Raw genomic sequence first — 57,671 nt, 5'->3', positions numbered from 1 at the left:
TCCCGCTCGCAATCCTGGTCGGTATGACAACCTCCGCAATTGTCACTGGAAACACAGTTCTTCTGAAACCTTCACCGAACACATCGGTCATCGCAGCGAAGTTCGTCGAACTCATGAAGGAAATTGGACTTCCAGATGGCGTCATTAACTTTGTGCCGGGTGATCCGGAAGAAATCGGTGACTACATGACCGAGCACCCGTTGACCCGTTTTATTTCCTTTACTGGGTCGCGTGATGTTGGTGTGCATATCGCACAGAAAGCAGCAGCGGTACAACCGGGGCAGAAATGGTTGAAGCGCGTCATCGCTGAGATGGGCGGCAAGGATGGCATCATCGTGGATGCAAACGCTGACCTTGAAGAAGCGGCTACGGTGATTGTGCAATCTGCATTCGCCTTCCAAGGTCAAAAGTGCTCCGCAGCGTCCCGCGCGATCCTGCACAAGGATGTCTACGACGAGGTCGTCGCAAAAATCATCGAGAAGACCGCAGCCCTGAAACAAGGTGCGCCAGCAGAGAACTTCTACTGCGGACCCGTTATCGACCAAAAGTCGTTCGACAAGGTGACGAAGTACATCGAGATCGGCCGCAGCGAAGGCAAGTTGGCTTTGGGCGGCAACGCCGATTCTAGCAAGGGCTACTTCATTGAGCCAACCGTGTTTGTCGACGTACCGCGCGGTGCTCGCCTGTTGAAGGAAGAGATCTTTGGACCCGTGCTTGCAATCACCAAGGCCGATTCGTTCGAGGATGCGATCAACATCTTCAACGACACGGAGTACGGTCTGACCGGTTCGGTGTTCAGCTATGATCGCGAGCACCTCGAATACGCAACGGCTCGCATGCACTGCGGCAACTTGTACTTCAACCGTAAGTGCACCGGCGCGCTCGTCGGCGTGCATCCGTTCGGTGGATTCAACATGTCGGGTACCGACTCCAAAGCCGGCGGCCCAGATTACCTGCTGCAATTCATGCAGGCGAAGGTTGTGTCGGAACGCTTCTAGGAAACGTATCTATTTGGGGGCTGCTGAATCAATTAAATAGCGGCCCCTGTTTGAGCGAAGTTGCATCTTGCAAAGGTGACCTAAACAGCTTGCTGTATTCCTGTTCCACCCTGCGCCACGGGAGCAAATGAGCGAGTTGAACCCAGCGATTGTCCTCTCGAAGCTTGCCTCCGAACGGCAAGAAGAACTCTCCGGGGAGGATCTGCTGGTCCTGGTTATGCGCGTACATAGCCGACCTCCATGTGCACGGCTTTTCGCCCATTCCCACGAAAAATCCATACACTTGGATTCGACATTTGTACCCGAAATCCCTTGCCGTTATTGGGCTTTGCGTTCATTCAGTGGCCCCAATGTAAATTCACGCCGGCTCTACGGAAGCCCGAAAATCACCCAAGTATTGCAGAAGGAAAGGGTTCGGGTTTCTCATAAAACCGTGGCTCGAATTATGCAGGAGCGGGGCTTGAAATCCCGTACGGTAATTACAAAGCGACCACCAACTCGAAGTATAACTACCCGGTACATGAGAATATGTTAAACCAGACCTTTGTTGCACCAAGGCCGGGACAAATGTGGATGGGCCAGTGCTCCATCAGTCGGATCGTGGGAGCCAATCCGCATCATACGAAGACCAAGCACGATTGAAGCGCATTTTCGAGTATGTCGAATCCTGGTACAACAGCGAGCGAATCCACTCGTCGATTGGATACATGACGGCGGTGGAATTTGAACGAAGGTATTACCAATTACATGCAACCAAAGTAAGTTAAGTGTGTACATGACAGCTCATATCTGAATCTTCATTTTTGTTTTCTCGATTTGGTGTTTCCAATCTATTGACATAGCATCAGTATCTACACGTCCTTCAACGAGGAGAAATCGAGATGTCCAACGAACGCAAAGTGGCTGAATTGTTAAGAAATCTCCCGACCAATTGGAATCGCTGGGGACCAGATGATGAGATCGGGTCTCTAAATTACTCAAGTTTCGCATCCTCAGGCAGCTAATTTCTCCTTGATTGCACTGGGTAAACGGTCAATGAACTGCTGTACCACCTGTTCGATGACGTCGTTTCTTTGAGCCAATGTCACCTCTAAGGCGGTTCTGAGCAGTTCCAGAAGCAGCCGAAGAGCATCGACAAATCGGATGTCGTCGAGTTCGTCGTAGCAATCGAAAAACAGGGCACCGATGGTTCGGGGAGCTTGGGCATCTCTGGAGGCTATCGCCAACATGATGTAGCGGGCGAACACAACAGTCTACCAGAAATATGAGGATGTTTTTGCTTTTACATGACCCACAGCTCCAACGAACTCAAGAAATTACAGGCTCAATTGGGGTGCGAAACTTGAGTAAATAATCTTATACTAGATCCCGAAGACCCGAGTCGTGTCGTGGGGGTGGTCGACTGGGAGATGGCTACTATTGGTGATCCACTGTTCGATTTGGCGGTATCTTTGAGCTATTGGAGCGAACCTACAGACCCCGATTCGTTAAAACAGGTATTGCCGACGGTGACGAAAAACGGCGGATTTCTACGCCGCAGTGAGCTTATTGAGCGTTATTCCAGAAAGAGTGGCCGGGATGTATCTAGTTTGGAATTTTAGTGGTATTTGCTTATTTCAAGTTAGCGGTCATCCTGCAACAGATTTACGTTCGCTGGAAACGGGGGCAGACTCAGGATTCTCGCTTCGCCTCCTTCGGGATGCGTGTTCGAGATTTGCTCGAGTATACGTTTACGATTCTCCCAGAGCAGTAATCCCAGAAGGTTAAGCAAGAAATTTTGCGGACGCTGACGACGCCCGTGAGGAGGTAGAGAGGTTGTCAGTCTTCGATTTATTCCGGTTGGACAACAAAGTCGCCCTCATTACGGGCGGCGGCCGGGGTTTAGGTCGGCAAATTGCGCAAGCATATGTGGAGGCCGGTGCACGTATCGTACTCTGCTCGCGCAGGCTTGAGAACTGCGAACGGGTAAAAGAGGAGCTAGAAGTACAAGGTGGCGAGGTTCTCGCGCTTCAGCTCGATGTGACGCAGCCGGATTCTATACAGGAGGTTGTCGCCAAAACGCTGGCACACTTCGGCCGGATTGATATTCTCGTGAATAATTCGGGTACGTCCTGGGGCGCTCCGGCGTTCGACATGCCATATGAGGCCTGGCAGAAGGTAATCCAGACCAATCTCACCGGTACGTTTCTGATGTCACAGGCGGTAGGACGACACATGCGCGCCCACGGCGGCGGAAAGATCATTAATATCGCCTCGGTGGCCGGGCTACGCGGTTCCGACCCAGAAGTTTTGGACGCCGTAGGGTACAGTGTCAGCAAGGGCGGAGTAATCAGTCTCACCCAGGATTTGGCGGTCAAGTGGGCTCGTTACAACATTTATGTAAACGCTATCGCGCCCGGTTTCTTCCCGACAAAGATGACAAAGGTCGTTCTGGAGCGTGCTTATGAACGTATCATTGAGTCCACGCCGTTACACCGCGTTGGTGGTGAACGTGACCTTCAGGGAGCTGCTCTCTTCTTCGCGTCCGCTGCATCGGACTACGTCACGGGGCAGGTCCTGGTGGTCGACGGCGGTTCTACGGCTCGTTGAAGGGATGTGTTCTGCCACTTATTATCTGCCCGCCTTTGTCGATGGAGAAAGGCGGGCAGGCATACTACGGAATTCGGCACGACACCCCGAGATTCCTGTTTAGGGGTGTTGGAAAGTGTTACACTTCAGCTGCAGAGCGGCAACTCAATGGAGGACATTTTCAGGGGCCACTAGCTATCCGGCTATAAACCGACCAGCCGAGTGTGGCGGACAATGATAAGCTGGTCCATTCTGCTCGCATACCGTTTTTTCCCTCCATCAGTCAGTGTTTCACTCCCGCACTAGGCTCACTTCAAACTGATATCTGCTGGAGGCATAGCGGACTTCGGAAAATTCCACTGGAGTGCCGGTCTGATCCGAGGTTACGCGTCGGATCATGAGGATCGGCTCGTCGCTGCGGATGCCCAGTTCCACCATATCTTCGTACACGGATCGCGTTGCGGAAATCTGTTGACTGCCAAAAGATATTCTCACGCCATGCTGTTCAAAAAAACCGTAGATATGGTTGTACACATCCATATGTTGTTGGAGTTCATCCAAAGCCACTTTGGGCGGAGGAATTAAATAAGAAGTTTCTCGAAACACGGGTTGATGTTCGACCCAAGCGATGCGACGAATCTGAATCACCTGGGCAGGCGGCCGGATACGCAGCTGGTCAGCGACGAGTTGGGGATACGTCGTCATCATCCGTACCCCTCTAACGTCCATTTTCACCGGCCACCCACGTGCTCGCAGTTCCTCGGCGAAACCACGTAGCTTCGATGCCGTCAAAGATTCGTTGCGTGGCAGGAGAAAAGTCCCTTTTCCCTGCCGTTTAGCCAGGTAGCCAAGCGATACGAGATCGGCGATGGCCTGGCGCACCGTTATCCGGCTCACACCCATTTCCTGCGCCAATTCGGTTTCCGAGGGAATTTGGTCACCTGGGCGCCACCTTCCGGCTTGAATGTCGCGTAAAATTTCATCCTTGAGGTGTTGGTAGAGCGGAACGGCCGTCTTCACAAGCGAGCCCCCTCTGCAGTGGCCAATCCATCTTCGTAAAAGTCAGTTGGACCCAGGATGTAAATGGAGAATATGAAGCGTTGAAAATATTATAAAGTAATCCGCTTGGTAAAGTCAATTTTGCGTCTTCCTGGGGATGGTGTGTGGCCGGAGGCCTCAGGAGTAATACCCAGGCTCTGGCCACTTCCGGTTTACAAACCAATTCCCCACGTTCCGCAGCTTGAACTCGGCCGGATTGTGCAATGTATGCGTGCGTACATTGCGCCAGAATCGGTCGAACCCATAACGGGAAGCTGTCGAACGAGCGCCCATCACCTCGAAGATCCGCGAGGTGATGTCCAGTGCGGCATTCTGTTTTTTTGGCGTGCCCCCCACCTTGTCGCGTTCCGCGGCATCTTCGTGAAACCGTCCGGCCAACTGGGCTGCCTTCTCCACATAATCTTCACTTTCCTTTATGGCTTCAGATGCCATGCCAATCCCCTCCCCTTTGCAGTTGACGGTCCGTTGACCCCTCTTCACAACTCCGAGGCTACCAAATCAAGACGGTCACAACGTAGACAATACCTACCCATAGGAAAGGGACAATAGTGTAGCCCATAATCTGGCGGACGCTCAGGCGTGCCAGCGTTAAAATCGGAATTAGCCAAAAGGGTTGCACTAGGTCGTTCCATGAGCAGCCCATCTGCACGGCCATGCTGGTTTTTGCCACGTCGGCGCCCAGGCTTTTGGCCGCTTCAATCATAAAGGGTCCCTGAATGGCCCAGTGCCCGCCTGAAGAAGGAGCAAAGAAATTGATGAGAAAAGAGCTCAAGAGTCCAAACAGAGGCAGGGTGTGCACACTCGAGATATCAACCATCCACTTGGAAATGGCGACTGCCAGTCCGGAGGATTTCATCATACCCATCATGCCGGCGTAAAACGGAAACTGAAGCACAATGCCGCCAATACTGCGAACGCCTTCCGACGCAGCGCGAACATAAGCTGCCGGTGTGCCATGAAACAACAATCCACAGAAGAGAAAGATTACGTTCAATGTGTCAATGTCCAAAGACCCGCCGGAGGAAAAATGATAGGCCAGAAAGCCGGCTCCCAGGAACACCATGATGACATTTAGCAGCCGCGTCCGCTCCAACTTCTCGGCCGGCGTCTTGGCTGTCGGCACGCTATCCTGGCTATCCGTCGACTCCCATGAAGACGGATTGATATCCAACACGGCGTTCGGCCTCGGATGTATCAGGATATTGAGTATGGGCAGGGTGACGATTAGGACAACTGCATCCGCCACAACAGCTGGAAGGAATACCGTGTGCCGCAAGGAGATTAATCCGCCAATCGACGTCGCGAACGGATTGCCAGCCGTGGCCAGAGTGATAGGAATGGTCGCGGACACCCCGAGGCCGTACACAATCCATCCGGAATAGGCGCTCGCAATCAACAGCGGATAGTGGATACCACGAGTCCGCTTTGCCAGTTGCTGGGCCATTAACGTTCCGGCAATCAACCCGAATCCCCAATTCATATAGGAAGTGATGCATGAGACCACGGTCGCGCACACAATCGCGCCACGTGGACTGTGCACACGGGAGGCACACCAGTTCATAAGCTTCGCGATGGGCGGAGATACGGCCAGGGCATATCCCGTTACCACCACCAACGCGACCTGCATGGAAAACTCCAAAAACCCCCAAAAACCGTTCGACCAATCCCGCACCATCGCCGGCAAACTCTGATGAGAAACCGTGGTGCCCAAAAGGAGCATCACCAAGGTCAGCAGCATCACGAGCACAAACGGATCCGGCAGGTACCTTTCCATAACTGCCGCGAACAACTGGGTTGTACGCTGCAACGGGTTCATCCGCACAGCGGGTTGTTGGTTTAAGACGACGTTCGACTGCACCATCATGCCTCCTTCCGGCCGCCCGCGGCCCTATGTGTACCCTGTTGAGCTAGATCAACAAGGCACACCCTCGCTCCATCTGCTGAAAAAAACCGCTAGTTTCTCACGTGCACTTGTCTCCCGGGATGGTCGTCTGGCAAATGCGCACGACCGTCGTACAGGTTGCCCCGCAGCGTGTCGAATGCATAATCGTTCCATACGAGCCCCCTCTTCTGGAGCGTGGGCACGACCATGTCGACAAAATCCACAAACGTCCCGGGTATGACGGCATACGCGACATTGAATCCGTCCACTCCCGCTTCGTCGACCCAAGCTTTCATCTCATCGGCAATCCGGTCTGCAGTGCCCACGAACACAGGTCCCCGGCCGCCAATTCCGATAAACCGGGCGATTTCCTCTACGGTCCATTGACGGTCCGGATCCATTTTCGTAAAGACTTCCACCGCTGAGTGAATGGCGTCATTGCGGAAATATTGCAGTGGCTCCGACGGCCTGTATTTGGAAAGGTCCAGACCGCTCCATCCTCCGTACAGGGCGAGCGCCCCCTCGTAGCTTGCATGTCGGATGTAATCCAGGTACTTCTCCTCTGCCTCCGCCTGGGTCCGGCCAACAATGGGGGTGAACATGGAAAAAATACGGATTTGTGACGGGTCTCGGCCAATCCTTTCTGCCTCCGCCCGGATAGACTGCACATATGTCTTGGCCATGGCCACGGTCGGTGCAATGATGAACACACACTCTGCGTGGCGAGCCGCGAACGCGCGCCCTCGCCTGGACACCCCCGCCTGGTACAACACCGGCGTGCGCTGGGGAGAGGGCTCGCAAAGATGGATTCCGGGGACCGTAAAATAGGTGCCATGGTGTCCAATGGCATGCACCTTGTCGGGTTCCGCGTAGACCCCCCGCCTGCGATCCCGCACGACTGCATCGTCTTCCCAGCTGCCTTCCCAGAGCTTGTAGCAAACCTCGAGGTATTCCTCGGCGATGTCATAACGGGCATCGTGATCCACCTGCCGCTGGAGGCCCAGGTTACGCGCTGCGCTGTCCAAGTAGGAAGTCACGATATTCCAGCCCACTCGCCCCTTGGTCAAATGATCCAGCGTGGACATCCGGCGCGCAAATAGATAAGGCGGTTCGTAACTGACGGATACCGTGACACCAAAACCTAAACGGGTCGTGACCTGCGCCATGACCGGCACAATCAGCATCGGATCATTGAGCGGGATCTGAGTGGCATGCCGAACTGCTGCATCCCGCGAGCCTTGATAGACGTCATATACTCCCAGTACGTCCGCCAAAAACACGGCGTCAAAGCGACCGCGCTCCAATGTCTGGGCCAACTCGGCCCAGAAATCGATATCCGTATAGCGGTACCCTTGGTCCGACGGATGCGTCCACAGCCCTGGAGATTGGTGACTTACGCAATTCATCACAAAGGCATTGAGATAGATCCTGTCGTGCTTCATTCCTGTGCTCACTCCTTGTCCGACGGGAACCGGTCGACCGTCGTTGCTGCACGGCCGTCGCCTGGACCGATCCTCACGCCTCAGACTGGCGGATGAGATCCCACACCGGCTGGGTGTATGGCCGCTTGTCCGCATGAAGGTACTGATTGGCATACATGCGTACCGGATCACCCGCGTAGTACCGTTCATACAGCTGGTGCCGAGCACCCAGCTGACTGCCGATAAGGTCCCACCCAAGTTGAAATAGCTTGATCTTGGCACCCGCAGGCACAGTGGCTCCAGCGAAGTATTTGTCAATGAGATGAGACACCGTTCCTTCGTAAGCAGAGGCGTGCGATGGTACCTGCATGAACCCACCGGCTCCAACTTGCTGCAAAATCTCAATGGCGCGTGGATAGTACCGACTATTCAGGTTGCGGGCTGTTTCCAGATATCCGAGGGCCGGAATCTGGTTGCCGAATTCATCCGGAGAGGAGTGAACCTCCGAGGCCGTGACGAGAGCTTGCAGGGTGTCAACCTGAACCAACAGCTCCCCCAGTTTCTCCTGGACATGGAGAAATCCGTTTACCCCAATGGCCTCCGCCACGGCGCAGGCGACCCCCGTCACAAAGCGGAGTTTGGCCACCGCCCGAACCACTGTTTGATGGAAGGCCAGGGCGTTCGCCGAAGTGTTTTGCCTAAGCCGCCACACTGCGTCTGGGTTGTTTTTCAGCAACACGCGCTCCCACGGTACCAGGACGTCGTCAAAGATGAGCACGGCATCCATTTCGTCATACCGACTGCTGAGCGGGTGCTGTTCCGTGTCCGCCGACGCGAACGATTCCCTGCAGACAATATGAAGGCCCTGAAGGTTGGCGGGCACAATGAGGGCATGCGCGTATTCAGGATGGGCCGCATCCACATGGTAAAAAGGGAAGATCAAAAAGTCGTGTGTGTAGGGCGCGGCCGTAGCAATCATTTTGGCCCCACGGACCACCACGCCGTCCGAATTCTCCCGCACAATCCGCAACACCGCATCGGGATTCTCGTCGTCAATTCGCTTGGCTCGATTGATTTGCGGATCGAGCAAGGCGGTGGTCAAGAACCGGTCTTCGTCTCTGGCCGTTTCGTAGTACCGGGTGATTTTCTCGACAAAGTGCGGATCGTCCGCGGCGAACGCCTCGCGCACGGCGTACCATCCGGTCACCATTGACCTGGCATAATCGGACAAGCGGCTCATGACACCGTGGGTTTGCTCGGCCCAATGTGCGAACGCTGCCGTACGGCGACTCAAATCTTCCGGGCTTTTGGGCACGAGAAACGCGTTATGAACATAACTCCCCGACCGCGGACTCACGAATCCAATCTGCTCTTGAATGCCTGGGATATCCAAGGTATAGAACAAGCGTGAAATCGTACGAAGCGTTCCCGTGAAGGCCGGATGCTTTGTGACATCCGACACCCGTTGACCGTCCAGCCAAACGTTTCGGCCGTCGTGCAGACTGGCCAGAAAGCGCTGTCCCCTGTCCATGGCGATTTACATTCCTCCAGACGTTGTATTCGACGGGATAGGTTCCGAAACGGTCAGAGACGAACCTGTGGACTGGGGTGCGGTTCGACTCTGCCTGGATGCCAAACTGGCCCCCTGCAGCTTCAAAATATTGAAGATAGATTGCTTCACGTCTGCCAGCGACTCCAGGTTCCGGGTGTGAAGCCTGTCCGCAGGCAGAGTGACCACCTCCGCCACACGCCCCGGTTGCCCTTGCATAACAGACGATGGTGTTGCAGAGATAGAGCGCTTCGTCAAACACTTGACCGACCTCAAGCAGTTTCCTGTCCACGTATCGAATGCCGTTCATCGTGGCTAAATACATGGGAAAAAAGACACCTACGGCAATCAGCGTGATCTTTGAGCCCTCACCAATGCCCATCCAAAGGATGAACAAAGGGACCCATGCAAGCGATGGGACGGATCGCACAGATTGGATCATCGGGTCAATCAGCCATTCGACCGTTTCGAAGAAACCGACCAACGCACCCAGAACAAGCCCCGCCAAAGCACCGAACACAAACCCTAGGACGAGCCGGACACATGTCGCATCCACATCAGCCCAGAGAGTTCCGTTGCTTCCCATGGCCACAAATGCCTGGCAAATGGCACTGGGCGCCGGCAGGAGATCGGACGGAAACACACCGTGTTGACAGAGAACTTGCCACAGAACCACGACCATAGCGGGAATCACAATGCCGACCAGAATTCTCTGTACCAGTCTCCGGGTCATTGGGTGGACCTTATGAGCTCGCCGCCCCGGAGGCGACGGAATCGCGCGATTCCGGAATCAACTCATTGGCAATCATTTCGCCAAACGGGCTGATATAGGAACGTTCATCCGCGCGGCTGCTTTTCGCAATGGGGAGCAGAGGAAACAACAGTTCAGCCACCCGGTATGCCTCCTCCAGATGTGGGTAACCGGAGAGGATAAAGGTTTCAATGCCAAGCTGTTGATATTCCCTGATGCGCGCCGCAACGGTTTCCGGATCGCCCACGAGCGCTGTTCCGGCACCGCCTCTGACCAGTCCAACGCCCGCCCAGAGGTTGGGACTGATTTCAAGGTGCGACCTGTCGCCTTTGTGCAACTGACTCATCCGTTGTTGCCCCACCGAATCCATGCGGGCAAATATCTGTTGTGCTGCTGCAATCGTTTCGTCGTCCAGGTATCGAATCAGTTCATCGGCGGCTTGCCAGGCCGCAGTCGCGGTTTCCCGAACGATGACGTGCAGCCGGATGCCGAACCGGACTTTTCGTCCCTGCTCGTCCGCCAGTTTGCGCACCTTCGCTATCTTTTCTTCCACTTGAGACGGGGGCTCTCCCCAGGTGAGGTATACATCAACGTGGCGTGCGGCCACCTGCATCGCGGCAGGTGATGAACCACCGAAATACAATGGCGGATAAGGCTTTTGCACCGGCGGGTAGAGTACCTCACCGCCCTCTATGCGAAGACGTTCGCCTGCGTAATCGACCTTGCCTTCCTGAGACAGGAGACGCCTCCAGACTGTGAGGAACTCGTCCGTCAAGGCGTACCGCTCGTCGTGCGGCAGAAACAGGCCGTCCCCGGCGTTTTCTACCGGATCCCCACCGGTCACCACATTGATGAGCAACCTGCCGTCCGAAAATCGGTCCAGCGTGGCCGCCATACGGGCGGCTAACGTCGGTGACATCAACCCTGGGCGAACCGCCACGAGAAACTTCAAGCTCTTGGTGAACGGTGCAATGGTGGACGCCACAATCCACGCGTCCTCGCAAGACTTGCCTGTCGGCAACAACACTCCGGAAAACCCAACTTCGTCTGCAGCCTGTGCGATTTGGCGGCAATACGCGTGATTTACAGCGCGCGCACCTTGGCGAGTTCCCAGATAACGACCGTCGCCATGTGTAGGGATAAACCAAAACAACTCCATAACGGACTCACCTCCGTCGTTTCTGCTCATTTCCATGTGCTCCGAAGCTGTGCTCGGCATGAACTCACGACAGGTGCAAAGTGACTGAATCGAACCTTGTTATGAGAGCTTGCACGGCGTCCGACAACCGGTCCTGCAAGTCTGGCGCAATCTCATATCCACCGGACGCTTCATTGCGTGTAAACTGGGTATCCAATCCGAAAACACTCTTCTCCAGAGCCGTGGCTCCCAGCACAGACAAGACCGGCTTGAGCGCGTACTCTAAAGCCAGCAAATGGGCGATGGTACCACCGACAGCCACCGGAAGAACGCGCTTGTTCTCCAGCGCCCCGACCGGCAGCAGATCTAAGTACGCCTTGAGCACCCCTGTATACGACGCCTTATAGATTGGAGTTCCGATGACCACTGCGTCCGCGTCCAAAATAACCTGGTTCACTCGGGAAATTGCCGCACTTTGGGTCCTGGCAAACACCAAGTCCTCAGGCGGGAGGTCGTACCAGGATGGTTTGCGTGTCAATACCGTGGGCTTCGAAACGATGGCTGAGCCATTGCAGCACGGCCGCAAGCCGAGAGGGCTCCGATGGGCTTCCTGAAATCAGGGCAATACGGGTCATTCGGCATCCTCCTCATCTCCGATGCAGTGCATAAATTCCACAAAATCCGATGGACTAAGTTGAGTATATGTGGGGCTTACTCGCTTCTCAATGAAATGTTGATGATTTCGAGGTGACGAATCGGCATTGGATATAACGTTATAACGAGTGCGAGACGGTGGCCGTCCAATGCTACGTTTTCAGTCTTCAACCCCCGCGGTCTCATTAGTAATGTGATGTTTTGTCCCAAAACTACGCGCCAAATTGAGAATGCGCTTGTTATTTGTAAGGTTTTCTAACAATAGGGGTTGATTCAAAACTTCATAAGGGGTACGATTCAGCTACGGGTGTAAGCATCGCTCCCGTGCTTAACTCCCTCGAATCGTCCATGCGTCACTTTCCGTGACTCCCACTCTACGAGAGTGGGACTTTTTGTCTGTTCAGGTCTATGCCCGTTAGGGTGGTTTTTACAAAGGCGTTGGTAAATTCGGTAATCATAATTCCCACGTAAGCGTAAGACTCCTCACACCTTGTGCTTGTCCGGACTTAGGCGAGAGTAGTCTACAGCAACAATCAACCCCGCCAGGGAACCCAGCGGGGCGATTTCTCATGCTATCCTTTTTTTCCACGTCTCCGGATTCGTTCCGGCAGACGCTCCGACCACGGCAGCAAGTCGTCCATCGCTGCCGGGTCATCTGTTCGGATGTTGGGCAGCCGCTCGAACAGGTACTCCAGGTACAAGTACGGGTCCAGGCCGTTCTCCTTGGCCGTCTCCACTAGGCTGTACGCGATGGAGCTCGCCCTTGCCCCGCGCGGCGTATTCGCAAACAGGAAGTTCTTATCAAAAGGGTCAGCTATTCACCCCACAGTTTTCAGGGTGTGTCCGACTTGACAGCTACGTTTATCCCGTTTCCTGTAGTGTGGTGTTAGACATTCTATTAGCCTTTTTCCTCTCTTGTTGTTGGTGATCAGTTGCTCGTTCACGTCTTTCGTCGATAACTTTTGATAGGTGAGTAACAATCAGTACTACCAAACTAACTAACAGTACTTCGTAGAAAAACGAATGGAAATCTACTCGATTGAACCAAATGAGCTGCGGAGTCAACACGTAACCAAACCATTTACTCCCAACCACAGACCGCGTTAATATCCCTAATAAGGCGAATACTACAGATATTGCTATAGAGCCGCCGTTCATCCAGGCCTGAATGACAGGAGAAAATCCCCATCCTACACCGGTATGTGACCACATATAAGTATAATATGTTGCAGCAAACCAATCAGCGAGGTCCATCGGTTTAGGGTGTCCTGTCAGGAATATATACAAAGGTCTAGGCAAGGAGTATAAAACTGCTGTCAGATAGGAGGGGTCTGCCCCGGGCCACCATCTTCCATTAAGAAATATTTGAACTGCAACTCGAAATTGTCCCCCAAGTTCCCCCCGAGAGAAGGCCCAAGCACTTGCTGGCAAGCTACTGGGATCGATCCCTTGTATAAGATAATTGCGATAGTTAGTAAACCAAGGCGAGAGCATGAGCAATATAAAACACATTGCCATAAAGCTACGGAGTGTAGTAACACGAATCAATCGACGATCCACTAAGACAGCAAGTGGTGGAAACATACACATAAATACATACGTACGGCTTCCTAGCCCCATTAGGAAGAACAAGGACAGAAAGCCGACGGTAATACCCAAGAGCCTGTACTGCTTCTTCGAACGTGCAGATTGCGCCATAACAATAAGAGACGCACTAATAATTTCCTTCCATGGTAGTGTCAGAGCGCTTCCTGCCAGACTTATCTGAGCCTGAAAGTTCTTCAACCGGTTGGTGACTCCGAGAACACTCAGTCCTCCCATTCTCACCTCGTCCATGCACATGAGTGCAATGCCGATACACAAAAACACAATGGATACTCGCCATAAAGTCCGACTTTTTGTAGCGGATTCAATTCTTGTGAAAGGTCGCTTATACTTTTTGCCCCACCTTGACAGCAGTTCCACGAAGAGAACCCCACCAAGTAATGCAAAATTGGCGATTATATACAGACGCAGTGTAGAAACAACATCGTCGATTGGGAATTCATTTATTACGCCCCTACACACATCCAATGGATATGCTAACTCATATAGGCTATACGAGACGACGATTATAACTACCGGATCAGTCCACGACGATGATCCCTCGCGGCGGCAAAAAACTCTATAAAGCAAAAGAAAAATGAAATTGACCGTAATCACAGACAAAATACTCACAATTAACTTATTGGTGGCTATCATTTCACCCAAGGCTACAGAAGTCATTGGTACTGCTATGACGAGGATAATCGCACTCAACCGAACTAATAATTTGCCATACAACAAAGCCATCAATCCTCTTACCCAGTATGAGGTTGTTGATCATCTACGGGCGGGTGTAAGCGCAACTTCTTGATATAGTCTATCATATTCTTGAACCATTCGGTGCGCAGAGAACCGCATCGCACGCGCAGTACATTTCGAACTGTCAAACTTTTTCCTTCGAACATCCAACATCCCATCCGCGATGGCCGTAGGCTCATGGTAGTTATTCACGATCACCCCTACAGTCTCATCTAAAATTTCCTTCATGGGCCCCTCGCCACTGACTACACAGGGAAGTCCAGCAGCAAGTGATTCGACGGCGGCGAGACCAAAAGCCTCCCATTGAGTGATTAATATACCAGCGTCTGCGGCCCAAAGGTAAGGCCGAACATCATCAACCCATCCGGCGTAGAAGACACGCTCTTCAAGTTTAAGTGCTGTGCCCAAGCTTTGAAGCTCAGCACGTAAGGGGCCATCTCCGACATATACGAGATAACTATCTGGACATTGGTCGATAACAATTCTAAAAGCCCGCATGATCTCTAAAGGGGATTTTCCCGGGGCAATACGCGCATTGACAGCGTAGACAAATGACTCTCGTGGAAGGCCCAACATCTCCCTGTAGTACTCCTTACTCCCATTCGGCCTAAAGCTATCTACGTCCACCCCATTATATATCCGAATCATATTTTTGCGGGGATGCACGCGGTGCATACGCCCATATAGGAGTTCGGAATCCGAAACACAGACGATGTCATCGGCAAGTCTAGCAGCAAGCCTTTCCAAGGTTGCAAAGGTTAGATGGGCCAGACTATTCATGTTCGGATGAAAAGACCAACCATGGGGGCTGAAAATTATGGGAGTATGCTTCCTACCTAAGATTGAAGCCAATCTCCCCAGCATTCCTGCCTTACTACTGTGCAAGTGCAGAATGTCAAATTCCTCCGTCAATAGGATGCTTTTCAATTTAAGGATACTGCGAAGGTCTTCTAATGGATTTATGTTTCGCACCATGTCGCACTCAATGAATCTAGTCGCCATGCGACTCCGCTGGGCAGGCGAAAATGCCGATGGCGGAGCAACAACTGTATGGGCAGCCCCAACGGAGGCTCTTACGATTTGCTCGATAATCTTTGCAACCCCACCACCCGACTGGGTCACATGCAAAACTCTAGGTAGGCTTGACATTCTACTCACTATCCCTTATGAACTCGTGTCAAATACACTTCTTGGATTTTTTTCGCGTTTCGACGCACGTCATATCCGCGTACTCTCAGAGCCTCTACTCTTCTGTTGGCGGGTATTCGAGGTACATTCGCCATTCTGATAACTGCTTCTATCCAAGCCGAGGGGGAGTCAAGAGGCAAACGACGCACTAACCCTAAGCCCATGTCGACCTCCTCAGGGACTCCAGTAGAAACCACGCAGGGCTTACCACTTGCTTGAGCCTCGACGACGGCGATACCCAATCCCTCGTACAGAGAGGGGAACACGAAGACATCGATTGCATTCAAGACATCATATACGTCAGAGCGCATGCCCAGAAAATGTAATCTGTCTCGAACAGCTGCTTGAGCACTCTGTTGCTCTACTCTACTTCTTAGGGGACCATCGCCGGCTAATATTGCATGTACATTCACTCCGGAAGTTCTCAATCGTCGTACAATTTCTATTAGGAAGGCATGGTTCTTTTGTTCCACAAATCTGCCAACGTGGCCGAGCACTAAGGCATCCTGTGGAATGCAAAGTTGTTCACGTATGTTGGAAAATTGCCCCTCGGATTCAAATGGTGACAAGTCAATAGAGTTATGGATAATATGAGAGCGTGGGTCCTTCAGAAAGCCACGTCCATAGAGGGACTGCCCCGCTAGGGACGAACAGGCAAAGAGGTGCGTGGCCGTTCGCAAAATCAGGAGTCTAGACACTCGTCTATATAGCTCTCTAGCGGGACTATTATGGACCCCATCTTCTATGCTGTGACTGTGAGCTATCCGCATCGGTACGCCGCACAGTTTGGCCAACGCAAGGATTGCGCCGCTCGAGTAATAAACATGACTATGAACAACATCAAATGGGCCCTTCGTCAGAAGAGTATTCCTCAGTTCTTTTAAATAGGCTTTGGAGCCCACATCTCTTGGTTTCGAATGTCTCCACACATTGCCCCCAAGCGAGGAAATCTCTTTGTCAAAATAGCCCTCCTGATGTGTCTGTACGGCGAAATCAAACGATACTTTGGTCCGATCAATGTGCCTGTATAGGTTCATTACCAGGACTTCCGCCCCGCCAACGTTCATTGCTCCAAATATGTGAAGCACTCTGACCATGAAATTTCCCCCTACATACTTCGCACGCAAAGACTTTCTATACCATCCTAGAGCCAGCCGATTTTCTCCGACGATGCCTTTTCAAGAAACTTCATTCAGGTCGCCGTGGGATACTCGTTTGGGGCAGTCAAGCGCACACCTAGTTAGTGGCCCCTGAAAAAGTCCTCCATTGAGTTGCCGCTCTGCAGCTGAAGTGGTCAGATTGGAATTTCTCAGGAGTGTCCGTTTCATGTATACCTTTTGTTTCCTGTTAGCGACCCACTTGGGCCGCTCTCCTCAGATTGTGGGCCATGATTCCGTATCCAACCCATGCCGATGTGCCCGAGTGTCCCCGGAATCGACTGCGGCCCAATCCGTACTTTTGTTTCAGAAGGGCTATCTTTGCTTCACCCGCGGCTCGGAATCGCTGCAAGTTCCGGTACCAATGCGCTCGCTCTAGTTCGGTTCGTGGCTTGCCTTTCTTGCCTCGAAATGGCGTACTCACATACCGAACACCAAATTCTTCTTGCAATGCTCGTTCATTCTTACGACTGCTGAACCCTCGGTCCGTCGCAACTGCGTGAGGCGCAGAACCGAATATCTCTTTGTGATGCTGCACAGCCGGGATGAGCAAATCGTCGTCCGACGGATTACCTGTATACACCGCATACCCAGTCACAAATCCGCTCTCCGTTTCATCAATGCGAACCTTATACCCAAACTCAACCTTCTTGACGAGTTTGCCTTTTTTGATCGGCCGAGCCTCGGCGTCATGAATGCTAATGATGCGGTCCGGAATGATTCGATTTCCACCAATGACTTCTTTGGCTTGACCGAGCAGTCGCTTCGTCTTATCCACAAGGGACTGAAGCTTTTCCTTTTGCGCCTTTACGGGCGGTTTCTTTGTACGCTGTAGCTTCTCAACCACGGACTCGGCCTGTTGCAACACATTTTGCGTGATATCCACAACGTCTTGCGTGATTCGGTTGACCTCATCCCAGGACCTACTCATCCGACGACGCAGAACCTTTGCAAACGACAGGACCTTATTCTTTACCGCATCGGTTTGGTCCACGAAACCCTCGGTGGCGTGGGAGGCGAGTTTGCGAATGTGGTTAACCGTTCGGGTGATGGCACGAATGCCATCCTGTAAAAGCGTGGCATCCGTTGGATGATGAATGTCCGACTCGACCACCGTGGTATCCGTACGAAATTTGCGATGCCGGATGACCTTCTGTTCGCTCAGCTTCTTCACCAACAGTTCATTCAGTTGTTCGACGGTATCCTCACCATACCGCTTCCTGGCCTTGATGAGCGTACTGGCATCGGGTACTTTCCCGTCGATGGGGATGTGGCAGAAGCGCCGCCATGCAAGGCTGTCACTTACTTCCCGTACGAGCGTTTCATATCCCAACTGATAGCGGAACTTCAGGTACATGAGACGCAGGTATGTTTGCACCGGCACGGTCGGTCGTCCTCTAACCGTATTAAACTTTTCGAGAAACGGTACCATGAACCGTTCGTCATCCAGAATTTGATCCACATACTCCAGTTCCGCTGGTAGATTGAGCAACGGCTCAGGTAGGATAGCCTCCCAAAGCGTCAACTGATTTTGATGAGTCCGTAGCACTTTCCAACACCCCTAAACAGGAATCTCGGGGTGTCGTGCCGAATTCGTAAGTAAAGGAATTCGCAAAGCACCCCGGGGTCAGTGTTTGTCTCGTCAACATTCACTTCACCGCGAGGACTTGCGATTCCTTTTTTATTGGCCCATTTCACCGATTTTTTCAGGGGCCACTAGTTAAACCCAGAGAATCCATTCTAGAGAGTTCTTGACATAAGCTTGTACCCACTACGTACAATCCATAAGTAAACGAGGCCCGTTGATAAAAACTGCACACTGGCACCTGCGATGAGTGCGTATGCTGCTCCGTCAAGCCCGCGGTTCGGCACCAGACATAGGCTAGTCAGAAATGTGGCGAGAACCGTTAGGAACAAGATAACCGGCTGAATCCTAAAGTATCGTGCAGCGGTAACACTGTACCCTAAAAACGATGTTACGTATCCTATTCCAGCTGATATCATCAACAGGAAAAACACCCACGAATAGGAGGCATAGCTACTCTTGTACACTAGTGATAATATTGTTCCTCCCCAAAGGCGTATTACAGCTATGGGCACAATAGCAATCACCCCGCCGACCGCGCAAAGTCTAGACGTCATTTTTATATAATCACGCATGCTCCTATCAGCATAATACCGTGAGAGTCGTGGGCTGGAGGATTGACCGAGAGCTAGGACAAAGGTGTTCCCCGCAATAACCACATAGGACAACGCGCCAAAGTACCCTAGGTATTCGGTACCCAAAAAGTGAGAGATGAAGTACCTGGGAACATTTGTATTCAGCGAGATCATTAACATGACCAGCCCGAGAGGGACACCCTTCCAAAGAAGGCTATACGTCGATGAGTGGGCTAGAGTCACCTTGATGCTAACGAACTTCTTGGCATTTTTCATATCATAAAAAAGCAACAGCAGGAGCCAACTACATGCTTGTGAGACTGTTGCTACAACTAAGTCGTGCGTCAAGGCAACTCCTCCGACTACCGTTCCAAAGGACAAAACCGACTTTAGAATTAATGAACGCCCAATAAAGTTCATTCGTTCGTGCTTTTGAAAGAGACCGTAGATGATGTCGCTGATCGATTCAAAGGATTTCGCCAAGCCTACAGAGACTATCACCAGATAGGCCTGCCATTCACCTCCGGACCAGAAACCAACCGTAATAATGACAATAAAACCGATGCACGTAAGTAGGAGCCGAAAGCCCAGATAAGTTGAAAAAGCAAATTCTTCTTCTACATCAGTGACTTGTACTGAGCGCATCTGCATGTTCGTAAACTGAATCACGGGAGAAGTCAATGCTAGAGCAAGAGTGTACTCACCTACCGCAGCTACATCCAGAAACTTTGAAATGGCGATGAGCATGCCCCATTGGGATAAGGCATAAAGTACATTACCAACGAGATTCCACGAGAAATTTCTCAATATCGAAAGTCTCTCGGATGGCATTGGCTCCAGTGTTGAGTCAGTACCCCGCATGGAATATCTATAACCTCCATACAGAGATCTGCTCTGGACAATCGTTAAGGCTTAACACGCCCTTCAGATCAGCTACCACACCCGCTCCGTCATGCAACAATGAGCCTATCTCTGTCCACCTTAATCGCATATATTCGCGATGGGGAACAGCCAAAATTACCGCATGAGCTGGTGGAAGTTCGGAGAACTTCCAGAGTTGAATTCCGTAATCTCTCATCACCGATTCTGGATCAGCGTGCGGATCAGTCACTCGGACGGTAATTCCATAATCGTTCAATTCCTCAATAACATCAATGACTTTAGAATTCCTGGTATCACGAATGTTTTCCTTAAACGTGATACCCAGGATATTGACGCTTACTGAGTGTAGGCTAACTCCGCTCTGCACTAACTTCTTCACTACACTTCTTGCTACATACTTCCCCATACCGTCGTTGATCAATCTACCGGCAGTTATTAATTGTGGATGAAACCCCAGGCTTCGGGCCTTAAATGTCAGATAATAAGGATCCACGCCAATGCAATGCCCACCGACCAAACCCGGCCTAAAACCCATAAAGTTCCACTTTGTCCGGCATGCTTCCAGAACTTCATTTGTGTCGATACCCATTAAATTGAAAAGCATGGACAACTCATTCATCAATGCTATATTGAGATCCCGTTGTGTATTTTCTATGACCTTCGCAGCTTCGGCTACCCTAATGCTCGAAGCTTTATAAACACCCGCTGGCACTACTAGGCTGTACAACTCGGCCACTAAGTTGCATATTTGCTCAGACTCTCCTGACACGACCTTCACGACATTACGCAATGTGTGCTCTCTATCGCCAGGATTAATTCTTTCAGGCGAATAGGCCACGAAGAAGTCTTTTCCCCTCACCATGGCAGACTCACGTTCCAAAATAGGGGCACAAATCTCCTCTGTCACACCCGGATAGACGGTTGACTCATATACAACCACGGCCCCACGCTTAAGGTTTCTGCCAACTAGCTCTGACGCCTTTCGTATCGGCCCGAGATCAGGTTGTCTTGCCTGGTCAACTGGTGTAGGAACGCACACAATCACAAAGTCACATTTCCTTAGTTCTTCCGGATGTACAGTAAAGTCAATGTTTGCTTCCGCGAGGCTTTCCCCTGAAACCTCTCCTGTTCGGTCATAGCCATTTCTAAGTTCACCAATTCTCGTTTCGTTAAGGTCAAACCCTATGACATTACGTACCTTTCCAAACTCCACCGCTAAAGGCAAGCCAACATACCCCAGGCCAACGATTCCTATATATTGCATTCTTTTCAAGTTCACCCTTCCATGGAACTCGTATCATAGAACTGTAGACGAGCTATAGGCAGGTCTATCCGTAGTAGACAAGGGCTTTTATGCCACTTGGCACCCTTATCCAGATGAGTTACGGCTCAGCACCAACAGCTCAGGTGTCCAAAGGCTATGGTAGATATGTTGTTGACTTGCGAAGGCCACCGGAGGCGAAACGGGTTGGTAATTCATTTATCGTCGGTGTAATATGACTTATACCATTCCACAAATCTCCTTACACCTTCCTCCACAGATACACGCGGTGTGAAGCCAACGTCGGAGAATAGATCAGTCACGTCGGCATAAGTTTCAGGCACGTCACCGGGTTGCATGGGCAGGTATTCCCTCACTGCTTTTTTCCCTAGTTCCTTCTCGAGAAGATCAATAAACTCATTCAGAGCTATAGGGCGGTGACTCCCGATGTTGTAAACCCTGTATCTACAATAGCTACTTCCCGGCTCTGGATGATCCCCATTCCACTGAGGGTTAGGTTGGGGAATATATTCTACCAACTTAGCTATAGCATCGACTATATCATCGATGTAAGTAAAATCACGCCTCATGTTGCCATAATTAAAGACTTGAATAGGTTCTCCATTTAAAATTGCCTTTGTAAACTTGAACAAAGCCATGTCCGGGCGGCCCCAGGGTCCGTAAACGGTGAAGAATCGCAGACCTGTTGTCGGCAAGTCAAACAAGCTGCTATATGCATGTGCCATAAGCTCGTTTGCCTTCTTTGTTGCGGCATATAGGCTCATAGGATGATCAACATTCTGATGCACCGAAAAGGGCATAGCGGTATTTGCTCCATAAACCGAGCTTGATGATGCGTACAAAAGGTGCCTAATCTTGTGTATCCGACAAGCCTCGAGAATCACTGCAAACCCGTGTATGTTCGAGTCAATGTAACTCATTGGATTTTCGAGGCTGTACCGTACTCCGGCCTGAGCCGCGAGATGAATAACATAACTTATAGGGTGAGCTTCTAATACCCGCTCGATCAAATCGCTATCTTCAACGCCACCTTGAACAAAGGTAAATGTTCCATACTTCTCACGGAGTATCCTGAGACGAGATTCCTTGAGACGCGGATCATAATACGGACTCATGTTATCTATCCCAATTACAATGTAACCTTCGCTCAACAACCTATTTGCAACATGAAAACCTATGAATCCAGCACATCCAGTTACTAATACCGTCTTAGATCCGTCCACCTTGTGACCTCCCATTGGAATTTAGATACTGCTCGCAAACACTTTCCAAAAATCTTTCCTGCGTGCATCAAGTAGAGTTTTGCTGTACTGACTAGCTTTTTTTATATTAACCTGGCATAATTCACGCTGCAGGTCTTTACTCAAAACCACCTGCTGTATTAGCTTGGCCAGACCCTTATAGTCATTCTTTCCGCATATGCATGACTCGGGCAATAGCTCAGGTATCCCCCCCACATTAGTCCCAATTGCTGGTAACCCCCGACTCATAGCCTCTATCAAAGCACGCGGGAGACCTTCAGTTTTACTTGGCTGTAGATAGATATCCAAATCGTCCAACCACCGAAATACAGCCTCCCCTGGGGGAAAAGCGCCGTAAAACTTAACCCGATCGCTTAACCCTAATTTTTTGGCCATCATAACCCAAGGTTCCCGGTTTCCTCCACCTAATATCCTAAGCTCAATGTCTATCTGGTCCCTTAGCAACTGTAGTGCTCGTAGAGCCGTATCAATCCCTTTGTATTTGGCCTCCATAAACGCGATGATGCCAACTTTGATGGGAGGCTGTTGGCCTTCAATAGAGCGAGTTCGAAATTCTATTAAAGCTTCCATCTCATCGCTATTAGATGGAATCTCCACATTAGAACAGTTGGTTGTGATGCCCGCAGACGGATAACACTCCTGAAGGTATTTATCGGTAACGTAGAGGACATATTGTCCCATACGCACGGCGCGTTTCATACGATAATGAAGTATGGGGGCATATACTTTCCCCTGCCAATTGCCGTAGTGCCATAAGCTGTCCCACGCATTACCTACTACCTCAATCGCGTATGGCTTTTGTAACTTACGTGCAACGGATACAGATAGCAGTCCCAACTCGCTTGGAAGTCGGGCTATCAACGCGTCTGCTTCACATAACGCCTTCATAATGATGCGTCTCGCTTGAGGTCTCGAAGTTATCATGCGAACCGGACCACTAATAGAAGGCGCTGGAGCAAAGGATACGTTTGGTCCACTGGAGATACTGGAGTCAACAAGGCTATCACTTTTGGAAACTTCACGCTCACGTCCAATAACAGTAATCTGCTCAAAGACCTCTAAATACCGTCTCCATAGAGTAAAATTAAACCTTTCATTATAATAAATCCCGTTTTTCGGATCTCTATCAAAAACAGCGTCATGCGCAAAAACGACCCTCATTCGTTAACCTCCGCAGTCCAATCATGATCAAACCAATTTCACAGGTGCACGACGATCCAAGTAATACTCGTGCAGGAAGAGGGTAAGGATACCATCTCAAAAACGTGGAGATCAGAACCGTATACGTGCTATGAAACTTCACCTACGACTTCTCCAATGACCTCCTCATGCTTTGCACGAACTCATCGCAACCTGTCAGGCCCCGTGTCCCCCCCTCGGCCTACTAAGAGTTCCTTTCGAGCCGGTCCTCTTTTTCCTTTACGGGAACTACACCTCGACTTCGAAAGCCCTACTAGCAAGAACCCCGTTTTACAGTAGGCTTTCTGATTTCTAATCCCGATATTATATCCGTAGTCACCCTTTTCGAACTGACTCCATCAAAGAACAACCTGCTGAACACTTCTTTAGACCATTTCACACGGCCGTTCTACACGCAGTTTCCAACGAGCCAGAGGGTTGCCAACTCATCTCAACTCGCCCCATCCCGCTTCAACACCGCCGGAATCGTCTTAAACAGAATCCGCCAGTCCTGCATGTAGGACCAAGTATCTATGTACTCCAGATCCAGGCTTACCCACTGTTCGAAGTCGATGTCGTTACGTCCACTCACCTGCCAGATGCAGGTGATGCCGGGCTTGACGCTGAGTCTTCGCCGGTGGTAGGCGTCGTACTGGTCGACTTCGTCCGGGAGTGGCGGCCTGGGCCCGACCAGGCTCATATTGCCAACGAAGACATCCCACAACTGAGGCAGTTCATCGAGGCTGGTCTTTCGTAGGAAGCGACCCACGCGAGTGACGCGCGGATCGTCCCGAATTTTGAAAACCGGGCCCGACATTTCATTCAGATGCATCAGCTGCTGTTTGAGCTTGTCAGCGTCTACGCGCATGCTGCGAAATTTGTGCATCTTAAAGCGCCGCCCATGCAGCCCAACTCGCGTTTGCGAATAGATAATAGGTCCCCGGTCGTCCAACCAGATGGCCAAAGCTATTGCAGCCATAAAAGGCGATGCAAGAATTAAGGCGATCCCGCTGATAAATATATCAGTAGCTCGCTTCAACGCCAGGCCGGTGGACGTATGTGGTATCGGCGACAATACCAGCCGCGACACCCCGAGCGAATGGGTCAAGGTGCTCGAGTTGATGCGCGAGGACAGCCCGTCCAGCATCAACTCAACCGAGACCCCTTGCAGCTCGCACTGCTTAATCACCCAGTCCATGCGCGAGTCGGTGACCGGCATAGCGATGATGACGCCGTCGATAGAGTGCCTTGCCAACGCCTGTGGCAGGTCTTCCAACCTTCCAAGATGTGGCAACGGAAGACGCGTCGATGCTTCCGCCAGATACCCAACCACGCGCAGCCCAAGGTCTGGCCGACGCTCGACGCCTTCTAGGTAGCGCAAGGCCTGAGGGCTTCCGCCGACAATGAGACGGGTGCGCATGTCCCGCCCACGCTTGCGGACATAGCCAAGCCCCACACGCACCATGATGCGGACCAGCACCATGAGGAGGGTGGTATCGACAAAGTATGTACCCACAAACAAACGGCTGAAGTTCTGATACTTGAGCAAAAACGCGAGGATGGCAAAAAACAAGAGTCCCAGCGCGTTCGTACGCAGGGCAATCCAAGCCTCTGTGGCCAGCAGCGACAAGCGACGAGGTGGATACTCCACCGTCAGCAGCAAGGACAACAACCAGGAGATGACGAGAAATGAGAACGTGTCATAAAAAATGGATGATCCTCGCACAATCAGCGGCACGCCGCGAAAGGCGGAGGTCACGAGATAGGTTACATAAAAGCTAACAATGAGTACGACGATGTCGGCCAGCAATCCTAACCGTTTCGGATTCGCAGACACCATTCCTCTCCCCACTACCGTTTTTCCCTTTAGACCCCCATGCCGCCAGCGGCGCCACAATCTATGAAAATAAGGGTCAGTGATCTACTATGCTGCTAGACGGCCACATAGAGCTCGTGAGCCTCTGGTACCACGAGTCCGTCCTATAGAACCAAAGCACCCCTTCAAGAGCGAAAAATCGACAATCCCTCTTTTTGTCCCTGGCATTTTCTCTCTTTATATCCAATCATTCGAGACATCCCCCATTATATACTGAAATTCTACTCTCTATCAACCCTTGCTTCGACGAGAATCTCCACGTTTCCCATCAATGCCTTCGAAACCATGCAACGGGATTCGGCCAGTTTGACCAAATCGTGCACCTTTGCGACATCCGCATCGCTGGCGTTAGATGGAAGCACCACGTGGGGCTTGTGGACGATGCGCTCACAGTGTAGACCGCCTTCGTCGTTGAAGGTAGCGGTAGAAGATACACGGAGACGTTCATACGGGACTTTCCGACTGGCGAGGGCAAAGGCAAGGGTCATCATGTAGCAGGTCGCGGCAGCGCCGAGGAGCATCTCGTCCGGGTTTGTCCCTTGGCCGGGACCGCCCATCTGTGCCGGGGTAGTGACCACCGACTGGAGCCCCCCGACCGAAATCTCGCCTTGGCCCGACCGGTCTCCCTGCCAACTCCCCTCGTAGGTAAACACGTGCTGAGCCATAGCGATGCTCATCTCCTCGTTTCCATGTCGAATCCTCAGAAGTATTGTACACCCAATTTGGTAGGGTTGAGAATGATGCGCGTGTTAAGGTTTCGTAAAGCACAACATGATAGGGGCGAAAGATGTAAAAGCCAAGAGCGAGAGATGAGGGAAAGCAACAAACCGTGATAGAGACGCCCGAAAACCGCAGCTGACCGTCGGAGAAAGCCCCCGACGGCCCATAATGTGCGGCAGTCCTCATGGACGGAGTCAGATGTTGTTCCGGGCAGTGCGGAATCACCCCGTATTCCGCAGCCCGGAGGCAATCCCGTTAATCGTAAACAGCACCTCCCGCTCAAGCTCTGAGGCGTCCTCGCCGCGGGCGCGTTGCTGGCGCAGCTCGCGCAGGAGCAGAACCTGGAAGAAAGAGAGCGGATCGACATACGGATTGCGCAGATTAATCGACTCGCGAATGACGCGGAAGTCCGCCAGCACATCGTCCCGCTCAATGATGTCAAGCACCACCTTGCGCGTGCGCTCGTACTCCTCCCGGATGCCCGCGAAAATGCGACGACCCACTTCCTGGTCCTCCACCAGATGCACGTACTGAGGCGCGATGCGCATGTCCGCCTTGGCGAGCGCCATCTGCAGGTTGTCAATCAACGCCTTGAAAAACGGCCAGTTGCGGTACATCCGGCGCAGGGTCTGGATGGACTCGGGATGATCCTTCAGAGCCCCGGCGACGGCGGTGCCAAAGCCGTACCAGGCCGGCAAGAGATGACGGTTTTGCGTCCACGAGAACACCCACGGGATGGCGCGCAGGTCCTGGATGCGGGCGCTGCTCTTGCGCTTGCTTGGGCGCGATCCGATGTTCAACCGGCCGATTTCCTCGATGGGCGTGGCCTGCTGGAAGTAGGTGAGAAACTCCGGCTGGCCGTAGACAAACCGTACGTACGCCTGGCGCGAAGCCTCAGACAGGCCCTCAACGAACGCGGACCACTCGCGCTCGGTGGCCTGCATGGCCTCCGTCTGCACGTTGGCGGCGCCCACCAGGATGGACGAGACCGCCGCTTCCAGTGACCGGCGCGCGATGTCCGGGTGCCCGTAGCGCTGGGAGATGATTTCCCCCTGCTCCGTAATCTTCACCTTGCCGCGCAGGGCTTCGGGCGGCTGGGCGAGAATGCTGCGCTCGAGCGGCCCACCCCCACGGCCAAGCGCCCCACCCCGGCCGTGGAAAAACTTAAGCCGGATGTCGTGCGCCGCGGCGATTTGCAGCAAGGCCTTTTGTGACTTGTACAGCTCCCAGTTGGAGGTGAGATATCCGCCGTCCTTGTTACTGTCCGAATAGCCGAGCATAATTTCCTGCTCGCCCCCGCGGGCCTGCAGCTGCTTTTGGTAGACCGGGTTGGTGAACAGGCGCTCGACAATCCCCGAGGCGACACGTAGGTCCTCAATCGTCTCGAACAGGGGCACCACGTTCAACTGGCTGACGACGCTGCCGTCCGGCTTCCAGCGGAACAACCCCGCCTCCTTCGCTAGGAGCAGGACCTCGAGCAGATCGCTAACGTCGGCCGCCATCGAGATGAGGTAATCCTGGATGCACGCTTCTCCAAACAGCTCTTTGGCTTGGCGGACGACGTGAAACACCTTCAAGGTTTCGGCGGTTGCCTCCGTGAGGTCCTGGTACGGGCTGATGAGCGGGCGCGCATCGGCCAGGACCCGGGTTAGTTTTTCGACTTTTTCCGTTTCTGAGAGGCCCTTGTAGTCGCCCAAGTGGGCCACCTGGAACAATTCGTGCACCGCGTTCTCGTGCACCTCGCTGTGCTGGCGGATGTCGAGCGTCGCCATGTGGAAGCCAAACAGCTCCACCTGACGGATGAGCGGCCGGACGTGCACCGCCACGATGTCCTCCCCCCGGTGCGCGAGAAGCGACGACTCCATCAGGCGCAAATCCGCAAGAAACTCGTCCGGACTGCGGTAGGGCTCGGCGTCTTGCGTACGGGTTGCTGATTCCTGCCGCGGGGATAGGGCCGTCTGGGCGTGGCCAGGCGACGCGGGGTGAAAGCGCGCCTTCGTCGCCTCGAGGCGGCGCTGAATCTGGACAACCTTTTCCCGGTACGGCTCGTCGGGCGGGTTTGCCACGTTGAGGGACGCCAACAATTCCGGGCTTGCGCCGGTCAGTTCCAGGGACTGGCTGAGTTCGCGGCCGAGTCGGGTCAGGCGCTCCTCGTACTTGCGCATCGCCAGGTCAAAGTGCAGGATGAGCGTCTGGAAGGTGATGTCCGCGGTGACAAACGGATTGCCGTCCCGGTCCCCCCCCATCCAGCTGCCAAAACGAATGAACGAGGGCACACGCCATGATCGATCCGGATAATGCTCGGCCAGTTGCTCCTCCAGCTGCATGTGCACGTAGGGGAGCACGTCAAACAGGATTTGGTCTAAGAAATACAGGCCGTTTCGGACCTCGTCGAGGACGGTGATGCGCTGCTTGCGCACGGGGCTGGTCTGCCACAGGCCCACAATCTGGGCGCGCAGAGACTTTTCCAGCTGGCGCAGCTCGCGCGGAGTGAGGAGCGGATCGTCCAGCTTTTGCAGGATGAAGGCAATCTCCTGGTGCTTGTCCAACACGGTGCGGCGCGTGGCCTCCGTCGGGTGGGCGGTCAGGATGAGTTCCAGTCCCAGGTGCTGCAGGAGATTCGCCACATCATCGGCGCTGTAGCCGGCGGCCTTGAGCCGGTGCAGGGCGCTCTCGATGGTGGCGCGGCCCACCTTTTCGCCCTGGGCATGCTCGTACTCGCGGCGGCGGCGGATACGGTGGTTCTGCTCGGCGATGTTGACCAGCTCAAAGTACAGCGAGAAGGCCCGAATCACGTAGCGCCGATGCGCCTCGGGGACCTGTTGGATGAGATTCGAAAACGCGCTGGCGCTGGAGCTGGGGGTGCCGGGGGCCTCGGTTGGCTCGGACTGGCGGAACGCCTTCGCGGCGGCGCGGATGCGCTCGACCCAGTCGAACACCTCTTGGCCGCACTGCTGCGTCACCACCTCGCCGAGTAGGTTGCCTAAGAGTCGAATATCACGATGCAAGGGTGCTTCGTTCGACACGCTGCGACCTCCTCCACTCCCCAGCCGGCTTTTATGCGGGCTGGGGTTCTGGGATGATGTGAACGTCGGCGCGGGACATAAATGGCCGATAGACTACAGTGACGACGCGGCCAGGGTATGGCTCCGATTTGGCCGTGAAAGTGCGCAATGTGGCCGTGGAAAGACACAATTTGGCCGCGGAAAGATGCAATTTGACCGTGGGACCTATGGTCGGCTATGAACGTAGCCGCGGAACCGGAGGCGGCCAAGGGAACGCGGCTGCCCCGGGACATTGAATGGCCGACCGGGCCACTTTTTGACCCGCCAGTCGAGTGCAAGGGGATACCCCGAACGGAAAACCCCTACTCGTCCCGTGGGCTGAGAATACCGCCTCGTCTCGAACTTTCCGTTTCTCTTTGGCGATTGCGTATATACTAAGTATACATGGAAGAGGGGCTTGCGTCATGTTTAGGGGAAGAAGGTTTTTGGTTGGAGGCTTAGTGGTTTTCCGCGCGGAGCTCTAGGCAGGCTTCAATCGCGTCAAGTCGGGCCGCCGCTTTGTCTTGACGGCGTTCCAAAAGTGGAATCCGGCTGACGTGCCGTTCAATAGCTTCCATGCGGAACTCGACCTTGCCCAGACGTTCATTCATCTCACCGACCTGCTCTTTGAGTTCGGCCACATCGTTGGTGAGATCGTCTACCTTTTTCGTCAACTGGGCCACCTGCGTGTTGGTGTTCGCGACGATGTGTATTAATTCTTCTGTCATCGCCTCCATATGTTCCAAGCGCTGTTCCCACTGTGGTTTATCCACTTCAAACCACCTCCGCTTCAGACGATATGGCTTCATGATTCGTCGGCATGGCCCAGGGTCCTGCCGGGATTGACAAAGATAGACAAAGCTTCACGATTGGATTGACCTCGCGATGGGCCGAGGTCCCTTCTGGAACTTTCCGTTTCTCTTTGGCGATTGCGTATATACTAAGTATACATGGAAGAGGACTCGGCATCCCTGTCGAAGAGAGGAGCACGTTGGTTGGAAAAGCCACGGCAATCGCAAGCAAGAAGCATCGATGTGGGCGGACGGGACGGTATCCGAAATGGGCGGCGGTTCATCCGTTACCTGTATGTGTACGTCATCGTGACCGGAGCGTCCGTGATGGCGCTGGAGCTCGCGGCGTCTCGGTTTCTGGCGCCCTACTTTGGCACCTCAATGATTGTCTGGGCGAATGTGATTGGGCTCATCTTGCTGGCGCTGTCGGTCGGCTACGTGGTTGGTGGACGCGTGGCCGACCGGTGGCCGCGAGTGCGGCTGCTGATGTGGCTGTCGCTCACGGCCGGGATGTGGATGGCGACGCTGCCCTTGTGGGGCCAGGTCATCTTTCGCGGCCTGGCACAGGGCATCTTGAACACGCCGATGACGACCATTATTCTCTCGTTTATCGCCATCCTGCTGGTGTTTGCACCGCCGGTGTTTCTGTTGGCGATGGTGAGTCCGTTTGCCATTCGCTTGGCGTCGGGTGCAGCCAGATTCGGCGCGCCGCAATCGGGTGTGAACCATTCCGGCAATCTTCCTCACGGCGTGAGCGTATCGAGTGTGAAGGCCGCGGACACGGGCCCTGTTGGCGGCGGCGCCTCTGGCGAGCGGCAGGCTGCTCACGCACCAACGCTCGACATCGGGCGCGTGGCCGGCAACTTGTACGCCTTTTCTACACTGGGCAGCCTCATCGGCACCTTTGGCACGGCGTTTCTCACCATTCCGTTTTTCGGTGTGAGGGAGACGATTTTCTTCTGGGCGGCGGTGTTGGTGGCGGCGAGCCTGTGGGGGCTGGTGCAGGCCGACTGGCTGCGTATCGGCGCGGCGCTCGGGTTGGTTCTGGTGCTGCCGCCGCTGGCGTCCGGCGCCCTACCGGGGCCGACCAGCCCGTACGGGAAGGTGCTGTGGAGCAAGGACACCCTGTACCAACACGTCGCAGTCGTGCGGGAGACGGACGGATCGACCGCGCTGATTTATAACGAGGGCGGCGGCGTCCAGTCCCTGCGCCGGCCAGGCGACGCGCTGAACCCGGGCGACTACTACGACGACTACCTCGCGCTGCCGTACCTGCGCCAAAGGGCGTCGCGAGTGGTGGTGCTGGGGTCTGCCGGTGGAACGATTCCCCACCTGCTCGCCAAGTACGTGCGGCCAGAGCGACCCGATTTGCGCGTGACGGGCGTGGAAATCGACGGCGACGTGATTCCGCTTGACTTCCGCTACTTTGGCGTACGGCCGGGCGACGCGCGGTTTGTCAACCAGGACGCGCGGGTGTTCGTCCAGCAGGCGCCTGCGCACGCGTACGATATCGCGATTGTCGACGCGTACACCAACCAGATCTACATCCCGTACGAGCTGACGACGGTCGAGTTTTTCCGGGAGCTAAAGCGTCGCCTGACGCCGGGCGGGCTGGTGGCGATGAACGTCAATGCGACGAGCACCCACTCGCGGCTGCTCTTGTCCATGGAGAAGACGCTCCGCGTGGTGTTTCCGTATGTGTACCGCATCAAGGCGCGCGGGATGTACAACTACATCGTGCTGGCGAGCGATGAACCGGTGTCGACGGCGGGCCTGAGGAACGTACGGTCCGGCAGCCCGCTGGCCCAGGTGGCCGCGGATTGGCCACAGCGGCTTGGGCCGGTCACGGCTCGGGATGTGGCCGGCGGCATGGTGTTGACCGACGACCGGGCGCCGGTGGAGATGCTGACCGATTCGATGATCTTCGGCGCGGCGAGGGAGCGCTAGGAAGACGCCTCCCCATCCCAGGTGCCGCTGTAAGGAAACGCATATAGCTGGCCTCATGGACATGGACATCGTGGTCTGAAGCAGCAGCACGGCACATGCGACTGGGAAGCTCAACCTGACTGCGTCGCCTTGTTGCTCCCCCTCTCCTCGACGCGAAACAGCTTCCAGAACCCGAAGGACATCGCCCACACGAAGATGAATAGGGCAACGAGAAGAAAGCCTAGACGGCCCAAATCAAGCTGTTCAATCCAGTCCCAGGGCGCGTTATGCAAACCGAGCCGTGGAATCAAAACTTGGGCCAGTTCAATCACCCCAATTAGCAGCGCGGCCGCCACGCCCAGACCGGTTACAGCAAGATTGTAATACACTTTCCTGAGCGGAGTCGAAAAGGCCCATCGATAGGCGGTCGTCATAAAGACGCCATCCGCGGTATCCATCAGGCTCATACCGGCCGCGAACAGGACGGGCAACGCGAACACACCCGCGAGCGGAATGGCGTTTTTCACTGCGATGGCCGACACGGCCAGCAAGGCCACCTCGCTAGACGTATCAAAGCCGAGTCCGAATAGAAGACCAATCGGGTAAATATGTGAACTCTTCGTTACCATGCGCAGCAATGGCTGGACAAGACGCGCCATAAATCCGCGCGACAGCAAGAGATTTTCAGCTTGCTGTACCGCATGGTCGCACGTGCGCATCTGGAGAAACAACCGATACACATCGAACAGAATGAATAAATTCGCACCGCCGATGATAAGCAAGAATACCCCAGACACCAGCGTTCCAAGCATACCTCCGACGGTTTGCAGCTGAGGTAGATGTCGTTCTGCGACGTGAACAGATAGGATTGTAAACACCGTCATGCAAGCTACTACAGTCGAGTGTCCCAGGGAAAAGAAGAATCCGACACCAATTGCATCCTTTTGCTGTTGGATCAATTTTCGTACCGTGTTGTCGATAGCTGCAATATGGTCAACGTCAAAGGCATGCCTCAATCCGAAGGTGTACGCCAAGAAGGCCATCCCGATGAGGGCAGGGTTATGGTGCGTAGAGACAATGAGCAAGGTAATGCCCAGCACATGCAATCCCCCGACCGGGACGGCGTATCGCAACCATCGACGTTGATTCACTGACAATCTCCTCTCCGTGATTTCTACACCTGTATGGAAAAATATCCGGGCGTATTTGCCGAAAAATTCGGTTCTCACTGCACCGGCGAATGCGTGGATTTCACACGGTCCCAGCCATCCTGTAATTGAAACACCAACGACTTCACCGTAACCGGAACGACGCCGGCCGGCTCTATCTTTCGACCAATGTCCACATAATCGAAATCGTGCAGGTGGATGCCGTCCAGGATTAACAACGGACACTTCACACTGAACTCGTCCTGCAGGAGGCGGCCCACGATTTTGGCGATGTCGCGGTCGAACAGAATGGTCACCTGCCGTCGCCCGCAGACCGAAGTCGGCAGACCACGGCATACCCCTTCGCACAGAGCGCGCATACGCTCATATGTCGGAAGACCACGAAAGTGGAACGACAGCGCTACATCAGATTTTCCTTCTTCTAAGTCGAACCGATGAAAGTGATCAAGAATCTGTTTCCCCATTGCCACTGGATCAATATCGGAGGTTAGGTCACACGGAGGGTGCAGAACGGGCACGTTACGCACCGGCAACACCCGTGGACTCGATAAGAAAATGGTATTTCCGCTTACCTGCACACTGTACTCAGACGCACCGACCACCGTAGCGCGCAGACATTCCCCTCCGTGCAGCAAAGGACCAAACTGCCCACGTTCAAACTGTCGGCGCACAGCCGCTCCGAGAAAGCGACCGAGATCGCCAAAATCCTGGTCACTAAGACCGTAGACGTATTCCCCCACGCCCCCCGAGAATACGACTCCATCATAGGGCCCGCGCCGCTGCAGAGGAGGAGTAACGTACAGCTCCTTCACGCTGTCTGGGAGCGGTTCTGCTGCCAAGGCACGAGACAGCTGCATGGCCAGCCACTCGGCAATCCTTTCCTTGTCGGCGGTTGACATCACCTCCCCAACCGCTAAGGGAATGCCTAGCTCCTCCGCAATCTTTCGTCCGGCTGGCTCCAACCGCGTAACCCGTCCGGAAGGGTCAGTCGCCAGCAAACGGCCGCCAATGTGTAATGCGGCCGTTTCTACGACACGGCCCACTTCGACCACGGAAAGTTTCGTGGTTCCCCCGCCGATGTCTACATTTAATAAGCAAGATTGTTGTTGATGCGACAGATAAACGGTTCCTGAACCATACGCCGCGAGTAGAGCCTCCATGTTATGTCCAGCGATTGCGCATACGAACCGCCCGCCCTGCCGAGCCAGCATGTGGGCAATGGCCTCTGCGTTTTCCCGCCGAATGGCCTCGCCAGTCAGAATGACCGCACCCGTATCCACGCTTGTGATGGGAATCCCAGCTTCCCGGTAAGCCTGGGCAATGTACGCTTCGAGCTGGCCCTCGTCAATTCGATGCGGTCCAGAATACGGGGTCAGCCAAATGGAGGAGCGATAGACCGACTTTCGCTCCACCACCTGGTATCGGCTGGATAGGTCACTCCCCAATCTGTGCAACGTGAGTCGAGAAAACGCCACTTGTGTGGAAGCGGAGCCGATATCCATGCCTACGCTCATGAGTTCAAAATGGTCGGACAACCACAGACCATCCGTCTCCGGGGACCAGTCTTCATCGTCGTGGAAGTGGTCATCGCCGGTCTCATGCATCCACAGCGGAAGACCATGTACGTCAGAGTTTACAACCGGTTCTACATTCATCGGCCCAAGCCGTCCTTTGCGAGCTGGGCACGTTCAGACTCATACACGGGCTCCATTTTCGACTGCAACCCGTGCTTGGCGAGTTCACTCTCAAATGCCCTGCGAATCTCTGGGTCTTCATCGGCGTAATCAATCTGATCGCCGCCAAGACGCTTGCTGATCCAGGCCTTTGGCACACCCTGCTCATTCCGAATCGCGGTGCCTTCATACTTCAATGCAAGGTATCGGGCCGGCGTCGGACCGGTGTTGAAATGCTGATGATACCAGCGATCTGGCGGTACAATCATGCTGCCCTCTTTCCAGTCGTATCGCCGCAATGGAGAGTTTTCCGGCCACATGAAACTGAACCCCTCGCCGCTGAGAATGATGACGTGTGCGCCTGGACCATGCAGGTGCGCTTTTTTATACGTCCCAACTGGGAATTCGGAGATGTGACTGTTCATGGAGCCCTTCGCTAAGTTGAACCGGATGTGGCCGCCGCCCGCCCCGCGCTCTTTGGCGTGAATGAGTGGCAAAGAACGGGTATCCGCCACAAAGTTGGTCTCGAGAAGAAACCCTCTTTGCGTCCCCTCATTGGCAAAATAATCGGGTTCCCCGCGAAACCGGCTGCGAAAATCGTACGGCGTGTTGAAAACGAAGTCGGTCTCTCCGTAGAGATTGATGACCATGGGCGCATTCGTCACGGCGAGAAAACGGACCTTTTCCAGTCCGGATCCATTGAAGTGTTGATGCCAGCAGTTGAGTGGAATGGCGAACAGTGACCCTGCCTGCCACTCGAACGTCACCCTTGCCCCCGCGTCATTCCACACCGTGGTCGAGCCGTGGCCGTCCAATACATAGATCATTTCTTCGTACAACTGGCGCTGTGGTGCCAGTTTCCCGCCAGGAGGGATATCACACACGTAGCAGTCGTTGGATGTGCGTGAGGACTCGTGATTGATGAAAACCCCGAAGCCCCCGCGCCGTGGCCACGGTTTTACTTCCACCGTGTGCAAATCCGGGATATAATGCGCCGAAATGATGTCGAGTCCTTCCTCGCGCACCCAAGCCGTATACCTCGAATCTTTTTCCGTGGCAAATTTACTCGCTAGCTCTTCCGACACCTTGGCCATTTCATTCACCTCCGCGTAATCACTTCTGGCTCAAAATCGGGCTACGAGTTCTTCTTGCAAGCCGTCCTGCCAAGGAACTCCTTTTGGCAGAATTCGGTCGCACCCTCGTACGTTGCGGTACGTGTCCGGATTCGTCCCGCGCGGGGACTTACCGGCGGCTACGTCACGGGTCGCTTCCAGGAGCAACTGTCTCGCGACGATGATGGCCGCGTCAGCCGAACCCAAACGTTCCTTAGAACGGTCGATAATGGGTAGCATCGTCTCCTGCAAGGCAAAGTCCTGAGTGTTGATTCCGGAGATGCCCGTAAACGTTCTTGTACGTTGCACTTCTCTATCAATCAGGTAATCGTTCGACTTGTTTCTCTTCAGTCGATAGCCAGGAAGCATATCATCCGGTCCACGCCCGAACAAGGCTTCGTGTTCCAAACAGTACTCCCGCGGCAGTGGCTGCTGTGGATCGGCAGAGTAAAACCAGTTATAGACGCAGCAGTGTTCATCATCCACGGGAACCCAAATATGACCATTCACGGACGGGTAACGCTCTGGCTCGCCTGTGCTCCAATTCGTCATGTAGCCCCGCATCTGTTGTGCCGGCATGATGAATTGATAAGCTCGTACGTAATTTCCGTCACTCCCAAGGTCGCGGATGCCTACGTAAGTGAATCCATAAGGCTGCTTGTAGACTTCCAGCTTTGGGGCGGTGGCACGAGTGCGCAAAGCCTTCTTATCCTGCAGGTTATTATTGTGTGCGAAGGAAGAGTGCGAAGTATCGATCCCGCCCTCGAGTGCCTGTAAATAATTACAATCCTCAAAGGTCTTACTGACAAATCGATGGGTCTCTGGCGCTCGCACCCACTCGTAGTCCGGATAGGGAGGCTGTTCATCTGGGGGTCCCATGTACGTCCAAATGACGCCTCCCCCCTCCCAGCAGGGATACGAGACCGTCTTGACTTTGTGTTTAAAGTTGCTTTCCGGAGGTTCGTTGGGCATATCCACGCATTGTCCGGACACGTCAAATTTCCAGCCATGATAAACACACCGAAGTCCACACTCTTCATTCCGTCCCCAGAACAGATGCGCCCTCCGATGTGGACAGTAAGCATCCAGAAGTCCCACTCGCCCATTCGTGTCCCGAAATGCGACGAGGTCTTCACCGAGTAGCCGCACGCGAACCGGCGGACAGTCGGGTTCCGGTAGCTCTTCGGACAAAATAGCCGGTATCCAATATCTTCTGAATACTTCTCCCATAGGTGTTCCCGGACCAGTCCGTGTGATGCGCTCATTGTCTTCTGCCTTCAGCATCGTCTTCACATCCTTTTGCCAGTGTCGTTCTCTTCTCAATGGTCATTGTAGGTGTAGAGACGTGCAGGGAGGGCCATGGTTTCCGGTCTGTGGAACACCACCAAAGAATTTTTTCGGTCTCAACCCGGGGTGCGCCGATAAGACCGCAAAAGGCAATACAGATGCGCAGATAATTCCCGATAGGTATTATTCGATAGCGTCTAGCTGCTCCGTGATCAGTCGGCTATACACACGCATTTCACGCACATAGGTCTGAATCTGGTGGGGAAAGAATTCCGATTTACTAACAGTAATACTCAACGCTGCGAGCACTCGCCCCCCCTCCGAGCATACGGGTACGGCAACCGAACATACACCCTTGGTTGACTCTTCGTAGGTAGTGGCGTACCCGTTCCTGCGGATCGCCGATAACTGTTCTCGAATGACCTCTGGATCTACAATGGTCCGTTTCGTATGCGCTTTCAGAGGTCTGCACAAGACACGCGTGATTTCTTCCTCGTCTTGATACGCCAGCAATAGCTTTCCGACTGCCGTACTGTGACAATCCACTCGCTTTCCGGCACTGCTGAACCGGGTCGTCTCTTTGTCCTCAGGCAACTTACACAGATACACGACAGCCCCGCGGTCATAAACCGCCAGTCGGACCACCCGGCGTACCCGATGCATGAGATCCACCAGCAACGGGAACGATTTGACACGGATTTCCATGCATCGGTACGGGATAGAACCAAGCACGAAAAGTCCTAGCCCAAGGCGGTATTTATGTGTGCGGGCATCCTGATCCACCAATCGCATTTCGCCGAGCGTATGCAAAAGCCGGTAGACGGTACTCTTCGCGATGCCAAGACGAGCGCTCAACTCGCTTATTCCCATCTCCGGCTTTTCATCGGAAAACTCGTGTAAAATACGAATGGCATTGTGAACCGATGACAGATGTGCCATTTCTCGAGCCACTACATGTATCCCCCCTATACACGTACGCGATCCGCACACCTGAGCGGCCGTTATATCCGGCAGACGACCAGCCCCCTGGTCGTCCAGACCGTTTTTTGTATAAAGTCGCAATGGAGACACCCAACAACCTTATCCTCGTTACCTTTCGCCCAACCCAGGAGATACGGCCACCAATAAGGGATTCGGTTCGCCCTCTCCGCCAGCCGTCCGAAGTGCCATATCCGTATCCTGTAAGCCAAAATGGTGGGAGTTTAGCAGATGTATCGGAAATCGACGGGAAGCAATGCAGTCGATGGCCATTTCGACAGACTGATGGCTATGACCACGTAACCCTTTCACAATGAGGGACTTCGCCACCACCTGGTCGATGTCCCATTCCGGGATTGTCTGGTGTTTATAAGCGGCCAACGCCACAATCCCACCGCGCCTCACGATCTCGAAGGACTGTTTGACCGGCTCCCATCCCCCCGATGTCACATCAATGGCCACGTCTACACGTCTTCCTCCCGTGAAGTCGAGTACCTTGTCAAGCAAGTCCTCACGCGTCACATTGACGATGGCGTCCGCACCGAGTTGCCGTGCCAATTCAAGTCGCTTACGACTGCTTTCACGGCCAACCACGATTACGGTCGCGCCCAAGGCTTTGGCGGCCAACAGACAAGCCAGTCCTTGCTGCCCAGGCCCCTGAATAACCACGATTTGGCCGAATCTCACATGGCACTCCATATCCATCCACTCGAAGCCATTCGCGAGTGGCAATGTCATCACTGCTTCCACTGGAGAAACGTGCTCAGGCATGCGATGCATGACCGCGTTGGGATGAAGGTAGAGGTATTCCGCAAATCCACCCCACAAGGCCGGAGTTACGTCAATCGGTGTATTTCCGTACCGTAGGCCGCCTCGTCGGGAGTCCGTAAAGGCGCACGCACGATACCTCCCCTGCCGGCATTCCCTGCATTGCCCGCATGGAATGTACTCCTCCATGGCTACTCGATCTCCTTCACGGAGCCCCCACCGCTCTGCAGCATCCCTCCCGATTCCGGCAACAAACCCCACGACATGATGACCGAGGATGCGCGGTCGCTGAATTGTCGCGTAATTGGCGACATCGGTTCCACAAACGCCCACCGTCTCTACCTGCAGGAGGCCACCATCATGTGGTACCTCGGGCATCGGAAATTCCCGCAGTTCCGTTTGTTTCGGAGCGCAAGCGACCGCTGCCAACACCGTGTTGCCCATAAATGTGCACCTTCCCACCTATATATTCGCACATGAAATGAAACCCCACCAGTTCAAATCTAGAAATTTATCATTAAAATAGATATATTTTGTGATTTTTTTGTACACCTTAGATCGTTGTTGATAAAGATACACCCATGGCGAAACGCTCGCGAAGGGAACACAGGGATTGCCGTGAAACACGGAAACCCCCGATCACGAGCGATTAAATATGAAGACAGAGACAGTTCAGCCACGTCGAATTCCTGGTGGCGCATCATACGCCAAAACGTCTCTTCCACTTCCATAGATAAGGGATTCAAGTCCACACCTTGCACTGTTACGGAGCCGTCAAACAATGCCGCCACCCGGTCATAATTCCAACACGCAAAAGATAATTGCAACTTTCCCACAGAATCCCTCTCGCAACTACCAAGTCTGAATCTCTGACTGTCCCCCGCCCGTGCGTCCCAGGTCTACCAGACTTGAATGATGTCCGCCAAGCGTGCCGCTTCTTCCGGAGTACGGACGTCCTCTCCATTGCGGCGGGCGACTTCCCACTCGTCTCTATCCTCGCGAATCCCAAAGATAACGGTGATACCACGTTGTCGTAATTGCTGCGCGTACCATCTTCCGTCCTCGCGGTATCCCAGAATGGCTACGATTTTTCCGCAATGCAATCCGTAATAATCCGAATCCACACCCACCACTCCTGCCTCTTGTCCATCTATCCACATAACGAACCCAATCTATCGACGTTGGAGAACCGCCGCCACCCATTCCGCATCAATTCGTTGATTAGGCACATACTCTGGAGCGTTTTCCAGTTGTTCCAAGTCATTTAACCCCGAATATTTGTAGATGCGGTTGATGGCCGAAATCAGTCTTGCTGGCTTGTCGGGGTTGGCATTGAAATGCTGGTGAATCGTATTCGGTGGAATGTAGATCACGTCGCCTGCCTTCCATTCGAACCGCTTCACTTCATCCTGTGGCTTCCAATGGTATGTGTCGGTTATCTCTACATCACAGTCTTGGTGAAGGTCGTATCCTCGACCTTCCAAAACGTACAAGCATTCCTCCGCGAGATGACGGTGTTTCCCAGATCGGCTGCCGGGCGGAATCACCTGCATGTAGGCGTCGACTGTCTCCATTCGCGTGTTCATCTGTTCGTTAATCATGTGTTTGAGGATGCCCTGGGGCGCCAGTTCCCACGGCATCTCCCAGGGGTGAATGATTTTTTTCCTCCCTTGGTCGCGCTGTGGTCTCTCCGTTGCATCATCTAACATGTCCTGATAGAACGACAGGGTTTCATCCCCTTGATTCCACACCTTCGACTCTCCCCAAGCCATGTTCGTAGCCTCCCATTCTGCTTTTTTGCGCCCTGACCACACTAGAAAAACGTCACTCTTCGTCGGTCCGCGGCACGAAGCCCACACCGTTCGGCGTCGGCTCCGTTGGACGCGGAATCACCGTTTTCTGGAACAACATGTTCATGAACATATACATGGGTTTTGTCTTGATGACCAGTGCTCGCGCGGGTTTGAAAGGGTCCGCGTTATTGTGCTGATGGACGCAGTTGTTGTGTACGATGGCGACGTCGCCTGCCTGCCAATCGTAGCGAATCCCGTCATGGATCTCGTACCCGCTGCCGTCGAGAATGTAGAATGCCGCTTCGTTGACGTGTCCGTGTTTCTGCGACTTCCCTCCGGGTGCATATTCCTCTACGTGAATATGCAGTGTTTGACCGAGTCCGTCGACCGGTTCAATGTAGTGCTTGCTGAACGTCTGAGGTCCGTCCGTAAACTTAATTTCGTCACCGCGCCGAACTCGAGGCAGTGACCGTAATCGCTCTAGTTCCTTTTTCAGACTGTATTCACCCTGAATTGCTCGTACAAATACCCGGTCTTTCTTGCTGTGGTAGTGCGATTCGCTCCCCACATGTATCCCTCCCTCACAATCCTTCATGGGGATAATATACATCCAGGACCGAATCGTTAGATAAATCACTTTCTTCTATACGGAACGCTGACGTGATAAACTTCAGTTTCTTTTATGTAGAACAGTCCATACCCATCGAAGATGAGGCCACTATACAATCGAGCTACGTAACGAAGTCTTAGACGGATAGGATACGGAGGTGCAATTCGTGCGGAAATTCGACATAAAAACCCGATTGGCTGTGACCGTCCGACTGTTCGAAGCGCTGGATCTCTTCGATATGAATGGCCACGTAAGTGTCCGTGTAGAAGATGGCTTTTTAACCCATGGCCGACAGGCCGCTCGCGGGACCGTCACATTAAGGGATCTGATTCTGGTGGATTGGGACGGAAAATTGAAACAGGGTGAGCAAGAGCCTCCAAACGAAGTTTATCTTCACTCTGAAATCTATCGACTACGACCGGATGTTCATGCGATTGCACACTTTCACGGCCACTGGAGCAATATCATCAGCGTTGCCGGTATTGCCCCCAGACCGGTCAGTTCTGTCACGTGCGTTCTAGGCAGGGACATTCCAGTTTATCAAGATCCAGATTCTATCAGCGACGCAGAGCGCGGTCGTGAAGTTGCTCACTGTCTCGGCACAAACAAGGTCTTGCTATTACGGGGGCATGGCGTAGTGACAGCCGGAAATTCTCTGGAGGAAGTCTTGGTACTCGCAAAATATCTGGAGATCAATTCTCAACGACAGGTTTTCGCTCGCTTGCTCAATCCAAACGCCCAATTGGAGGACGACGAAATCGATCGCATTGGCGCGGCTCTGTGGACTCCAAAAAATATTGAAAAGTCTTGGACCTATTATTACGAGAAGACTTCGCGTGAAGGAACGTTCATCGGCATCTTGTAACATCGCGTCGAACAGCCCTCAAAGTGTTTGGCAAACGCACCTGAGGAACGGATGAAGGGGGCCGCCTCTTTCCCGTCATAGGAGCCATTCCCCCGCCAGGTGCGTTTGTAGGATTTACATCGACTGTGTACCCGTATTTGACGCTGCGGGTGTGGACCAATTGCTCGTGACGTAAATCAATCCACCAACCACGTAAGATGCTGCCACGACCAAGAAGAAGGCGGTAAATCCCAAATGTTCGACCACAAAAGACAAGATGAGGGGCCACACAGCCGAAGCACCATACGTGATCCCGAAGAACAGACTGTAGGCGTTGGCGTGCTCTGACTGGGCAGTGATGTCCGAGACCAGCGTCTGCTCAATTGGGCTATAACCATACACAAATATGCCGAAGACAACAAGCAACACAGTCAGCAACCAAACATTGAAAGACGCCAGGAAAGCTAGACCAATCCCCAGAAACGCGGCTCCGAATAACCAAAAACTAAGCACCTTAGAGCGATGAAACCTGTCCGAGAGACGCCCCGCCAGTACCGGGCCTACCACACTCGTGACCGTAAAAAGAGTAAACAGGATACCGGTGAACCCCTTGCTGAAGTGTAACTGATTTAACAGGAACAGGGGTACAAACGTCTGTAAGATGCCAAGCCCCTTCCCCCCTGCCGTCACAGACGCCGTGGCAATGAGCCTCCGAACTCGCGGATTCTTCAATGGCCCGAAGAATCCATTCCCCGCATGGACCGCACCATGTTTCGATTGAGGAGCAACCGTTTCTGAGGGCAGGTACACGAACAATAGTGCCGCCACCGCGAATGCGGGTAGACTCAACCAATACAGAGTGTTCCGCCATCCAACCAAAGGGATCAGCACCGTGGCGATGAGAGGCGACACAACGGTTGCGATGTTAGCTACCGCAAAGTGAGTCGCTTGGGCTGCTCCTCGTCGTTCACGGCTGAACCATTTACCGAGCATGGAGCTCGCAACCGGATGATGCGGGCTAGCCGCCACTTGACCCAACGTGACAATCCCCGTCAGTTCGGCGTAATTATGAACTAACCCACAAAGCCCCGTTCCTAAACCAACGCCAATGTTCTCGTAGGCGATGATATTACGGCCTGATAGATACCTGGCGAGGTAGCCGCCGGCACCCTGCAGCAGTCCCCCAATCACGCGAGTGATGGTTAACATCGTGCCTAGATCAACGTATCCGAATCCCATGGATTTCATTAACAGTGGGTAGATCAAAGGCAATATAGCGCCTCGCATATGGGTGATGGCATGGGCGGTACTCAGTAGACTCAACCGCAAATTTGCCTCGCGTGGATTGTCTTCTGACAAGTACGACACAACCATATCCTGCACGACAATGTGCACCTCCTCTTCTCATTCCGTATCCCAGCCCCGTTCTGTACTGTCCCAAATCCATCTGCGCCTATGGGCTCCACCTGCTTGTAACGCAACCCAACATGTCTGTTTCAGTATAGGGGTCTCACGAAGGCTCGACAGGACTGGATTCTTACATACGAAACGTTTGCACTTCGCTCGCGAACGCAATGAAATTGTGTTCCATATGCAAGAAAGTGCGGCCTTCTCTTCCGATCCAATGCCCTATACTGGGCCACAAGTTATTCATCAAAGATTCAAAACCGAGTGTCATTAGTACAAAGCAAAAACAAGCACTTTGGTCCATGTGAAGGGGAGGATAAGATGGGGAATCGTAAGTGGTTAACCATTGCCGCGTCTATGTTAACGCTTTCTTCTGTTGCTGTTGGATGTGGAACCAGTGGTAGCTCCCCCAACTCCGTCGCAACAAGCGGGAGCACCACAGGGAATCAAAACAGCACATCGACAGGCAACACGGGCTCCGCAAAGTCAGCTTCAGATTTCTTCAAAGGAAAAACGATGCAGATTATCGTTCCGTACGGTCCCGGAGGCGGCTATGATCAGTGGGCTCGCCTAATTGCTCCCTACCTCCAGAAGTATCTGGGCTTGGGCAAAGTTGAGGTTGTGAACGTCCCAGGGGGCGGCGGACTTGTCGGTACAAATCAGATTTACAACGCAAAGCCGGACGGTCTCACCATTGGCGACACAAACGCTGGCGGCGATGTATTCGACCAAATCGACAACGCTCCAGGTACGAACTTCGATGTGACGAAACTAACGTGGATTGGACGACCGGACGATGACCCTCATATTATCGCCGTTCACACCAATGGCCAATACAAGTCCTTTCAGGACTTGCTGCATACCCAGAAAACGATCAAGGCTCTGGCAACCGGCAAGGGCAGCTCAGATTACAACTCGGCGGTCATTGCGCTGAATGCGTTCAACATTCCATTCACGATGGTCGCTGCGTTCAGTGGCAGCAAGGATGAGAAGGCTTCGTTCCTGAGTGGGAACGGCGATACCATTTCGTTGTCTGCCTCCGACATCGCGGAGATTCCCGATCAAGCCAAGGTCGTACTCTTACAATCCGCAGAACCATTTGACAAGTTACCCAATGTGCCTACGGTCATCCAGCTGGCACAACAAGCGGGACTCAGCGAACAGAAAATCAATGCCCTAAAAGAAATGGCGAAGATCAATGACCTCGGTCATGCGTTCATCGCACCTCCCGGTATCCCAACAGATCGTGTGGCCGCACTGCGAGACGCATTCCAGAAAGCCATGTCCGATCCGTCGTTTGTTGCCCAGGCAAAGAAGGAAAACCTCTATGTAGGCTACCTATCGGGAACCGATTTAGCGAAGATTGCGCAAAACGCCGTGGCGAATACGAGTGACCTGAAACCTTTACTGCAAGCAAAGTAGATTCCTACCGGCAGCTTCCAAGGAGGTGGTACTGTGTTTTCCGCAATATTGGCTGGATTTTCTTCGCTTCTGACGGTACATGGAATGCTGCTCTTGCTGCTGGGCTCGCTGCTCGGCACGTTAATTGGTACCATTCCTGGCCTGGGTGGAGCCGTGCTGCTCACCATGCTTCTTCCCTTTATTTACGGTATGCCCGTAATTCCAGCACTCAGCCTGCTGTTAGCTGCGCACACGGGCATCTACTTCAGCGGCTCCATCACGGCCATTCTGTTGAACACTCCGGGCGCTCCCGAATCCGCCGCCACCACCTTTGACGGATACGCCATGACCCGGCAAGGGAAAGCGGCCAGAGCGCTTGGGGTATCCGCCGTTTCCACGACCATCGGCGGCTGGATTGGCGTTGTCCTTTTGCTGGCTGTCATACCCTTGATGTATCAACTCATTCATTTGTTTCAGCCGTCTGAATATCTAATGCTGGCCATTTTGGCCATTGTCCTGATTGGACAAATGCGGTCCGGATCGCTGACTAAAGGTTTGCTCTCTGGTTTGTTTGGTTTAATGATATCGTTCGTGGGTTACGACCCGATTACGGGCGTGCAGCGGTTCACCTTCAACCTGATGTCCCTCTACAACGGTTTTAATATTACCGCGGTTGCCCTGGGTTTGTTTGCATTTGCGGAAATGTATTCTCTTTACGCGAAAAACAAGGTGGCAGCACAATCCACCAAGATTGGATTCAAAGGAAACGCCCCCGGTGCTCGAGTCGCAGATGGGATTCGAGATGTGTTCCAGCACTCCTGGTTGATGATACGCTCCGCGATTCTGGGCACCCTGCTCGGAGTGGTGCCCGGCATTGGAGGGGTAGCGGCGAACTTCATCTCGTACGGGCAAGCAGTCAAGACCTCCAAACACCCGGAGAAATTCGGAACGGGCATTCCAGAAGGCATTATCGCTCCGGAATCGTCCTCGATTTCCAAGGAGGCAGGCAACCTCATTCCCACAGTGGCCCTGGGCGTTCCGGGAGGCGTCGGAATGGCCGTCTTGATGAGTGGATTTACGATTTTAGGAGTGGTACCCGGACCGTCCATGCTGAACCAGCATCTTGACGCCGTTTTCGCGATGGCTCTGGTCATTGCGATTGGCAGCGTGCTCTCGAGTGCCATGGGTTTAGGGATGGCTCCCCATCTGGCGAAATTAAGTCAGCTGCCCAGTCGAATTATCGTACCCTTTATTCTGGCGCTCGGCACATTGGGTGTCTACGCTGCCGAAAGGGACATGGGGCAGATTGTGGTCATGCTGGGTTTCGGATTGGTTGGCCTGATGATGAAGCGATTCCAATACTCAATCCCCGCAGCGATGATTGGCTACATTCTTGGTTCCGTCGCTGAAAAAAACCTATACCTCGTCCAACAATTGCAGGGTTGGAGGATATTTGAACGCCCACTGACCGACCTTATGGTCGCTATCATCCTGGCATTGGTCATCGGACCCTACGTGCGCCGTTCCAAGAAGCATGTGCCGGCTCACAAGCCAAAGGAGGCGAGTCTGTGAAAGTCCTGCGCGGAGAATTTTTTATTGATATCGCCTGGGTGGTGGTTTCAGCGTGGTATATCGGGGTCTCTATGCATTATCCACCGGCCGGGCGATTGATCCCGATGGTCGTGGGGATAGCTGCCTTGGTGGTGGGAGTGGTTCAGCTGATTGGAAATTTTGTCCCTGCGTTGCGCCCATTCACGCACCAGCGCAACGTGGAGAGAGTATCCGGTGACCGAGTATCTGCTTTGGCGAGAAACCCCGATGCCCTAGTGAACTCACCCACGGCCGAGACACGTGAATCCATGGCCGAGATGAACTCCGCTTCGGCGCTTCTTTCCCAAGCGACAGAAACTGAACGAAGTGAGAACGTTCGCCAATGGACGGCCATTCTCTGGTCCGCCGGGCTCGTGGCAGGCTTGTTCTTGTTTGGATTTCTTGTTAGTATTCCTCTGTTCTTTCTAGCCTACTTTACCTTGCAAAAGAACCAGCGGAACTGGAAACTGGCCATTGTTTCCGCCATCGTGATGGGCGCTATCACGTTCGGTGTGTTTGACCAACTTCTCGGATTACACCTGTACAACGGACTGATATTCACGTCCCTAGCTGGATGAGGTACAGCGGCGGTATCAACCCTCAATTTTCGTACCGCGCCGCAAGAAGAAAGTGCCGCAACCAGAATTTGAATGCAATATACCTCTCATTTGACGCGTTAGACCCCTGGCCGCCTTGAGCTCCCGATGTAGCTGAAGGCAACCAGGGGTCCGCTGGGCAGAGCATCGCCGCCCCTATGTGAAGGAAACCGACAGAAACAGATTGAAGACGATGTAGAAGAAGATACATGTGCCGACTGCGGATACTAGAGACTTCCACCACGGAATGCGTCCTTCTAACCAAGTTACCAGAAACACGAACAACCCAGTGGCAACCAAATAGCCCATGACCTTCATCCCCACCGCAAACGCAGTGAGCCAACAAACCCATCTCAGCAGCCGCAGCCATTCCCGGGCTGAAAGACCCGAGGTTTCCCGAACAGGCGAAGCCGTAGAAAAAGAGGTACTTGAACCTCTCCCTTGACTATACACGAACCTCAAAATTTTACGGAGTCTCGGAGATAAGTCGGCGAGAAACAAGAAGAAGGTCAAAATACAGCCCGTAATCGCGATTGGCAAGGGGAGTTCGCGCGCCATGAACGGGTACGTCCCCCCTACCACGGCAAATGCGAGGAATATCACCAATAAGGCGAGATCGACGAGTAGCGTGTCAATCGACGTTGTGAATTTCTCCGTGAATTTCACCGACGGTACTCACCTTCCTAGCACCGATTTGCTTTTTCGAGCGGCCGGGACGAAATGCAAGGAATAGTACAATCAACACCACGCACAGCAGTCCAACTGAGATGGGCCGGGTGAAAAAGCCCTTCCATCCCATGGCCAACAACGTCTGGTTGAATGACGTTTCCATCAAACTACCAACCATCAGGGGGATTACGAGGTTGATTTTCGGAAATTCGAACCGGTCCATGATAAACCCTAATACACCAAATACCAGGGCGACGGCCACGTCACCGATTAAGCCGTTCAACGCAAAGGCTCCCACGACCGACAGCGCCATGATGATGGGCGCAAGAATGCGTTTGGGAACCAATATGAGTCGGGTGAGGTAACCTCCGACAGCCAAAACGATAGCGGCAGTGAGCACGTTGCCGACTACCAAGGCATAGATGACCATCAACACCTTATCTGGAGCCGTTTGTACGAGTCGAGGTCCTGGGTCAATTCCCAGAACGGTCAGTGTTCCGAGCAGCACAGCCATTTCCACATGGCTTGGGATACCAAATAACAACGTCGGAATGAATCCGCTTGCATCCTTGGAATTATTCGCGGCCTCGGGCGCGATGACACCACCGATTTCTCCCGTCCCGTAACGGTCCGGATGCTTGCTAAATTGTACGGTCTGACCGTACGCAATAATGGTCGTGATTGAACCTCCGACTCCCGGAATCATTCCCATCAGGGTCCCGACGAGATTACCGCCGAAAAACGCACCAAAGTGGTGAAAGACCGACTTCATCCCGGCCCACACACCATGCAGCCGACTCCCTATGTTTGCCGTTTCGGCCATCCTATCGCCTTGCAAGATCATGTCGATAGCCTGGCTGATGGCAAACAGTCCAATTAAAGCGGGAACGATATCAATTCCGTTGTACAAGTATAAGTTGCCAAACGTGAACCGGACCGTTCCTGTTACCGGATCGGACCCGATGAACGCGATCATCAGACCGAGTGCAACCGTTATCATTCCTTTCCAAATGGACCCCTTCTGGGAGATTACGGCTACCATGCTCAGACCGGTAAGAGCCATCATAAAGAACTCGGGATACGAGAAGGCCAGCACCACCCGCTCACCCAGCGGTAGAATCAGCGTGAGTAAGACGGCACCAATCACCGCGGCCAGGATGGCACTCATCGCGGAGGCCCCTACTGCGTACCCGCCGCGGCCTTGACGCGTCAGTGGATACCCGTCAAAACTGGACGCGACACTCGGTGCGTGACCCGGAAGATTGAGCAGAATCGCAGTGAGGGAGCCAGACAGCGGAATCGCACTCATCGCACCAATCATCATCACAATTGCTGACGTATGGTCCATTTTGTATGTTATAGGCGTCAGTAAAGCCAAAACCTGCGGTCCGCCTAAGCCTGGAAGGATGCCGAACAACATGCCTACGAGTACCCCAATCACCAAAAACAAAGGCGCTGGCCAGGCAAAAAATGCCCCGACGGCAGGTACGAGGTGGGCAAACACACGCAGCACTCCTTTCCGTCAGTGATTGATTTCTGCCTTGATCTCCGGAGCGTACTTTTTCATCAACTGAATATCCGTACGGACCTCCTTGAGGGTGTCCTGCCCATCCAGATATTGCGTCGACTCGTTGGCCGCCTTCATTTTCGATATGAACTCCGGATCATGAACCGCCTTCTTGAGCGCACTCCGTAAAACGGTCAAATTCTCCTGTGGGACACCTGGTGTTGTGCCCACCACACCTACCAGCCTTGCGATGGCCGCAAGCTCCGGATGGCCCAACTGAGCAATGGTCGGGACATTCGGTAGCTGGGGTAGTCTTTGTGACGCGTTCACCCACAAGGGCTTCAATAGGCCGGCTGACATCTCCTGGCGCAACGCCGGATACGGAAATTGAACCAAGTCCACAGTACCCTGAGAGGCAGCGAGCACACTTTGGGAGCTTCCACCGCTAGGTACCGTAGTAGAGTTCTTTATACCCAACGACTTCAAGGTGATGAAGCTAATCAACCCGGCCGTCGTCGTAATACCCGTGGTCCCTACTTTTAGATGTGAAGCCTTTTGTACATCCCGCAGGCTATTCAAACCGGAGTGCTTTGAGGCCGCAGCCACATAGGGCATCGCGAACACCTGCCCAACCCACGAGACCTTCGTAAGGTCGTAGTTCCCCTGACCAATCAGTGGTCCGAGCGCAATCCCTGGAAGCGTGAAATAGCCGATGGTGTATCCATCCGGTTGCGCATTGATAACCTGCATGTCTCCAATCACACTGTTACCGCCAGGAACATTCTTGACAATCACGGACGGGTGATGAGGCAGGTATTTTGTAAGATAGGGTGCAAGGAGTCTCGCTGTGGTATCAAAGTCCCCGCCTGGAGCATACGGAACAATGAATGTTATCGTGTGTTCAGGATAAGATGAGTCCCCTTGTTTGGTGACCGAGCTGGTGTTACCTGCACCTGCGGACGTGGCACCACACCCCCCTGCCGTGGTCAGTATCCCCCCTAAGCCGAGAACAGCTATCATGTTTTGCATCCGGCGGCACTTGGACCGCTTGCCCCGATTAAACCTCAATGCCGGTCCCCTCCTATTATGTCGTTCCGGAATCCACGAAACCCGCCTCGTCCGACCCGGAACTCACGAAAGAATATAAATAGAGCTGTATTCTAGATTTTCAGTATATCAGTCGCATATCGGCTGTCTAATGCCGTGTTTCATATAGCAGAACAAAATAGAGTCCGGTATGCTGTGTAAAAAGGGATGGCGACCCTGGGCATAAATATGAGCCATCCACCCCTCTTTGGTTGAATGTGAGGCTGGTCAGAACCACATCATGAGGAGGATGGATAGACCAAAATCGGATCGACAGATGGGTAGAATGTGGAAAGCGACAGTGTAGGGAGATTCGCACATCCAATGGGAGGGCGGACTATGCGGTTTGTCGCTTGCCAATGGTTGCGGTCAAATTCTCGGTGCGTAACCCGGAAATAAATTGCATAGCGCACATTCGGTGAAATGTTCGGAGCGTGTGCGAGCTCATAGTGCGCGAACACGACGTCGCCCGGTTCCACCATCAATTGCAGGGGTTTGGGCATGTCGACCTTTGGCATGCCATCCAGCAGCGATTCCGCGCCGTGTTCCCGGAAGTACTTTTCAAAGATACGGTGGGTCCCGGGCCAGACCGTAAAGTTGCCGGCATTTTCTTGGCGGACAGAGCTCAGGTAGACACCCACGAGCATCGTGAAATTTTGGATGGTTCCTTTGGGCACTCCGTTCGTTGGAGTATGCATGCCATCCAGGTGTCCCCCCCCGGGTTTGCCCGTCCCAGTTGGTTTGTCTATATGGTATTTTGCGACAGCCTTTTCAATCAAGCTGTTCAAAAGCGCATAATTTAAACTTGTTGCTAATCCCCATGACTACACACGCCCTTTACCGAAGATCGGTCTCGCCTCGACTTTCGAGGTATTGCCACAGCATTTGAACTGCCTTCGATTTGTCGTCCTTCGACCAACGACCGAGTTGTTGGTAGGCTCTCGCCAATTTTTTCGCTACGTCGGGAAGGGCTTCTTCGGGCAAGCGTCCTTTGGACTTCGCGCCTCGATAACCGCCTTGACCCCAAATGTAGCTAACGGCCTTGTCAATGCGGCCTGTATCGACGGTTTTTCCGTCCTCCAGCAGGTAAGGCAGTTTCCACGTTTTCTTGTCACGCAAGTCGCCTATGTATGCGAAAGACTTGTAGGGCAGCTTCGTTCCATGATGCGATTTATATAATTTCGGGTCTATCGTCTCCACCGAGTGTTCTATCGTACGCTGCACGGCTTTTGGCACTTTGGAGAGGCCATAATGCGTGAAATAAAAGACGTCGTCCGCAGGTTCTGAATCGTGGATGGGAACGAGAATCTTGACATATATCTGATCGTCCTCGCGTTCTGCAAGGACGAGTGTTTCCCCATCGCAGGCGAACAAGTATTTGGCTCGGTGTCGGTCAGCGTAGTTTGCGGCTTGTCGAAGCGCACTCTCCAGTGTGGCGTCGCTTTGAAAAGCCCCCCAGTCCTTGGTTTCTACGACGGCCAGTTTCATCCCTTGATAGAGAATCAAGAAATCTGCGTAATCGGCTTCACGGTCAATCTGGTCGGGTTCATAACCGAGAACGTCGCTCAGCAACCGTTCCAGCACCGCTCGGACGTCGCTTTCTTTGAGCACTCGCCCGCTTTTTACGTGGCTCTTGGTGGCATCCCAAAAGACGTGAAACCGAGGCCACTCGTCGTGAATGCGTTGCCTTGTCGCGATTTCAATTTTGGTCGGCATGTCACATACTCCCTTTCTACGTTGTTCATCTTTGTCAGCTCTCACGGAATAATCGTAGAACGCAGTGTCGTTTGGGTCACGCCTCCCCGTGTCTTTCTTCGTGGTCCCTTACTAGTCGTTCCTTACTATCTTACTAATTTTCGTTTTTCAAAGTCAGCGTCTGTTTTCGCATACCATGCTCGTTCAGTTTCGTCCAGATTGTCGGAGGTTGTACGGCACTAAGCGAACCACCTCCACCGTTTCGAGTAGAGCCTTCACGCGCTGCCCGACGGACACCTTGCATGGAGACTGTCCCACCTGTTGATCTATGACGGCGTTCCATGGCATCAACTTGTCCTCCTGATCATAGATTCATAGAAGATGGATGGACCACAAAAGTTGAACGATAGCTGTATAGACGTTGGAAAGCGACAGTGTAGGGAGATTCGCACATCCAATGGGAGGGCGGACGATGCGGTTTGTCGTGCTGGGTGTATCGGCGGTTGTCGCGGTCGTGAGCGGCTGGCAAGCCCTAATGCTGGCACAGGTTGGGAGCGAGCAAAACATTCCCCAGTTGGAAGGAGACGGTGGCGCGGGGCTGGTGTTCGCCCTGCTCTGCGTGTGTGGTGGTGTGGCCGCCCTGTTTCGTCGCTGGCTAGGCTGCGGGTTATTCCTTCTGGCGGTGTTAGCGGGCGCTTGGGCCAGTTTCGTGTTCACCGACCTTGTGACGGGACTGTGGGCCATCGCGCCGGTTGCACTAGGGGCTCTGACGTGGTGGAGAGGCGGAAGAAGCGGTCGCGCTAGAGAGCGAAATCGAACGGCGCAGACGGTCAAGAAAGCACCTGTGACCTAGAACGGCCATAGGGCTGGTGGACGGAGCCTTTCGCGAACTACAATGACGTATATTCGCAGTGTGTTACACTTAAGATGAAAAGAGAGCCGAAGGTGGCAGCCTTCGGCTCCCGGGCACCGACGCCTCAGGCGTTCCCCGCCCATTTCTTGGTGGGCAAGTCGCCGCCCCACAGGCGAGAACCTACAGGGGGCGGCTACTTGTGTATTGCAAGGACCACAGCCACTATGAGCGACAAGAGCGAGACAATCAAGAATCCGAATTCTCCGCATCCGGTTGCCCCACCCAGCCGCGCATGGTACACTGAAAGCGACAACCAAACACTGCACGGGAGCTTGGTGGAACCAGGCTGAGAGGGTGGCTGTGAGCCGCCGACCGGTAGACCTGATCTGGGTAATGCCAGCGTAGGGAATTGCTCAAGATACGTTGCGATACTTGGGCCGCCGTGGCATTCGGCGGCCTTTTTCATTGCCCTTCGGATTGACCGAATTGCTGCGCAATCATGGCCGTGGCGACAATGGCAAGCGGATCGACCGCGTATCCACTGCCGTGCGGGGCGCGCCCCCTCTCCCATCCCCAGCTCCTCTGCGCGAGGAGGTCCTATAATGCCAGAGTCCCCTTCCCTGACGAATGTGTCTGTGCCCGCGTCGTCGCAGGCCACCCCTAGCCTGCCGGCGTCCGGGTATGGCGAGTGTTTTCCGAACAGCCGCAAGGTGTATGTCACTGGATCGCGCCCGGACATTCGGGTACCGTTTCGCGAGATTGTCCTCTCGCCGACTACGGGCCGGTTTGGGGAGCAAGAAAATCCCCCGCTCCGCGTCTACGACACGAGCGGCCCGTATGGCGATCCGGCCGTAACCACGGATGTGCGTCGCGGTCTGCCGCCCTTGCGCCGGCCATGGGTGCTGGAGCGAGGCGACGTGGAAGAATACGAGGGCCGGGCGCTGACGCCGGAGGATGACGGGGTGAAAGACCCCTCACGCCTGGGTGAAGGAATTCCAGCGGGGCTTCGCCGCAAGCCACTGCGCGCCAAGCCCGGACGGACGGTGACGCAGCTGCATTACGCGCGCCAAGGCATCATCACGCCGGAGATGGAGTTTGTCGCCATCCGTGAAGGCATGGACCCCGAGGTGGTGCGCCAAGAGATTGCGGCTGGGCGAGCGATTCTACCGGCCAACATCAATCACCCGGAGAGCGAACCGATGATTATCGGCCGCAAGTTCCACGTTAAGATTAACGCGAACATCGGCAACTCCGCCGTCGCCTCTTCCATTGACGATGAGGTCGAGAAGATGCGCTGGGCGACGCTTTGGGGCGCGGACACGGTGATGGACCTATCGACCGGTAAAAACATCCACACCACCCGCGAGTGGATTCTCCGCAACTCGCCGGTGCCCATCGGCACGGTGCCGATTTACCAGGCGCTGGAGAAAGTCGGCGGCAGCGCGCCTGACTTGACCTGGGAGATCTTCCGCGACACCCTCATCGAACAGGCGGAGCAAGGGGTCGACTACTTCACCATCCACGCCGGTGTGCGGCTCGCGTATATCCCACTGACCGCCAAGCGCGTGACCGGAATCGTGTCGCGAGGCGGATCGATCATGGCCGCGTGGTGCCTCGCCCACCACAAGGAGAACTTCCTCTACACGCACTTCGAGGAGATCTGCGAGATTCTGAAGTCGTACGATGTGGCGTTTTCGCTCGGCGACGGGCTGCGCCCGGGTTCCATCGCGGATGCCAATGACGAAGCCCAGTTTGCCGAACTGGAGACGCTCGGCGAGCTGACGAAGATTGCCTGGAAGCACGACGTGCAGGTGATGATTGAAGGCCCGGGCCACATCCCGATGGACAAAATCCGCGAAAACGTGGAGCGAGAGATGGAGGTCTGCCACGAGGCGCCGTTTTACACCCTGGGGCCGCTGGTCACCGACATTGCGCCGGGCTACGACCATATCACCTCCGCCATTGGGGCGGCGATGATTGGCTGGTTTGGCACGGCCATGCTCTGCTATGTGACGCCGAAGGAGCATCTGGGCCTGCCCAATCGAGACGATGTGCGGGAAGGCGTGATTGCCTACAAGATTGCGGCGCACGCGGCCGACCTGGCGAAGGGCCACCCGCGGGCGCGCGCCTGGGACGACGCGATGTCCAAGGCCCGCTTTGAGTTCCGCTGGCGTGACCAGTTCAACCTCTCACTCCATCCGCAGCGGGCCCTGGCCTACCACGATGAGACGCTGCCTGCGGAACCGGCCAAGACAGCCCACTTCTGCTCTATGTGCGGGCCCAAGTTCTGCAGCATGCGCATCACCCAGGACATACGCGAATATGCGGCGGCACATGGCCTCACACCGGAGGAGGCAGTGGCGGCAGGAATGGAGGAAAAAGCGCGCGACTTTGTGAAGAGCGGTGGTCAGTTGTATCGGTAGGCGCGTAATCGTGCGAGGCCGGCGCGGATATGGGAGACGACAGCGTGCCGGCCAACCGTACAAGGAGCGGGCGAAACACGGGCAATCCGAATGAACCGCGCACCCGGGACGAAGTTGAACGCAAACGAGATTTGCGATGCGAGGTTTTTAGTGAGGGTTTTCAAGGAAGCCTTTATTCTCCCTACAGAAATTTTACACAGAGAGACTTACAATCTATGTCGAACATTGGTATAATCTAACCAACAGCCTCTATTGGCTGTCTGGCCAATTTTTAAAGGCAAACCTGTCGAAAGACAGGGGCGCAAAGCCACGGGTCTACGGGCAACTAGCCTAGGATAGCCGGGCTGCCAGAACCCACTGTAAAGGGAGAGATGTCGAATGAAGAAGTTGTTGGTCACCTCCATCACCGCCGCCGCGATTCTTGGCGCCAGTATCGCCCCCGCATTTGCAGACGTCATCCGCACAAGTGGCAGCACGACCGGACAGCCGGTTGCAGCCGTATCGAACCCTGGCAGCACACAGGGGCAAGCCAATCGTTCCGATACGGGCACCGTCAACAAGTTCACGCATGATGGATTTAGACTCGTTGTGGAATGAACCGCCGAGCGATTGGTCTCCTCGGGCATGTTTTGATTTGACATTCTAATTTAGCTTGATGCTGTGATACGATCATTGCAGCTCGCAACAGACTAGGAATCTCGCTCCAGAAAAAAGTTAAGCGCGACTTCGTCGCGCTTCTCTGTATTTTTTCTGTAGACATTTGTAGACAATAGATACGGAGGAAATCCGCGGATGGAGAAACCCGTCTTGCCGGTATTCGACGCAACGGACCATGGCATCCGCCTGTTGGAGGAAGAGCGCCGGCGAATCGCGAGAGATTTGCACGACGGCCCGGCCCAGGCGCTCACCAACATCAGCATGAAGTTGGATGTCCTGAATGCCATGATTGAATCGAATCCAGAGATGGCCAAGGCTCTCGTAAGCCAGCTTCACAAACGGGTGGCGGATGTCACCCATGAAATCCGTGCCTTGATCTACGACTTGCGCCCGATTGCGGTCGACGAAGTCGGTCTCATTGAGGCGGTTCGGGAATTGTGCGTGCAATACGAAAAAAACTGGAACGTCCCTGTGCTCTTTGAAGTCGAAGATGGGTTGGTTTCCAAAGGGATTGCCCCGGCGAAACAGGTGGCGCTCTATCGACTTATCCAAGAAGTCCTGAACAACATCAAAAAACACGCAAAGGCCAAAACCATCAAGGTTGCGTTTGCACATCATGAAGCCGAGCTTGTCATCACCATCCAGGATGATGGGGTGGGCTTTGACCCGAACTACATTCCGCCCGGGCACTACGGACTCATCGGGATGAAAGAACGCGCAGCCTACCTGGGAGGACAACTGGACATTGATTCGGTCATTGGCCAGGGAAGCACATTTGTCATTCGAGTTCCAGTATACAACGGGTGAACATAAATGAGTATTGGGGCCACCCTGGATACAGCCAAGCGACTGCGATTGAAGGGGCTTTTTCAGGCTGCGATTGACGAGCTGCGTCGATGCATAGAAAACGTGCCTGCTGATTGTGATGCCGAACAGCTGGCAGCGATGTACCATGAACTCGGTGTGTTGTATTATCATACGGCCAGCTTTCAGCAGGCTGTCGTGTATTTTACCAAAGCAATTGAGCACGCTGCGGACCGCGACATATGGGTCAAGCGTAACACAGTTCTGGCCGCCGCTTATCACCGTCTGTCCGAATTCGATACCTGCTACCGCATCTTGAGCGAGTTAAAAAAATATGTAGATGTTGTCTCTCCGGCGACCAAGGGGCTCTTATGGTTAAATTTATCTGGGATTGAAGGCATCAACGGGTTTTACATGCAGGCTATCGTGAGCAGCCAAGAGAGCTTTCTCGCATATCGACAGCATAACATCCATCGAAACGATGTAGTACTGAATAACAACCTAGGACTTGCTTATCTAGAAATAGGTGATTACAGCACGTCCGAATCCTACCTTCTGAAGGCCTACGAATTGAGCCAGGGGAACGACATGTCCATTCTATCGGACCTAGGCCGATTATACCTGCTCCAAGGCAAGATGGCCCAGAGTATCGAGTACGCAAAACAGGCCCTGAGCATCATATGGTCGTCCTTTATCGCCTACGAAAAAGAATACATTGCCCGTCTCTGTCACTTGCTCGCAAATATTAGCATCCGCTTGGGCGAGTCTGAGCTGGCCTTCCGGCTATACGAAAAGGCCCAGGTTCTGTTTGGCCAACTGGCGATGTGGCGGCAGTGGCAGGATATCGAATCGGAAGTGAGCCGCTGGGAGGATAATCCCCCACCTGGGCCCGCCGATGATGAGGGGTGGGACATCTCGC

The 57,671-nt window shown here is 53.8% G+C and carries 53 protein-coding genes, 2 pseudogenes and 2 riboswitches (2 of these 57 cut by a window edge); of the genes and pseudogenes, 15 read left to right on the top strand and 40 right to left on the bottom strand.

What is annotated here, in order from left to right; all coding sequences use genetic code 11:
- A protein-coding gene (gene pruA / locus H522_RS0102245; protein ID WP_026961058.1) for an L-glutamate gamma-semialdehyde dehydrogenase crosses the window boundary here: on the top strand, positions 1–998 show its 3' portion. 550 nt of this gene lie to the left of the window's left edge; only the last 998 of its 1,548 coding nucleotides appear in the window; the start codon falls outside the window, past its left edge; its stop codon occupies positions 996–998.
- 28 nt (positions 999–1,026) lie between these two features.
- Here pruA and H522_RS22010 read toward each other — a convergent pair whose 3' ends face one another.
- Positions 1,027–1,227, bottom strand: coding sequence for a hypothetical protein (locus H522_RS22010; RefSeq protein ID WP_026961057.1), 201 nt, complete (start codon positions 1,225–1,227; stop codon positions 1,027–1,029).
- On the opposite strand from H522_RS22010, the gene H522_RS22455 reads away from it, so the two are divergent.
- Positions 1,216–1,533, top strand: coding sequence for an IS3 family transposase (locus tag H522_RS22455; protein WP_425386989.1), 318 nt, complete (start codon positions 1,216–1,218; stop codon positions 1,531–1,533). The two genes, H522_RS22010 and H522_RS22455, sit on opposite strands and share 12 nt — an antisense overlap.
- 34 nt (positions 1,534–1,567) lie before the next feature.
- Positions 1,568–1,765, top strand: a complete 198-nt coding sequence (locus tag H522_RS22450; protein WP_425386988.1) for a DUF4080 domain-containing protein — start codon at positions 1,568–1,570, stop codon at positions 1,763–1,765.
- A gap of 225 nt (positions 1,766–1,990) precedes the next feature.
- Here H522_RS22450 and H522_RS0102235 read toward each other — a convergent pair whose 3' ends face one another.
- A complete protein-coding gene (locus tag H522_RS0102235) occupies positions 1,991–2,245 on the bottom strand; it encodes a hypothetical protein (RefSeq protein WP_026961056.1) in 255 nt (84 codons plus the stop codon).
- A 162-nt stretch (positions 2,246–2,407) separates the two neighbouring features.
- Here H522_RS0102235 and H522_RS22005 point away from each other — a divergent pair, with 162 nt between their 5' ends.
- Together H522_RS22005 and H522_RS0102220 are read left to right on the top strand one after the other, a co-directional pair.
- Positions 2,408–2,599, top strand: a complete 192-nt coding sequence (locus tag H522_RS22005; RefSeq protein WP_026961055.1) for a hypothetical protein — start codon at positions 2,408–2,410, stop codon at positions 2,597–2,599.
- Between the two features lie 214 nt (positions 2,600–2,813).
- A complete protein-coding gene (locus H522_RS0102220) occupies positions 2,814–3,587 on the top strand; it encodes an SDR family oxidoreductase (RefSeq protein ID WP_026961054.1) in 774 nt (257 codons plus the stop codon).
- A 270-nt stretch (positions 3,588–3,857) separates the two neighbouring features.
- Here the strand turns inward: H522_RS0102220 and H522_RS0102215 are convergent, their stop codons facing one another.
- The 22 genes and pseudogenes from H522_RS0102215 to H522_RS17070 all read right to left on the bottom strand — a co-directional run bounded on the left by H522_RS0102215 (position 3,858) and on the right by H522_RS17070 (position 29,886).
- Positions 3,858–4,586, bottom strand: coding sequence for a GntR family transcriptional regulator (locus H522_RS0102215; RefSeq protein WP_026961053.1), 729 nt, complete (start codon positions 4,584–4,586; stop codon positions 3,858–3,860).
- Between the two features lie 156 nt (positions 4,587–4,742).
- Entirely contained in the window at positions 4,743–5,057 is a 315-nt protein-coding gene (locus H522_RS21390) for a hypothetical protein (RefSeq protein ID WP_026961052.1), read from the bottom strand.
- A gap of 58 nt (positions 5,058–5,115) precedes the next feature.
- Entirely contained in the window at positions 5,116–6,483 is a 1,368-nt protein-coding gene (locus tag H522_RS0102205) for a short-chain fatty acid transporter (RefSeq protein WP_162143469.1), read from the bottom strand.
- 95 nt (positions 6,484–6,578) lie between these two features.
- Positions 6,579–7,949 carry an LLM class flavin-dependent oxidoreductase gene (locus H522_RS0102200; RefSeq protein ID WP_026961050.1) on the bottom strand — a complete coding sequence of 457 codons (1,371 nt, stop codon included), beginning with the start codon at positions 7,947–7,949 and terminating at the stop codon, positions 6,579–6,581.
- A gap of 73 nt (positions 7,950–8,022) precedes the next feature.
- Positions 8,023–9,459, bottom strand: a complete 1,437-nt coding sequence (locus H522_RS0102195) for a 4-hydroxyphenylacetate 3-hydroxylase family protein (RefSeq protein WP_026961049.1) — start codon at positions 9,457–9,459, stop codon at positions 8,023–8,025.
- A 292-nt stretch (positions 9,460–9,751) separates the two neighbouring features.
- Positions 9,752–10,063 (bottom strand): annotated as a pseudogene (locus tag H522_RS22445) (ABC transporter permease); the annotation flags it as partial.
- Positions 10,064–10,220: 157 nt separating this feature from the next.
- Positions 10,221–11,387, bottom strand: a complete 1,167-nt coding sequence (ssuD, locus tag H522_RS0102190) for an FMNH2-dependent alkanesulfonate monooxygenase (RefSeq protein ID WP_026961048.1) — start codon at positions 11,385–11,387, stop codon at positions 10,221–10,223.
- A gap of 64 nt (positions 11,388–11,451) precedes the next feature.
- On the bottom strand, positions 11,452–11,823 hold the full coding sequence (locus H522_RS17085; protein ID WP_245577980.1) for an NAD(P)H-dependent oxidoreductase: 372 nt from the start codon (positions 11,821–11,823) through the stop codon (positions 11,452–11,454).
- Between the two features lie 43 nt (positions 11,824–11,866).
- The gene (locus H522_RS22265; RefSeq protein ID WP_281173061.1) at positions 11,867–12,001 is read right to left on the bottom strand and encodes an NADPH-dependent FMN reductase family protein; all 135 of its coding nucleotides are present in this window, start codon (positions 11,999–12,001) and stop codon (positions 11,867–11,869) included.
- A 591-nt stretch (positions 12,002–12,592) separates the two neighbouring features.
- Positions 12,593–12,820, bottom strand: a pseudogene (locus H522_RS0102180) (transposase domain-containing protein); the annotation flags it as partial.
- Between the two features lie 61 nt (positions 12,821–12,881).
- A complete protein-coding gene (locus tag H522_RS0102175; RefSeq protein ID WP_026961046.1) occupies positions 12,882–14,351 on the bottom strand; it encodes an O-antigen polysaccharide polymerase Wzy in 1,470 nt (489 codons plus the stop codon).
- A gap of 30 nt (positions 14,352–14,381) precedes the next feature.
- The gene (locus tag H522_RS0102170; protein WP_026961045.1) at positions 14,382–15,485 is read right to left on the bottom strand and encodes a glycosyltransferase; all 1,104 of its coding nucleotides are present in this window, start codon (positions 15,483–15,485) and stop codon (positions 14,382–14,384) included.
- A gap of 35 nt (positions 15,486–15,520) precedes the next feature.
- Positions 15,521–16,618: a glycosyltransferase family 1 protein gene (locus H522_RS22440; protein WP_425386990.1), complete on the bottom strand. Its 1,098-nt coding sequence runs from the start codon at positions 16,616–16,618 to the stop codon at positions 15,521–15,523.
- A 280-nt stretch (positions 16,619–16,898) separates the two neighbouring features.
- Positions 16,899–18,257, bottom strand: a complete 1,359-nt coding sequence (locus H522_RS0102160) for an ISNCY family transposase (RefSeq protein ID WP_026961043.1) — start codon at positions 18,255–18,257, stop codon at positions 16,899–16,901.
- Positions 18,258–18,448: 191 nt separating this feature from the next.
- Positions 18,449–19,729, bottom strand: coding sequence for an oligosaccharide flippase family protein (locus H522_RS17080; protein WP_051343693.1), 1,281 nt, complete (start codon positions 19,727–19,729; stop codon positions 18,449–18,451).
- 7 nt (positions 19,730–19,736) lie between these two features.
- A complete protein-coding gene (locus tag H522_RS0102150) occupies positions 19,737–21,014 on the bottom strand; it encodes a nucleotide sugar dehydrogenase (RefSeq protein ID WP_035452281.1) in 1,278 nt (425 codons plus the stop codon).
- A gap of 212 nt (positions 21,015–21,226) precedes the next feature.
- Complete coding sequence (locus H522_RS0102145) at positions 21,227–22,255, bottom strand: NAD-dependent epimerase (RefSeq protein WP_245577979.1); 1,029 nt, start codon at positions 22,253–22,255, stop codon at positions 21,227–21,229.
- Positions 22,256–22,276: 21 nt separating this feature from the next.
- Positions 22,277–23,455 carry a glycosyltransferase family 4 protein gene (locus tag H522_RS0102140; RefSeq protein ID WP_026961040.1) on the bottom strand — a complete coding sequence of 393 codons (1,179 nt, stop codon included), beginning with the start codon at positions 23,453–23,455 and terminating at the stop codon, positions 22,277–22,279.
- A 469-nt stretch (positions 23,456–23,924) separates the two neighbouring features.
- Positions 23,925–25,310, bottom strand: coding sequence for a sugar transferase (locus tag H522_RS17075; protein WP_051343690.1), 1,386 nt, complete (start codon positions 25,308–25,310; stop codon positions 23,925–23,927).
- A 260-nt stretch (positions 25,311–25,570) separates the two neighbouring features.
- Positions 25,571–26,014: an OsmC family protein gene (locus tag H522_RS0102130; protein WP_026961039.1), complete on the bottom strand. Its 444-nt coding sequence runs from the start codon at positions 26,012–26,014 to the stop codon at positions 25,571–25,573.
- Between the two features lie 276 nt (positions 26,015–26,290).
- Positions 26,291–29,095, bottom strand: a complete 2,805-nt coding sequence (gene ppc, locus H522_RS0102125; protein WP_026961038.1) for a phosphoenolpyruvate carboxylase — start codon at positions 29,093–29,095, stop codon at positions 26,291–26,293.
- Positions 29,096–29,571: 476 nt separating this feature from the next.
- Positions 29,572–29,886: a hypothetical protein gene (locus H522_RS17070; protein WP_035452173.1), complete on the bottom strand. Its 315-nt coding sequence runs from the start codon at positions 29,884–29,886 to the stop codon at positions 29,572–29,574.
- A 222-nt stretch (positions 29,887–30,108) separates the two neighbouring features.
- Between H522_RS17070 and H522_RS0102115 the strand changes: the two genes are divergently transcribed.
- Complete coding sequence (locus H522_RS0102115; protein WP_026961037.1) at positions 30,109–31,851, top strand: spermidine synthase; 1,743 nt, start codon at positions 30,109–30,111, stop codon at positions 31,849–31,851.
- A 110-nt stretch (positions 31,852–31,961) separates the two neighbouring features.
- Here the strand turns inward: H522_RS0102115 and H522_RS0102110 are convergent, their stop codons facing one another.
- The 9 genes from H522_RS0102110 to H522_RS0102070 form a co-directional block, all read right to left on the bottom strand.
- Complete coding sequence (locus tag H522_RS0102110; RefSeq protein ID WP_026961036.1) at positions 31,962–32,981, bottom strand: HoxN/HupN/NixA family nickel/cobalt transporter; 1,020 nt, start codon at positions 32,979–32,981, stop codon at positions 31,962–31,964.
- 74 nt (positions 32,982–33,055) lie between these two features.
- Positions 33,056–34,654 carry an ethanolamine ammonia-lyase reactivating factor EutA gene (locus tag H522_RS17065; RefSeq protein ID WP_051343688.1) on the bottom strand — a complete coding sequence of 533 codons (1,599 nt, stop codon included), beginning with the start codon at positions 34,652–34,654 and terminating at the stop codon, positions 33,056–33,058.
- The gene (locus H522_RS0102100; protein WP_026961035.1) at positions 34,651–35,766 is read right to left on the bottom strand and encodes a cupin domain-containing protein; all 1,116 of its coding nucleotides are present in this window, start codon (positions 35,764–35,766) and stop codon (positions 34,651–34,653) included. The genes H522_RS17065 and H522_RS0102100 overlap by 4 nt, the downstream gene beginning before the upstream one ends.
- 30 nt (positions 35,767–35,796) lie before the next feature.
- The gene (locus H522_RS0102095; RefSeq protein WP_273368280.1) at positions 35,797–37,014 is read right to left on the bottom strand and encodes a Rieske 2Fe-2S domain-containing protein; all 1,218 of its coding nucleotides are present in this window, start codon (positions 37,012–37,014) and stop codon (positions 35,797–35,799) included.
- Between the two features lie 240 nt (positions 37,015–37,254).
- The gene (locus H522_RS17060) at positions 37,255–38,022 is read right to left on the bottom strand and encodes an IclR family transcriptional regulator (protein WP_051343686.1); all 768 of its coding nucleotides are present in this window, start codon (positions 38,020–38,022) and stop codon (positions 37,255–37,257) included.
- A gap of 138 nt (positions 38,023–38,160) precedes the next feature.
- The gene (locus H522_RS0102085; protein ID WP_026961033.1) at positions 38,161–39,261 is read right to left on the bottom strand and encodes a zinc-dependent alcohol dehydrogenase; all 1,101 of its coding nucleotides are present in this window, start codon (positions 39,259–39,261) and stop codon (positions 38,161–38,163) included.
- A 455-nt stretch (positions 39,262–39,716) separates the two neighbouring features.
- Complete coding sequence (locus tag H522_RS0102080) at positions 39,717–39,941, bottom strand: Rossmann-fold NAD(P)-binding domain-containing protein (protein ID WP_162143468.1); 225 nt, start codon at positions 39,939–39,941, stop codon at positions 39,717–39,719.
- A 48-nt stretch (positions 39,942–39,989) separates the two neighbouring features.
- Positions 39,990–40,589, bottom strand: coding sequence for a cupin domain-containing protein (locus H522_RS0102075; RefSeq protein WP_026961031.1), 600 nt, complete (start codon positions 40,587–40,589; stop codon positions 39,990–39,992).
- Between the two features lie 52 nt (positions 40,590–40,641).
- Entirely contained in the window at positions 40,642–41,178 is a 537-nt protein-coding gene (locus tag H522_RS0102070) for a cupin domain-containing protein (RefSeq protein ID WP_026961030.1), read from the bottom strand.
- Positions 41,179–41,386: 208 nt separating this feature from the next.
- Here H522_RS0102070 and H522_RS17055 point away from each other — a divergent pair, with 208 nt between their 5' ends.
- Positions 41,387–42,085, top strand: coding sequence for a class II aldolase/adducin family protein (locus H522_RS17055; protein ID WP_051343683.1), 699 nt, complete (start codon positions 41,387–41,389; stop codon positions 42,083–42,085).
- Between the two features lie 114 nt (positions 42,086–42,199).
- Here H522_RS17055 and H522_RS0102060 read toward each other — a convergent pair whose 3' ends face one another.
- Positions 42,200–43,438: an MFS transporter gene (locus H522_RS0102060; RefSeq protein ID WP_245577985.1), complete on the bottom strand. Its 1,239-nt coding sequence runs from the start codon at positions 43,436–43,438 to the stop codon at positions 42,200–42,202.
- A gap of 549 nt (positions 43,439–43,987) precedes the next feature.
- Between H522_RS0102060 and H522_RS20265 the strand changes: the two genes are divergently transcribed.
- The 3 genes from H522_RS20265 to H522_RS20260 are packed head-to-tail and all read left to right on the top strand — an operon-like array spanning position 43,988 to position 47,040.
- On the top strand, positions 43,988–44,893 hold the full coding sequence (locus H522_RS20265; protein ID WP_051343681.1) for a Bug family tripartite tricarboxylate transporter substrate binding protein: 906 nt from the start codon (positions 43,988–43,990) through the stop codon (positions 44,891–44,893).
- A 33-nt stretch (positions 44,894–44,926) separates the two neighbouring features.
- Entirely contained in the window at positions 44,927–46,444 is a 1,518-nt protein-coding gene (locus H522_RS17045) for a tripartite tricarboxylate transporter permease (protein ID WP_051343678.1), read from the top strand.
- Entirely contained in the window at positions 46,441–47,040 is a 600-nt protein-coding gene (locus tag H522_RS20260) for a tripartite tricarboxylate transporter TctB family protein (RefSeq protein WP_051343676.1), read from the top strand. Before H522_RS17045 ends, H522_RS20260 begins: the two co-directional genes overlap by 4 nt.
- A 174-nt stretch (positions 47,041–47,214) precedes the next feature.
- On the opposite strand, the gene H522_RS0102040 is transcribed toward H522_RS20260, so the two are convergent.
- From H522_RS0102040 to H522_RS21385, 6 genes are all read right to left on the bottom strand, one after another.
- Entirely contained in the window at positions 47,215–47,661 is a 447-nt protein-coding gene (locus H522_RS0102040) for a tripartite tricarboxylate transporter TctB family protein (protein WP_281173064.1), read from the bottom strand.
- A gap of 28 nt (positions 47,662–47,689) precedes the next feature.
- Positions 47,690–49,231, bottom strand: a complete 1,542-nt coding sequence (locus tag H522_RS17035) for a tripartite tricarboxylate transporter permease (RefSeq protein WP_051343674.1) — start codon at positions 49,229–49,231, stop codon at positions 47,690–47,692.
- Positions 49,232–49,249: 18 nt separating this feature from the next.
- Complete coding sequence (locus H522_RS0102030; RefSeq protein WP_026961027.1) at positions 49,250–50,302, bottom strand: Bug family tripartite tricarboxylate transporter substrate binding protein; 1,053 nt, start codon at positions 50,300–50,302, stop codon at positions 49,250–49,252.
- A 257-nt stretch (positions 50,303–50,559) separates the two neighbouring features.
- Complete coding sequence (locus H522_RS17030) at positions 50,560–51,018, bottom strand: phytanoyl-CoA dioxygenase family protein (RefSeq protein WP_051343673.1); 459 nt, start codon at positions 51,016–51,018, stop codon at positions 50,560–50,562.
- Positions 51,019–51,157: 139 nt separating this feature from the next.
- The gene (locus tag H522_RS0102020) at positions 51,158–52,036 is read right to left on the bottom strand and encodes a hypothetical protein (protein ID WP_026961026.1); all 879 of its coding nucleotides are present in this window, start codon (positions 52,034–52,036) and stop codon (positions 51,158–51,160) included.
- A gap of 183 nt (positions 52,037–52,219) precedes the next feature.
- Positions 52,220–52,363 (bottom strand): hypothetical protein, encoded by a 144-nt coding sequence (locus H522_RS21385; protein WP_155836129.1) that lies wholly within the window; start codon positions 52,361–52,363, stop codon positions 52,220–52,222.
- 124 nt (positions 52,364–52,487) lie between these two features.
- Here H522_RS21385 and H522_RS0102010 point away from each other — a divergent pair, with 124 nt between their 5' ends.
- The 5 genes from H522_RS0102010 to H522_RS0101990 all read left to right on the top strand — a co-directional run.
- Positions 52,488–52,868, top strand: a complete 381-nt coding sequence (locus tag H522_RS0102010; RefSeq protein ID WP_026961025.1) for a hypothetical protein — start codon at positions 52,488–52,490, stop codon at positions 52,866–52,868.
- 314 nt (positions 52,869–53,182) lie between these two features.
- Positions 53,183–53,293, top strand: a riboswitch (TPP riboswitch).
- Positions 53,294–53,470: 177 nt separating this feature from the next.
- Positions 53,471–55,291 carry a phosphomethylpyrimidine synthase ThiC gene (thiC, locus tag H522_RS0102005; RefSeq protein ID WP_081411787.1) on the top strand — a complete coding sequence of 607 codons (1,821 nt, stop codon included), beginning with the start codon at positions 53,471–53,473 and terminating at the stop codon, positions 55,289–55,291.
- A 266-nt stretch (positions 55,292–55,557) separates the two neighbouring features.
- A riboswitch (cyclic di-GMP riboswitch) is annotated at positions 55,558–55,643 on the top strand.
- A 26-nt stretch (positions 55,644–55,669) separates the two neighbouring features.
- The gene (locus tag H522_RS0102000) at positions 55,670–55,888 is read left to right on the top strand and encodes a hypothetical protein (protein ID WP_026961023.1); all 219 of its coding nucleotides are present in this window, start codon (positions 55,670–55,672) and stop codon (positions 55,886–55,888) included.
- A 195-nt stretch (positions 55,889–56,083) separates the two neighbouring features.
- The gene (locus H522_RS0101995; RefSeq protein WP_026961022.1) at positions 56,084–56,755 is read left to right on the top strand and encodes a sensor histidine kinase; all 672 of its coding nucleotides are present in this window, start codon (positions 56,084–56,086) and stop codon (positions 56,753–56,755) included.
- Positions 56,756–56,761: 6 nt separating this feature from the next.
- On the top strand, positions 56,762–57,671 hold the 5' portion of the coding sequence (locus H522_RS0101990) for an HD domain-containing phosphohydrolase (protein ID WP_026961021.1). 551 nt of this gene lie beyond the right edge of the window; 910 of the gene's 1,461 nt are visible here — the first part of the coding sequence; the start codon lies at positions 56,762–56,764; its stop codon lies off the right edge, out of view.

This window comes from Alicyclobacillus herbarius DSM 13609, from assembly GCF_000430585.1.
GTDB lineage: Bacteria > Bacillota > Bacilli > Alicyclobacillales > Alicyclobacillaceae > Alicyclobacillus_G > Alicyclobacillus_G herbarius.
The sequence above is the reverse complement of the archived record's forward strand: the minus strand, read 5'-3'. Positions and strand labels throughout refer to the sequence as shown.

Bases quoted from the DNA above. Each gene is read 5' to 3' on its own strand.
- H522_RS22455 (WP_425386989.1), top strand. From the start codon at position 1,216: ATGCGCGTACATAGCCGACCTCCATGTGCACGGCTTTTCGCCCATTCC.
- H522_RS22010 (WP_026961057.1), bottom strand. From the start codon at position 1,227: ATGTACGCGCATAACCAGGACCAGCAGATCCTCCCCGGAGAGTTCTTC.
- H522_RS22005 (WP_026961055.1), top strand. From the start codon at position 2,408: ATGGCTACTATTGGTGATCCACTGTTCGATTTGGCGGTATCTTTGAGC.
- H522_RS21390 (WP_026961052.1), bottom strand. From the start codon at position 5,057: ATGGCATCTGAAGCCATAAAGGAAAGTGAAGATTATGTGGAGAAGGCA.
- H522_RS0102200 (WP_026961050.1), bottom strand. From the start codon at position 7,949: ATGAAGCACGACAGGATCTATCTCAATGCCTTTGTGATGAATTGCGTA.
- H522_RS0102195 (WP_026961049.1), bottom strand. From the start codon at position 9,459: ATGGACAGGGGACAGCGCTTTCTGGCCAGTCTGCACGACGGCCGAAAC.
- ssuD (WP_026961048.1), bottom strand. From the start codon at position 11,387: ATGGAGTTGTTTTGGTTTATCCCTACACATGGCGACGGTCGTTATCTG.
- H522_RS22265 (WP_281173061.1), bottom strand. From the start codon at position 12,001: ATGACCCGTATTGCCCTGATTTCAGGAAGCCCATCGGAGCCCTCTCGG.
- H522_RS0102175 (WP_026961046.1), bottom strand. From the start codon at position 14,351: ATGGCTTTGTTGTATGGCAAATTATTAGTTCGGTTGAGTGCGATTATC.
- H522_RS22440 (WP_425386990.1), bottom strand. From the start codon at position 16,618: ATGAACGTTGGCGGGGCGGAAGTCCTGGTAATGAACCTATACAGGCAC.
- H522_RS17080 (WP_051343693.1), bottom strand. From the start codon at position 19,729: ATGCGGGGTACTGACTCAACACTGGAGCCAATGCCATCCGAGAGACTT.
- H522_RS0102150 (WP_035452281.1), bottom strand. From the start codon at position 21,014: ATGCAATATATAGGAATCGTTGGCCTGGGGTATGTTGGCTTGCCTTTA.
- H522_RS0102140 (WP_026961040.1), bottom strand. From the start codon at position 23,455: ATGAGGGTCGTTTTTGCGCATGACGCTGTTTTTGATAGAGATCCGAAA.
- H522_RS0102130 (WP_026961039.1), bottom strand. From the start codon at position 26,014: ATGGCTCAGCACGTGTTTACCTACGAGGGGAGTTGGCAGGGAGACCGG.
- H522_RS17065 (WP_051343688.1), bottom strand. From the start codon at position 34,654: ATGAATGTAGAACCGGTTGTAAACTCTGACGTACATGGTCTTCCGCTG.
- H522_RS0102100 (WP_026961035.1), bottom strand. From the start codon at position 35,766: ATGGCCAAGGTGTCGGAAGAGCTAGCGAGTAAATTTGCCACGGAAAAA.
- H522_RS0102095 (WP_273368280.1), bottom strand. From the start codon at position 37,014: ATGGGAGAAGTATTCAGAAGATATTGGATACCGGCTATTTTGTCCGAA.
- H522_RS0102085 (WP_026961033.1), bottom strand. From the start codon at position 39,261: ATGGGCAACACGGTGTTGGCAGCGGTCGCTTGCGCTCCGAAACAAACG.
- H522_RS0102075 (WP_026961031.1), bottom strand. From the start codon at position 40,589: ATGGCTTGGGGAGAGTCGAAGGTGTGGAATCAAGGGGATGAAACCCTG.
- H522_RS0102060 (WP_245577985.1), bottom strand. From the start codon at position 43,438: ATGGTTGTGTCGTACTTGTCAGAAGACAATCCACGCGAGGCAAATTTG.
- H522_RS20265 (WP_051343681.1), top strand. From the start codon at position 43,988: ATGCAGATTATCGTTCCGTACGGTCCCGGAGGCGGCTATGATCAGTGG.
- H522_RS17030 (WP_051343673.1), bottom strand. From the start codon at position 51,018: ATGCATACTCCAACGAACGGAGTGCCCAAAGGAACCATCCAAAATTTC.
- H522_RS0102020 (WP_026961026.1), bottom strand. From the start codon at position 52,036: ATGCCGACCAAAATTGAAATCGCGACAAGGCAACGCATTCACGACGAG.
- H522_RS21385 (WP_155836129.1), bottom strand. From the start codon at position 52,363: ATGCCATGGAACGCCGTCATAGATCAACAGGTGGGACAGTCTCCATGC.
- H522_RS0102010 (WP_026961025.1), top strand. From the start codon at position 52,488: ATGCGGTTTGTCGTGCTGGGTGTATCGGCGGTTGTCGCGGTCGTGAGC.
- thiC (WP_081411787.1), top strand. From the start codon at position 53,471: ATGCCAGAGTCCCCTTCCCTGACGAATGTGTCTGTGCCCGCGTCGTCG.
- H522_RS0102000 (WP_026961023.1), top strand. From the start codon at position 55,670: ATGAAGAAGTTGTTGGTCACCTCCATCACCGCCGCCGCGATTCTTGGC.
- H522_RS0101995 (WP_026961022.1), top strand. From the start codon at position 56,084: ATGGAGAAACCCGTCTTGCCGGTATTCGACGCAACGGACCATGGCATC.